This window comes from Legionella pneumophila subsp. fraseri (assembly GCF_000586315.1).
Lineage (GTDB): Bacteria > Pseudomonadota > Gammaproteobacteria > Legionellales > Legionellaceae > Legionella > Legionella pneumophila_B.
In genome coordinates this window covers 1-54,053 of the sequence record NZ_KK074223.1, presented here as the reverse complement: position 1 = coordinate 54,053, position 54,053 = coordinate 1, and the positions used below count along the sequence as shown (strand labels likewise).

Genomic DNA, 54,053 nt, shown 5'->3' with positions numbered 1-54,053 from the left:
CTGCCATACCTGCGGCAGGCCCGCTGACGCTAACCTGTGAGCCGCTAAATATACCCACGACAATACCGCCAATGATTCCACTTAATATACCAGAAAAAAGCGGTGCGCCGGAAGCCAGAGCAATACCTAAGCATAAAGGAATCGCCACAAGGAAAACAACAATTGCGGCAACAAAATCAAATTTTAAATAACGTTTAGAGTAGATACGAAATAAACGCAAGTTAACTGTATTTCTGTTAATCATAATCTAAAAGTTCCTTTATTTTGAATTCAGCATCAGGTTAATAATACAAAACCACGGGTAATGTGATAATTTGAAAGCCTATTTTTGTATATTTCACGCCATTTGTCAAAATAATAAGCTTTTTTGTGTGCCAATTATTTCATTGTATTGCAAAAATGAAAAGAAATATTAGATAATAATTTTCATAAGTCAAACTTTTTCATTCTCCAATTCAAATTCCTGAGCATTAAAAACTTCTTCGCATTGGATTGGCAAAGCAGCTTCAAGGCCATCTTCCAAGTTTTTAAAATTCCAAAGATTTTGATCCATCAATTGACTTGGTTTCAAACTTTGCAGCGCATGCAGCATGTTACTGGGGACTTTCGGGTTTTCAATCGCCAGTTGATCAATGAGTGAGGCAACTTTTTTGCGCATCAGATTTTCTTGAGAACCACAAAGATTACAGGGGATAATTGGGAAGGCTTGTTCTGACGCAAACGTAATAATATCTTTTTCCTGTACATAACACATTGGTCGGATGACTATGTGCTTTTTATTATCACTTAATAATTTGGGCGGCATGGAACGTATATCACCATTATAGAGAATGGACATCATCAAGGTACGAATAAGATCATCACGATGGTGCCCCAATGCTATTTTATTAAATCCGTTCTCTTCAGCATATCTATAGATGACTCCACGTCTCAAACGGGAACACAAAGAACAGTAGGTTTTGCCTTCAGGAATTTTTTCCTTCACGATACTGTATGTGTCTCGGGTTAGTATTTCATGAGGAATGGACTTTTCAGTTAACCATTGACGTAAACAGGCATCATTCCATCCTGGTTGGGCTTGATCCAGAGTAAAAGCAAAAATTTCAAATTTATTTCCTGATCTGATCCTGAGCTGGTTAAGAATTGTTAATAGTGTGAATGAATCTTTTCCGCCCGACAGGCATACCATGACTCTGTCACCACGCTGGATCATATTAAAATCAGCGATGGCTTTGCCTGTATAATGAAGTAACTTTTTTTCAACTAAAGAAGGATTGGAAGACATAAAACAACCTAAATTTGTTATTTGGAGGTTTTGTTATCTACTGGTGAAAATCCATTGACACGTGTAGTTGCTAACCATGAGTTAATCTGTTCGAGATCATTAACGTTTAAAGTCCCTGCAAGGTACTTCAAGGTAAGTATGGAGTTAATCAAGTCGTATTGATCTCGGGCTAATTGTTCCTGTGCTTCAAACAATCTTTGCTGAGCATTGACCACATCCACCATGGTTCGAGTGCCTACTTCAAATTGAGCCTCGGTACTTTGCAAAGAATTTTGCACAGAGATGACTGTTTGTCTGTCCGCCTTTACCTTACTTATCCCATCAGTGATGGTATTGAAGGCGATGCGGCTGTTTACAATGACGTCCCGATATGTTTGTTCCAGTTTTTCACTCGTTGACTGAAAGTTATATTGAGCTTGACGAGTCTGAGCTTGAACCAAGCCTCCTTGAAAAACAGGAAAATTCATCGCGATTGCAATATTAGCCTGGGTTTGCTTTGATGGAATAAAAACAGTATTGCCGGATGCATTATTATGTACCTGGCTGGCGTTGCTCTGTAGTGAAAAAACTGGCCAGTTACCCGCAGAGATTGCTTTTACATTGTCTTTTGCCACCTCAAGATTATATTTTGCAGCATATAATTTATAGTTTTGTTTAAGTCCGGTATCTATCCATTGATTCACGTCATTTGGTTCTGGCTTAACGAGTGGAATTTTACTGTCTTTGAGTGGCGCGAGTGTTTCGTATACGTGATTTGTTAGTTTTCGCAAATTCTCACTCTGGTTAATCTGATTATTGCGGGCAGCGATAACTGTCGCTATGGATTGATCGTACGCTGCCTTTGCTTCATAGACAGAAGTGATGGCATCAAGCCCAACTTGAAAACGTTGAGTTGCTTGATCATATTGTCTTTTGTTCGCCCGTTTTTTTGCTTCGGCAAAGTCTAATGTGTCTTTGGCAAACAGGACATCAAAATAGGCTTTGGCTGTTCTTAGAATTAAATTCTGTGCTGCATCATTGAAACTGGCTTGTGCCGCTTTAACAGAGGCTTTAGCCTGGGATACTTTGGCCCATGCCTGATAGTTAAACAGCGCCTGAGAAGCATTGACTTGCCACAAATAACTTCCATAGTATTGATTGGCACTGAACGCTCCGGCAACAGCATCCTGATAATTGCGGCCAGCTTGTGAACCAAGGCCGACTTGAGGGTAAAGAGCCGCACGAGCTTGAGGAATGGCTTCAGTGCTGGACATATAGGTATCATATGCCTCTTTAAAGATTGTATCGTTCTCCAGGGCTTGTTGATAGATATCCATTAGGTCTGTTGCAAACACATGGGTTGAAACACCTAACGTTAAAATCCAACAAAGCAGAGACTTTCTCATTCGAGTTTTCCCTAGAAAACAAATTCTTTCGGTTTCAACTGATCTACCAGAGGAGGTATATCCGTTTCAAAAAGCATGGATTCTGTCCAGATTGCATTATGATCCAACTGAAAAAGATAAGCTTTCATTACAGGGGATTTACCAAGGATCGCGAACAACTTGCCACCAGGTAAAATTTGTAGTTTATGGGTATCTGTCAGTTTTTCCATGGCACCAGTGAATACCATAACATCGTATGGCGCACTTTCCAACCATCCACGGCAAGCATCTCCGGTAATTAATTCAACATTAAGACAATTATGCTCTTCGAGTTTGCGTTTTGCATTGGCAGTAAATTCAGAATAATAGTCAATACTGATTACTTTTTTACATAATTTACTGAGTAAAGCGGTCATAAAACCGGTCCCTGTTCCCACTTCCAGCACAGTTTCATGACCTTTAAGATCAAGCGCTTGTAAAATTGTTCCTTCTTCCAGTGGAGTTAACATCCTTTGACCATAGGCCAAAGGAATTTGCATGTCTGAATAAGCAAAATGAGAGAGAGGTTCAGGAACAAACTCATGTCGTAAGATCTCATCGTATAAGTCGAGGATGGATTCATTTAATACATCACCAGTTCGTAACTGCTGTTTGATCATATTTATGCGTGCACTGTGATTCATTTGCTCTACCGTCTTAATAATCATTGGATAGGTTAAAACTTTGCAGCAATTTTAGCAAGAATTCAGCTTATGTCTAAGCATTAATGTTTGAAAGTGAAATTTTCTTGAAAATATCTCATGGTGAGAATGTTTAAAATTTGGTATTATTTATGAATTTATCCAGACATACAGGAGACTATAGTGCTTGAGCGATTCATTAATTATTTACAAAATGAACTTGAAACACTCAAGGCAGACGGTTTGTACAAATCAGAGCGCGTTATTTCCAGCCAGCAGCAAGCTGACGTGAAAGTTAACGAAAGAGAAGTCATTAATCTTTGTGCAAATAACTACTTGGGTTTGGCCAATGATCCTGAATTAATAGCTGAGGGACAGGCTGCTTTAGCCAAGTACGGATATGGTATGGCTTCTGTTCGTTTTATTTGTGGTACACAAACCCCGCACAAGCAACTGGAACAAAAAATTAGCCATTTTTTAAGTAAAGAAGACACTATATTGTATTCTTCCTGTTTTGATGCCAATACGGGATTATTTGAGACATTATTGACAGAAGAAGACGCTATTATCAGCGATGCCTTGAATCATGCGAGTATTATTGATGGAGTCAGGCTGTGTAAGGCGGCACGATATCGTTATGCCAATAATGATATGAAGGCTCTGGAAGAGCAGTTAATTGCAGCAAAAAATGCGAGATTTCGTTTGATTGCGACGGATGGCGTTTTTTCAATGGACGGTATATTGGCTAACTTACCTGCCATTTGTGAACTGGCTGACAAATATGACGCTATGGTGATGGTTGATGATTCCCATGCCGTTGGTTTCATGGGCAAGACGGGTAGGGGAACACCAGAGCATTTTGGAGTTAGTGATAGAGTCGATATCGTAACGGGTACGCTTGGTAAAGCCTTAGGGGGTGCATCAGGAGGATACACTTCGTCAAATCAAGTCGTTATTGATTGGTTACGCCAACGATCCAGACCTTATTTATTTTCCAATACATTGGCACCCGTTATTGCTCATACTTCTTGTGTGGTACTCGATAAATTGTCTACAAATAACTCCCTTGCTGAAAAATTAAAGCGCAATAGTCATTATTTCCGTGAAGGAATGACGCAGTTAGGTTTTGAGTTAATCCCTGGTGAACATCCTATTATTCCTGTCATGCTAGGAGATGCCAGTTTGGCCGGGCGAATCGCCAATCGCTTATTGGAGTTGGGCGTCTATGTAGTAGGGTTTTCCTACCCAGTGGTACCCAAAGGTTTGGCTCGGATTCGAACCCAAATGTCTGCAGCCCTTGAATTGCATCATTTGGATAAAGCCTTGAAGGCGTTTGAAAAGGTGGGTAAGGAATTCTCTGTAATCTAGAACTAAGTTACTCTACATTTCACAACCTGATATTTTCAGGATGAATTGCGAAATGGTGGTATTACCTAATTAATTTGAGGTATGACATGAAATCATTGGTTAAAGCAAAAAAAGAGCCTGGAATTTGGATGCAAGATGTTCCTGTTCCTGAATATGGAGTAAACGATGTTTTAATAAAAATTAAAAGGACTGCAATTTGTGGTACAGATATCCATATTTATTCCTGGGATGAATGGGCACAAGCGACAATTCCTGTTCCTATGACGGTAGGGCATGAATTTTATGGTGAAATAGTAGAGGTTGGAAAAGAAGTCCAAGGTTTGAAAATTGGACAGAGAGTTTCTGGTGAAGGTCATATTACCTGTGGTTTTTGCAGAAATTGTCGAGCTGGTAAGCGTCATTTATGTCGTAATACCCTGGGAGTGGGGGTGAATCGACCAGGATGCTTTGCTGAATATCTGGCGCTTCCTGCTACCAATGTCATTGCTCTCCCTGACAACATTACAGAAGAGCAAGCGGCTATTCTCGATCCTTTTGGAAATGCTGCTCATTGTGCATTGGCATTTGATGTCGTAGGCGAAGACGTTTTGATTACTGGTGCGGGTCCCATAGGAATCATGGCTGCCGCTATTGTAAGACATATTGGTGCTCGACATGTTGTTATCACTGATGTTAACGATCATCGATTGGAACTGGCCAGGCAAATGGGTGTCAGCCGAGCGGTCAATGTCAAATACCAAAAATTAAGTGATGTGGCTAATGAGCTGGGAATGCTTGAGGGGTTTGATGTTGGTCTGGAAATGTCCGGGAATCCTATGGCATTAAACGATATGATGAAAGCGATGAATCATGGCGGTCATGTGGCTTTATTGGGTATCCCACCACAAGAAACCCCTATAGATTGGAACCAGGTTATTTTTAAAGGATTGGTTATTAAGGGTATTTATGGTCGAGAAATGTTTGAAACCTGGTATAAGATGATTGCTATGTTACAAAGTGGTTTAAATATTTCTCCTGTTATTACTCATAACTTCCCAGTAGATGAATATCAGCGCGCATTTCAAATTATGGCATCGGGCCAGTCAGGGAAAGTTATACTGAACTGGTAGTATTGTTTGATAAAAGGCTGATTATAGAGAGTTGGAGCGATTATGGCGCAGTATATATTCACTATGAATAGAGTGAGCAAGATTGTTGAGAACCAAAGATTTATTTTAAAGGATATTTCATTAAGTTTTTTCCCCGGGGCAAAAATTGGCGTATTAGGACTAAATGGTTCTGGAAAATCTACCCTATTGCGGATTATGGCCGGTGTTGATACACAATATGAAGGTGAAGCAAGACCTCAACCGGGAATTAAAATTGGATATCTTGCTCAAGAACCTGAGCTTGACTTAAATAAAACTGTCCGCGAAGTAGTTGAGGAAGGTGTCGCTGAAATCAAAGAGAAACTGTCTCGTTTCGATGCGATTAGCATGCGTTTTGCAGAACCAATGAGCGATGATGAAATGAATGCTTTGTTAACAGAGCAAGGTGAATTGCAAAATGAGATAGAAGCTTGTGGTGGCTGGGATTTGGAGAGAAAGCTTGATGTTGCTGCTGATGCATTAAGATTACCAGAGTGGGATGCCATAATAGGAAAACTGTCGGGTGGTGAACGCAGACGTGTTGCCCTTTGCCGATTGTTGCTATCAAGTCCTGACATGTTGCTTCTTGATGAACCTACCAACCATTTGGATGCAGAAAGTGTTGCCTGGTTAGAACATTATCTTGAAGAGTTTCCTGGTACTGTTGTTGCAATTACCCATGACCGGTATTTCCTGGATAATGCGGCGGAGTGGATTTTAGAATTGGATCGGGGTGAAGGCATCCCTTATAAGGGGAATTACAGTTCCTGGCTCGAACAAAAAGAAGCACGATTGAGTATGGAGAAAAAACAGGAGGATGCTTTGCAACGTGCTATTAAAGCAGAATTGGAATGGGTTAGAACCTCACCCAAAGGACGTCATGCTAAAAATAAAGCCCGCTTGGCCCGGTTTGAAGAAATGAATTCCAAAGAATTCCAAAAACGTAATGAAACCAATGAAATATATATCCCACCTGGTGAGCGCTTAGGGGATTTGGTTCTGGAAGGTGAAAAAATATACAAATCCTACGGTGACAGGATATTGATAGATAATTTTGATTTCAAACTTCCCAAAGGCGGTGTTTTAGGCATTATTGGTCCCAATGGAGCAGGTAAGTCTACTTTCTTAAAAATGTTAACTGGGCAGGAAGAGCCAGACAAGGGCGTCATACGTATTGGAGAAACAGTGAAGTTGGCTTATGTTGATCAGATGCGGGACAACCTAAATCCCAACAATTCGGTGTGGCAGGAAATTTCAGATGGCCATGACATTATGCAGATAGGTAATTTCCAAATGCCATCACGAGCCTATGTTGGGCGTTTTAATTTTAAAGGGACAGATCAACAAAAGAAAATTTCTCAATTGTCTGGAGGAGAGCGTAACCGGGTTCATTTGGCAAAATTATTGAAAAGTGGCGGGAATGTTTTGCTACTTGATGAACCCAGTAATGATTTGGATGTTGAGACATTAAGAGCTTTGGAAGAGGCCATTCTTAATTTTCCAGGTTGTGCTATAGTGATTTCTCACGATAGATGGTTTTTAGATAGAATTTGTACCCATTTAATGGCTTTTGAAGGCGATTCACAAATAACCTTTTTCGAAGGTAATTACAGTGAATACGAAGCGGATAGAAAGCGTCGATTGGGTGATGAGGCTAACAGACCGTCACGAATTAAATATCGAAAATTAAGTGATTAATTAGGGCCACCAGGTTTTACTATTGTGGAGATAAAATCTAAATGAAAAAAATTTATTGGGCAGTTATTTTAATGTGCCTCGGATTAACTTCGTGTGTTGAGTTTGATGAGTCAACCTTAATTACTGACGATGCTGGTTATGTACACAGAACCGTTCATTATTTAAGGGATAAAAGAGGACGTAATTATTTCCCAATGCAAATTAAAGCGCCAGGCGAAAGATTATTTGTTTTTGATCCTAAAGCGTCTGCCTGGGCAGCCTACGATGAAGAGGGTCATCGTGTAATGACAGGAGCTGGTTCTGGTGGAATAGATGTTTGCGAAGAAAATCCAAATCAATCTTGCAGGACGATAACCGGAACATTCAGGATTTATAACAAACGAGGTATTGACTGTCGTTCGGGTGAATACCCTGTCGATACGAAAGGTGGGGCTAAAATGCCTTACTGCATGTATTTTTACAGAGGATTCACTATTCACGCGGCTTATGAAGTTCCAGAGCACCCATCAAGTCATGGTTGTGTCAGGGTTTTCCCCAGTGCAGCCAAATGGTTGAACGAAGAGTTCTTGCGAGTTGGAACGAAAGTCATCGTATTAGCCTACCCTGATCAAAACGGGGTGAAAACTATGTCCTCATTGGAAAAAGTGAATTAAAATTTGGACTGTTGGTTTAAAACATCAATGTAATTTGAGAGACACTTTAATTTTTTAAAGTGTCTCAATTCAGGTGTTATTCATTGTAAATGAAACGGAAATATAAATAATGGATTATATAACCTCTTTTACTCCTTATCTAAGTGCCATTGGTGGATTACTGATTGGCTTAAGTGCTGTCCTTTTTTTATGGTTAAACGGCCGTATAGCTGGCATCAGCGGAATGATACACGGACTCTGTCCACCTGAAAAACCATTCCCAGTCTGGCGTATTGCCTTTTTACTTGGTTTGGCAGCTGCAGGATTGATTTATTTCATAAGCCCTGTTATCCAGTTTCCATTAAGAACACATTATCCGGTTTTCCTGTTACTAATTGGTGGATTTTTGGTGGGTTTTGGAACCCGAATGGGCCAAGGTTGTACTTCGGGACACGGGGTATGTGGACTGGCCAGATTTTCCAAGCGCTCCTTTATAGCGACACTGCTTTTTACCTTATCGGCAGTGATTACTGTGTATCTGATAAGACATGTAGGAGGATTATATTAATGTATAACATCATGTCATTTCTATGTGGTTTGTTATTTGGAGCCGGGTTGACTATTTCAAATATGATCAATCCTAACAAGGTATTAAATTTTCTTGATATCAATGGATTTTGGGATCCGAGTTTACTGATTGTAATGGCTGTTGCTGTCAGTGTAACTTTTTTGGGGTACCAACTGATAAACAAATTTGATAAACCAGTATTGTGTAATCAATTTTATTTACCCGAGAAGAAAAACATCGAGAAAAAATTAATCTTGGGAAGTATCATTTTTGGAATTGGTTGGGGTGTGGCTGGATACTGCCCAGGCCCATCCATTACTGCTTTGGCTACCTTTAATTCCGATCCGGTTTATTTTGTGATTGGGCTGCTAGCAGGATCATGGTCTTATTATTGGCTATTTAAAAAGAGAAATATTCAAAAATAAAACTCATAGAGGAAATGCCAGGTGGTCACACCTGGAAGATCAACCCTCAATTTTCACTTTAAGATCCAGAACATTGGCATTAATTGTCACTTGGCCTGTCGTAAAGGGGACAGGCACATTGTTTACCTTGGCTTTATTTTGAATACTGGGGTAAGAATACACATGTCCTAATATGAGTTCCATGGATGCATGTTCGGTGAAGCGGTAGTCACCAACCAATCCAAGAAAATATTGAGTATCAGAAGGGAAAACGATGGTTCTGAGGCCATCTTCTTCGGGGCCATCGTCTATCATGCCTGCCAACGCAATGCCTAATTTATCAGTGACTTGTTTACGTACTGCAGCAAGATAAGCATAAGAGGCATCAAAATGCATATCAAAAATAAAATTGGTAAATGGCAGTGGCGCTGCTGTGTTATAAAGTCTCACTTTTTGATTGGCGTTCCATTCGCTTTGAAACACTTGCAAATTGACGAGCCATTTGGGATTAAAAATATGGACATAACTGACAACCGTTGTTGCTGGCATATAAAAACCAAATCGGAAATCAGGGTTGGCGGCTAATCCCAGATAACTGGTTCCTGAAGTATTTTGGCGAATTCTTGAATAATAAGTGATACCAAGGAAATTGGTATCATTTACTACATAATTTGCCCCTAAATTATACCCCACACCAAAACTGGAGGATCGATTAATTAAATTCGCATACGTGAGCTGACCAGTAGGAAAAGCCCAATTGACTTCATTTTTTAATAGTACATTAAAATTTATACCACCACCAATTTGTAGTTTTTTGCTAATCGCATAGGAAATTTTGGGGCTTAGATCCACATCAGTCAGATAGTTTTGGGTCACAGCATATCTTGTAAAAGCATCGTTGCCCCAATCAAGATTGGAATTAAAAGGTTCAGTAAGATCAACTGCAACTACAGTCTTATCATTGAGGCGCTTGGCAACCCGTCCATATGGCCAAACAATATAAGTACGCGAGTGATTAACTCCCGAATCGTATTGAAACGTATTGAAATTTAAGACGCTTCCCTTAAATTGCAAATCAGCATAAGAGCCGGTTCCTCCAACAAGCAAAATACCATTTTTTACTTTGAATAAATCAGCCGGGTTGTTATAACTGATTCCTGCAAAATACTGTATCACATTCGCCTGGGCATTGAGAGTCAACAGGCATAATACTCCTGTAAATATTAATCGCATGATTTTTCCGTGATTTTGGCAGCATTCTTAATGGAATGCCGCACTAATTGTTGAATTTAATTCTGGGTATTTGTTGTAGAGCCACTCGGAGGTGAGGTGGTTGATGTCCCAGTCTGTGTTTCTGTATTGGTTTTGCTAGCATTATTTGTTGTGTCACCGGGTGTTTGAGTTTGAGGAGTTGAGGTATTTGTAGTTGATGGGGTTGTATTAGTCGATGAATTGGTTGGTGGTGTATTGGTTGCCGAGCGTGGCATAGCAATCATTTGGTTGATGCCCAAATCACCGGTAATTTTTCGCCCTATCGTTACATTGACGTTAAGTAATTGAGTTACCTTTTCCTTGTCATTTTGATAGACAACTTGTAATGGTATGGTAATTTTCCATTGATTTTCTATAGCTTCAGTAACCTGTGGCTGACCATCAATTTGGCTGCTAACATGCAATTTTTGTGATTTAATGGCATCGAGATTACCTGATTTTTGCAATGCTGAATTAAAACTTAGCCATCCTTGATCTGTAAAGCAGGTTTGCAATTTTTGCAATTGAGCATCTACAGTAGCCGGATCAAAATCAAATGACTGGATTATTGCTTTCTCTGTCCAGGTTAAAACCAGAGATTGATCTATTGTTTTTGTTTCCGCGGATATTTTGTAATCACAATTAATAACAGGTGCTGTTTGTTGTGAGGGAATTTGCTGGTGAGCAGGCTGCTGTGTTGTTTGTTGCTGTGTCGGTTGATTTTGCGAATTATTCTGGGTATTGGGGTTAGATTGTGGTTCACCGGCCTGGGTCGATTGATTTGGCTGATTGTTTTGAATAGCTTGAGTCGGTTGTTGCCCGTTTGACTGCACGGGTTGGTTCACCTGATTTTGTTGAGTGTTTTGATTTGTGGCAGGTGCCTGATTCGTTGACTCGGAAACTACATTAGTGCCAGTGGAGGATGAATTTTGAGATGATATCTCTTGTTGAGTTGCTTCAGAGTTCGCTTGAGTAGTGATTAGAGCAAATAAAGCGCCCCACAGCACAGTTTTCTTCATGAAATATACTCCTCAATTAGTATCTAACAATTCTGCGATAATAAGTGCCGCTAGTCTAGCAGTTTTTTGTTCTGAATCTAGTGGCGGCGAAAGTTCTGCTATATCTAAACTTATTACTTTGCCACTTTGTATGAGGTATTTCAACAGGGGCATTATTTGCCAGGGAGAAAGGCCCAGTGCTTGTGGGGCGCTTACACCTGGGGCATAGCATTCGGCGAGAACGTCCAGGCATATCGTTAAGTAAATATGATCCAGATTGAGGATAAAATCATCAAGAAACGCAATTTGCCATGCCTGGCTTTGCTCATAAAGGTCTTCTGCTGACAGATAGCTCACATTTAATTCTTTCGCTTTTTCAAAAAGGGAAGGGGTGTTGCCAAATTTTTGCACACCAATGCAGCAATAATGAAAAGGCATTTTTTTTTCTTCACAATAGGTGGCAATTTGAGAGAAAGGGGTACCTGAGTTTCCTAACTCACCTTTTTTGTAAGGGCGTATATCAAAATGAGCATCAAAGTTGATAATCCCTAATTTGGGATAGAGTGAGGACAATCCTTGATAGTGTGCCCAGGCTATTTCATGCCCTCCTCCAAAGGCACAGATCTGATGACCATTTTGATGGCAAAAATGGACTATTTGAGCAAATTGAGATTGCGCCAGTTCCAATTCATCGTTTTCACATACGATGTTTCCCAGATCTATATAATGTTTGTTGTTATGACATGGTAATTTGGCAAGTTGAGTTTTAAGTTCATCGGGACCTAATTTCGCTCCTGTTCTGCCCAAATTACGTTTAATTCCAGCATCACTGGCAAATCCAAGAAATAGGGTTTTCTTGTCTTTGGTTACTAATTCATTTTGATTTTCAATAAAAGTAATTTTTTGAAAAAAACGTTCCTGATTGGCTGTGTCCTTTCTGCCTTGCCAAAGAGCAGGATTGGCGGGCCGATAGTTACTTAAATCGTCAAACATCAAGTTCTCCTTTTAATAGACTTCTTGCATAACCTGTTTCTTTAGTTTTATTGCCGCGTTGCAAACGTTTCTGTGGTGCTCATTTACTACAGTAAACTCCGCTCCTCAAAACGTTTGCGCCTTGCCCTAAAACAAAATAATCAGGTTATGCAAGAGCTCTAATGATAGGGCTAGTTTCCAAGAGAAATACAAAATTCTCAAGATCTTCATTCATTTTTAATGGAAATAGGCAGTTCCAAAGATCTTTCCTTGCTCTAAAATAAAACGTGCAGGTTATGCAAGAAGTCTAATGTCTGGTATTATTTCACCTATTGTTTTCTATATTGATGAGGGAATTGTGTATCTCATTACGGGTGGTGGCAGTGGCATAGGGAAGGCTTTGGCGTTTGCTTTGGCAAAGCGCAATAAACAAGTATTCGTTGTGGGGCGCAGGGAAAATTTACTGCAAGAAACTGCTTCTTTGTCTTCAAATATTCATTATTTATGTGCGGATGTTTCCACTCCTCAAGGCAGAGAGTTAGTCAAGTCCAGTTTAAGCGCTATCCCAAAAATTAATGGCTTGATAAACAATGCAGGAACTCTTGAGCCTACTCTTCTTTTAAAGGATGTCCCTTTTGCTGAGTGGCATCAGGCATTAAATACCAATATAGACGCGGCACTTTTCTTGCCGCAACTCTTGTATGATAAATTGTCAGGAGGCCGAGTGTTAAATGTTGGATCAGCTGCTGCTTATTTTCCTATCAAAGGATGGGGAACCTATTGTGTATCGAAAGCGGCCTTGTCTATGTTAACACGATGCTGGCAGCTTGAATCCGATTCACCTGCCTTTACCAGTGTGATGCCTGGAATTATCGATACTCATATGCAGGCAATAGCTAGAAACGGGCTTAATCTTGACCCGGAACAAGTCAATTTTTACAGGCGTTTAAAAGATCATAATCGTTTGATATCACCCGAAACAGTAGCAGAATTTTTTATTTGGCTTCTGTTAGATATTGATAAAGAAACGTATGTATCCAAAGAGTGGGATATATATGACACGACTCACCACTCTGCCTGGTTGAAACCGCCCCACCAGGTACTTCATTGGGAATTTTAATGTTTGCCTGTGATGAATTATTGCTCAATGCCAGCACAATCGATGCCAAAGGGTTACAACTTTCTAATCAGGCCATTGCTATAAGAAAAGGCAGGATAGAGTGGTGTGGTTCTGAGGATCATTTACCCGCGCATTTTCAGGAAAGTGCCAAATCAAGAAAGAATTGTCACGGACAATTAATTACTCCGGGATTAATTGATTGTCATACTCATTTGGTTTATGCAGGCCACAGAGCTGCAGAGTTTCGATTAAAATTGCAAGGCGTCAGTTACGCTGATATCGCCAAATCAGGCGGGGGCATATTATCCACAGTACAAATGACACGAGATGCCTCTGAAGAAGAGTTAATTGATCAATCATTGCCAAGACTTCTTGCGCTAAAAAATGAAGGGGTTACTACCGTTGAAATTAAGTCAGGCTACGGCCTTGATTTGCAAAATGAATTGAAAATGCTCAGGGTTGCCAGGCAGTTAGGGGACATGGCTGGAGTCAGGGTAAAAACAACTTTTCTGGGGGCGCATGCTGTAGGGCCTGAGTTTAAAGGAAATAGTCAGGCTTATGTCGATTTTCTTTGTAATGAGATGTTGCCTGCGGCTAAAAATATGGATTTGGTAGATGCCGTGGATGTTTTTTGTGAATCCATAGCTTTTTCTATAAGGCAGGCTGAGCAAATTTTTCAAGCTGCTAAGAATTTAAATTTACCAATAAAATGCCATGCTGAACAATTATCTAATATGGGGGCCAGTTCTTTGGCTGCTCGTTATGGTGCGTTATCCTGTGATCATCTGGAGTTTTTGGATAAAAACGGCGCTTTAAATATGGCAAAAGCTAATACGGTCGCTGTTTTACTTCCAGGTGCCTTTTATTTCCTTAGAGAAAAACAAAAACCACCCGTTGAGTTATTGCGAGAGGTTGGTGTTGGTATGGCTATTGCCACGGATTCAAATCCGGGTTCTTCTCCAACGACTTCCTTGTTATTAATGATGAGTATGGCCTGTCAATTTTTCTCTATGTCTATTCCTGAAGTGTTATCTGCAGTAACGTATCAGGCTTCCAGGGCTTTAGGGTTGGAAAGGGATATTGGGAGTATTGAGGTGGGCAAGATTGCTGATTTGGTTTTATGGTCTATAAAAGATAGTGCTGCACTATGTTATTATTTTGCTTATCCATTACCACATCAAACGATGGTGGCTGGTGAGTGGATATCCTGAGAGGATACTTGATTGGAGATAAACAATGCCGATACAAATGAATTTAATCAATAAAATTGGTCTGATGTTTGGACTATTATGTTATTCGTTTCTTGCCTCAGCGATCACAACAGAAGTTATTAAAAAAGAAACAGCGGAGTATTTGCTGGATATAAAATACCCTCAAGGATTTCAAAGTAACGGAGTAAATCAGGCGATAAAGGAATTTATTACTAATCAGCAAAAAAGTTTTATGAATGAATTATCTGAAGATGCTGATACCCCGGCAGATGCTCCAGGTAAAACCGGTTTAAATATTACTTATGCTATTCCTTATCAATCAGCTAGTGCTCTAAGTATTCGGTTTAATATTTCCATCTATCACCGAGGCGCTGCTCATCCCTCAAATACCGTAAAGGTACTCAACTTTATCAAGAGTCAACCTGTACAGTTGTCTGATTTATTTGTGCCGGGTTCAGATTATTTGCAGCCAATCGCTAACCTTGCTAAAAAAGAAATCACAGTCAAGAAAATTTCAGATGAAAACTGGATTAAAGAAGGGACTAAACCGACACAGGAAAATTATAGTATTTGGCATTTTACCAAAAACGGGATTGCTATTGTTTTTAATACGTACCAGGTAGCAGCTTATGTTTACGGAGAGCAAACAGTGGATGTCCCCTTGTCACTAATTTCTGCTATGGTAAAACCGGAAATTTCCAAAGCAGTGTGGGGTAATTGATGTCTGATACTCCATTTATTGCAGCGAATAAAAAAGTAGCTGAACTCACTTTTAGAGTGATTATTCTGGCGATAATTTTGACCGTTCTACTGGCGATGTCTAATGCTTATCTGGCGCTTAAACTCGGTATATTAACTTCCGCTTCAATTCCCGCCGCTATTATTTCCATGGGGATTTTACGGTTTTTTAAAAATTCAACCATTCTTGAAAACAATGCCGTACAGACAGCAGCATCTGCTGGTGAGGCTGTTGCAGGCGGTATCGTTTACACTATTCCTGCGCTCATTATCATCGGGTTTTGGAACCACTTTGATTACGTCACTAATTTTTTTATTGCTGTTTGTGGAGGAATCCTGGGAGTTTTGTTTTCTATTCCTTTGCGTCGAATTCTTGTAAATGACCAAACCCTCAAATTTCCTGAAGGAAGAGCGATTGCAGAGGTCTTGAAATCTTCGGCAGACAGGGTGGGTATTAAAGACATTTTTCTCGGTGGGCTTGTAGGCGGACTTCTCGAGTTACTGCAAATTGGTTTCAAAGTAATCGCCAGCAGCTGGAATTATTGGTTTGTTGTAAAACGTTCTCTATTTGGTTTGGGTGCTGGCTTCTCTGCAACTATGATAGGTGCGGGTTACCTCGTTGGTCACGATATGGCAATAAGCATTTTTCTCGGGGCAGTCATTTCATGGTTGATTGCTTTGCCAATAGCCAGCCAGTTTTATCCTGATTTTTTAAATCAATATCCCGCTGAACAAGCAGCTACTTTGTTATGGAATAGTGAAATGCGCTATTTGGGGATAGGAGCCATGCTGTTTGCCGGTATTTGGACTTTTATAAAATTAGTGAAACCACTCACCAGAAGTGTCAAGACATCATTCAGAACTTATATTTCCAAGAGCAAGTTCAGAGAACAATATCCTCGCACTGAAAAAGATATTCCCATGCCATTTATATTGATGGGAATTGGACTGATGGCAGGAATACTGTTTTTGTTCTTTCAAATCATTTTTCCATTAGGGCAGGTTGGACTGGATAATGATTTTTCACCAACTATTGTATTTATTGGTGTTATTTATGTTTTAGTCGTTGGTTTTTTATTCTCAGTGATTACAGCTTATTTTTCAGGAATGGTAGGAGTCACTGCAAGTCCTGGGAGTTCAGTGGTTATCTCGGGTATGCTTTTTGCCGCATGGTTATTAGTTTCAGCAATTAATCATCTATTGCCCCTTCCATTAACTTCACATCAAATTCAAGCTGCAGAAGCTATTACTATTATTATAGGAGCTGTAGTCACAGGCATAGCGGCTATCGCAAACGACAACACCCAAGACTTAAAAGTAGGTCAATTGGTTGGGGCTACTCCATGGAAACAGGAGGTGATGTTGTTGCTTGGAGTTGTTATTTCTGCTTTGGTTATTCCTCCAGTCATGCAGATTTTATTTAATGTCTATGGCATAGCAGGAGTAATGCCACATGCTGGAATGGATGTAACACAATCGTTACCCGCCCCGACTGCCGCATTAATGGCAGCCATCACGGAAGCAGTATTTAGAAATTCATTGCCCTGGAATATGATGTTGGCTGGTTCATGTATTATTTTATTGGCTATTTTTCTCAATCGCATATTAAACATCAAACGCTTTCTTAATTTATCTATTTTAGGTATTGCCATTGGTATGTATTTACCTCTTTCCTCTTCGGTTCCTTTATTTATTGGAGGAATGATTGCCTTATTTGTTCAAAAGCAATTAGGGCGTGTAAAAATGGCACCTGAAGAATCTATGATTAGGAAACAAAAGGGTACTCTTATTGCCTGTGGTTTAGTGGCAGGTGCAGCGATCATGGATGTGTTACTTGCTATACCATTTTCTATTTTTCATAGCCCAGATGCATTGCAATTAGTTAGACCTTCTTGGAAGCATTATGGCGTATATTTAGGCGTGGTTTCTACTATTCTTTTAGCAGGGTGGATAAATCGTAGGGTATGTAGAAGTTAAATCTGAGTTAATTGATAATTATTCTAACAATTCTCCTTAATTGTAGATTAGTGGTGCTGCGTGAGGTGGAAAAGTCTATGTTCTTAGAATAACTTAGTTCAATATCCGATTCCTTATGGTTTTGGATAGATGAAATACATATATTAGTCAATTTTAAAAAGCTTTTTCATGGTAGGGTTAATATAACAGTGGTGCCTAAACCTATCTTGCTATCTACCGCAAGCTGGCCTTTATGGTGCTCCATGATTGATTTAGCAATGGCCAAACCTAAACCAAGGCCTGCGTTTTCTTTGTCAGTACTATAATCTACTCGATAAAATCCGTGATATAAAAGAGGTAAGTGTTCTTTTGATATACCAATTCCATTGTCTTTTATACGGATTTGAATGCTGTCGTCTATTCTTTTTTCTATGATGATTAGTATTCTTCCGCCTTTGTTTGTATAGGTCAGACTGTTGTCTACTAAATTTGAAATAACGCGCTTAAATAAATGTTCATCTACTTTAATCTGAGCCTCACCAAAAACTTGAATTTCTATGCCCTTTTCTTGAGCTATTGAATAATAATACTCAATAATTGAACTGATTAAGTGGTTTGCAGATAATGTTCTTAAATTTAATTGAAGTTGGCCGTGCTCACAGCGAGTTAAAAAGAGCAGATTATCTATAAGTTGGGTTAAACTTTGATATTCTTCGAGATGCGTTTGTAATACATGTTGATAGGTTTCAATCGTTTGTGGTTTAGTCAGGGTAATTTCGGTGGCAGTTCTGAGGTAATGAATGGGATTTCGTAATTCATGAGCTATACTGGCTGAAAACTGCTTTATATGGCTAAATGCACTTTCTATTCGAAAGAGCATGTCATTGCAAGTCGAGGCTAATTCTTCCAGTTCTTTGGGATTCCCTGTGTAAGGTAATCGTTTCTCTAGTGATGAAGCATTAATCGATGCAAGTTCTTTAGTGAATATTTTAATTGGTCTCATGCTTTTTTTTGCGAGCAAATAACTGGCAAGAATGATTATCAAAGTAGAAAACCAGAGTCCAACAAAGAAATTTTTAATACAAATTCGTGTTAATAAATAATTATAATGCTCATTATTCAAATGAGTATGATGGAGTAATTCTTTCATTGGAGGATAGATTAACCCTGTGATAATAGACAATATCAGTACGGTTGAACCAATAAATATAAGTAATAAGCGGTTAGTAATAGACATTGATTTAGCGAATCTCCAATACATAGCCTACTCCTCTGACAGTATGGATCAATTTAGTAGGATGATCATTATCCACTTTTTCCCTTAAACGCTTGATCGCTACATCAATAATATTGGTATTCGTGTCAAAATTAATGTCCCAAACTTGTTCAGCAATGACTGTCCTTGAAAGTACTTCACCATTTCGTTTCAACATAAACGTCAATAACATGAATTCTTTTGCTGTTAAAGGCAACTTTTTCTCGCCTCGTATTGCTGTATGCTTTTGTAAGTTTAGAGTTAAATCATCAATCTTTAATAAGATAGGATTCTCTTTGGGTTTTCTTCGTAGTAAAGATTTTATTCGGGCAAGGAGCTCGTTGAAGGAAAAAGGTTTAACAAGGTAATCATAGGCCCCCATTTCAAGCCCTTTCACACGACTATCGACATCGTCGCAGGCAGAGAGCATTAAAACGGGTAAATCAGGTTTTAGTTCACGAATCTTTTCAAGTACAGCCCATCCATCCATTATGGGTAACATAACGTCTAAAACAACAGCATCGTAGTTAATTTCTGAGATTCGATAGATTGCTTCCGCACCATCGTATACAGCATCTGCGTGAAATTGATATTCATTAAATCCTTTACAGATAAAATCAGCTGTTCTTTTATGGTCTTCAACAATTAATAATCGCATAATGCCGTTGTGTTTAAATTATGCTCAATTGTAGCATGAAAATGCTAATCATCATAATGAATTAGATTACAATTTTGTAATCTTGATGTCACTCTTCTGACAGATTTAATTGCTTATTATTAATTCATTTAATTGTTTGATGATACTAATATGAGCAAAAAAGAGTCAGGTACAGCAAAACCGATTATAAAATCCACATTAATGTTTTTTAATAGCAAACTGACTGATTTAAATGACAAAAGACTTCAATTAAATCGTGGTAAAGGTTTAGCAAAGTATTTGGCAAAATCACAAAAAAACACAAGGGATCTTGCTCCCTTAGATGCGGGTTTGGGTGTGATGAGTTTTTCTCTGTATATGCTTCGATTTTCAGCTAACGTTGGTTTACTAGCGCATCTCATTTTAGTCGAATCCCAAGAAAAAACTTATCATAAAATCCGTAGGGATTTATACTACAGCCTTTTAAATGATAGTTTGTGGTGTGTTGTTAACCTGACCCAGTTTTTTTGGTTATCTTATAGAAACTCAATATCTGCAGGCCTTCAAGGAATGCAATTAGAAACGTTGGCGCAACTCATCGATGTTTTAGTGATGATTATTCGTTACCAACAAGACAAAAGGGAATACGACTTAAAATACACTCAAGCTACGGGTATGGAGCGATCTCGTTTAGCAATTGAATGGCAGAATAAAGAATTAAATGGTCTTCGCTCTTTGCTCACGAGCTTATCTGTAGTGATGGCTTTTGGATTATTTTCTTTTTCAGCAGTGGCAGTACCACTTTCACCTGTAATATCGTCTATCATTCTTATTAGCTCACTTTTACGCGTTTTAATCGATACAGAGAAAGATCGGCAATTAATCGATCAACTTAAGTTTAACGGAACTAATCCAGAACAAATCAAGAGTAAAGAATTGGCAATGACAAACGCTCGTATGAAAGATTTAAATAAAATAATTCTTAATAGTGTTTTTTTACCTATTGGTTTTTTTCTGTTGATCACAACTCCAATCCCTTTAACTATAATAGCCTGTGTAGGCATGTTATTGGTTCACTGGTTACTTACTAATTTAATTAATATGAGGTATTCACCAAATGTCTCCGTATCCCCCATTACTCAAACTGCTGAATTACCTCTCTGCAGACGTTTAGAGTGATAATGCTTGCAAAAATTTTAAAGGCGTGGCTCTGACCCAAAATCAAGTACCCTATCTTATTTTATTCTGTGAAATTCATAGTTTTCTTTATTGAATCCCAAACCATCCGCCAGTATCGCCGCCTGCCCAACAACTGTTATTTTGACAAGCAGGAATCTTTTCAGCACAAAGCTGTTTAAATTGATAAGCAGCACTAATGTCTTGATTTTGATATCCATCAGGCTGGCAAATTCGGGCGTTATATTGTCCTTTGACTCGAATTTGTCCCATGACGGAAATGGTTGGAGAAATGGCATAGACGCCAGTATTATGTGAATAACAAGCAATATAACATCCTGGATAATCTGCATAACTGTTGTCGGTTGGTAAGAGTACCTTTTTTGCTCCCGGGTAAGGATGATTGACAACTCCAGAGCCCTCAATGACGTAAACAGGAAATGGTGAAGGGAGCAGATCTTTATTGGAGTTGGGAATATTCTCAGATAGATCAATAGCGAAAGAGCTCGTAATTAATAAAGTACCCGGAATAATATACAGTATTTTTTTCATTACTATTCCCTCCAAAGGCAATGACTTAATATTGCGTATTCAGGATTATAAAAGTTTAATATGTGCTTTTTGTATTAAACATATCTTAGATTATAGGTTATTTTCATGTGAGGATCTGAGGAACCAATTTTTACCTTCGACCAGGCGTGCAATCATCATGCTGCAAGCACTATTACTTGTTACGTTGACCATTGTCGCTATGGGATCAATGATAATACTGATGGCAGCAACAGCAATTAAAACAGAAGGCGGAAAACCATATACTGACAAAATTAACAACTCTCCCAGCATCCCCCCGCTAGGAATTGCTCCCATCACTGTGCCCACCAACAAAGAAACCCCCAACGCCATCAAAAGAACGGGCAAGCTGGTAAAAGGTAAATGAAATATCCCGAATAAAAAGGCAATTTTAAAAATACCACCCATGACTGATCCATCTTTATGAATTATGGAGCCTAAGGGTATTGATGTTTCATAGATTTCAGCAGGAATTCGCATGGATTTGGTTGCCATTAAATTGGCAGGAATACTGGCAGCACTACTACAAGTTGCTATGGAAGTCGCTACAGGAAGGAAAATATTTCTCCAGAATAACCGGATAGCCTGAAATTTTCCCGCCAAATAAGCATAGGCAGTTAACGCGAAGAAAAAGTAGAGCACGGAAGCCGTATAGTAGAGTATGGCAATGCGTAAATAATTTCCCATTAATTGGGGGCCAATTTCGCTTACTATCACTGCAAAATAGGCAAAAAAACCGATAGGAGCATAATACATAATCAGGCGAAATACTGACATGAATACTTCTTCTCCTGCTTTTAAGAAGGAATTGAAAATTGCTCCTTTTTCTTTGGAATAAACTACAGCTAATCCTACTAAAATTGAAAACAGTATTAATGCCAGAATATGCTCATGGGAAAATAATTTTGAAAATTCAGGTACAGTAAAAATCTCTATCAATCGATCAGAGAGATTTGTCGGGGAGAGTTGCTTTGAACTTTCCAAGAGGACAGGCATGTTTTGCGCGGGAGGAAAAAGTAATACTATGAAAAGGGCATAAACCGCAGCGACTATTCCTGTAAATAAGAATACCACTGCCATTGAGTAGAATATTCTACCTAATTTGCCAATGGAGCCAGTTCTTGCAATGGCTGAGGATACACTGAAAAAAATAAGGGGTACGATGGTAGTAAAAATCAAATTAAGAAAAATATCGCCAAAGGGTTTTAACCAGGCAACGTTTTGATTAAAGGCATATCCTGTTAAGCCACCAAGTAGAATAGATAACAGCAAAATGATAGGGAAAATATAGGATTTAAGCGTATTGAATTGAGTTGCCACAAGAAGACGTCCTTTCTTTAAAATAATCGGGTTTACGCCATTTATTCCTTACAGTCACCTTTAGAATGATGATTTAAGTCGGGCGATGACTGTAAGGAGAGGGTTATTAGAGAGCATTAAGTCATAATGATTCAATCCTGATTTTATGTTGCAAAAGTTTATCTTTAGCCAGCTGAGCCTGAGATAATTTTTCTTTTTCTTTGGCAATGATTTCTTCAGGTGCTTTATCAGTGAATTTAGGGTTATTTAATTTACCCTGAGCCAGATCGATGTCTTTATTCAATTTGGCAAGTTCTTTATTCAATCTTGATAACTCTGATTCCTTATCAATCAAATCTGCCATTGGAATCAACAGCTCAATTTCACCCAATACCGCAGTGGCTGAAACAGGAACTTTCTCATCAGGAGCAAGATAACTAATGTTGTCTATCTTGCCTAGCGTCTTGAGTATTTTTTCATATTTTGCGATACGATCCTTTAATTCGGGAGTGATATTGCGTATATATAAAGGTATTAACTTGGCAGGTGAGATAGACATTTCACTACGTATGGTTCGTAGTGACTGAATGGCTGACTTTAACCAATCCAATTCTTCCTCAATAGCGGGATTTATGAATTCCTCATTGACTTTGGGATAAGTGCTTAGCATGATACTGACCCCATTTTCACTGGTAAATTTAGTGGTTTTTTGCCAAATCTCTTCTGTAATAAATGGCATCAAAGGATGAAGAAGCTTCAATATTTGATCCAGGACATGAATTAAAGTTCTTCGCGTCCCTCTTTTCATGGCGCTTAAAGCCTGTTCATCTTGTAGTATGGGCTTGGATAATTCCAGATACCAGTCGCAGTATTCGTGCCAGACAAATTCGTAAAGTGTGTTAGCCAGGAGATCAAACCGGTAGGTTTCAAAATAGTGATGCACCTTACTCACTGTATTTTGCAGACGCGATAGTATCCATTGATCAGCTGGGCTGTATTGAAATGCGCCATCTCCGAAGTCAATTTGCTCTTCGTCTGTATTTAATAAGACGTAACGGGCTGCATTCCATAATTTATTGCAAAAATTTCTATACCCTTCGACTCGTCCTAAATCAAAACGCACATTACGTCCAGTTGAGGCAAGAGAGCAGTAAGTGAAGCGCAGTGCGTCTGTTCCATAAGCACTGATTCCTTCAGGGAATTCCTTACGAGTAGCTTTTGTAATTCTGTCACGAACCGAGTTTAACATCAGATTAGAGGTTCGTTTGGCTATTAAAGAATCCAGATCAATTCCATCTACAATATCCAGTGGATCCAGCACATTCCCTTTGGATTTAGACATCTTGTGCCCTTCACTGTCACGAATCAAACCAGTTATAAAGACTTCCTTAAAAGGAATTTTTCCAGTGAATTTTAGCCCCATCATGATCATACGGGCAACCCAGAAAAATATGATATCAAATCCGGTGACCAGAACAGAAGTAGGATAAAATTGTTCTAATTCGGGAGTACGCTCAGGCCAGCCTAATGTTGAAAAAGGCCATAGTGCTGATGAAAACCAGGTGTCCAGAACATCTTCATCTTGCTTCAGGGGAGTAGATTGTTCAATTTTATATTTAAAACGAACGTCATTTTCACTGTAACCTACATAAATATTACCATGATTATCATACCACGCAGGAATTCTATGTCCCCACCATAGTTGGCGGCTGATACACCAGTCTTCGATATTATCCATCCATTGGAAATAGGTTTTATCCCAAGTCTCGGGAATAAAGCGAATATCTCCCTTTTTTACAGCAGCGATAGCAGGTTCTGCCAATGGTTTGGTTTTCACATACCATTGATCAGTTAATAAAGGCTCGATGATGACATTCGATTTTTCACCGCGAGGCACCTTTAATTTATGAGGTTCAGTTTTGGCCAGTAAACCTTCCTTTTCCAAATCTTTGATGATTTGTTCACGGGCAACAAATCTATCCATCCCCTGATATTTTAAGGGAGCGTTTTTATTAATTGTCCCTTTCTTGGTTAAAATATTGATTTGAGGTAATTGATGACGTTTGCCTACTTCATGATCGTTAAAATCATGTGCAGGGGTAATTTTTACACATCCACTCCCAAATTCCTTGTCAACGTATTCGTCCGCGATCACGGGTATTGTTCTATCACATAATGGCAGATGAACCTGTTTTCCAATAAGATGTTTGAAACGTGGATCATCGGGGTGGACGGCAACGGCGCAATCACCGAGTAAGGTTTCCGGGCGTGTGGTGGCAACTATCAGAAACTCTTCGGAATCAACAACAGGATAGCGAATGTGCCAAAGAAAACCATCTTCTTCTTCAGAGAGAACTTCAAGATCTGATACAGCGGTGCCCAGTTTGGGATCCCAATTCACCAGGCGGGTTCCTCGATAAATAAGTCCTTCTTCGTAAAGCTGTACAAATACCTTTTGTACAGCAGCGGACAATCCTTCATCCATAGTGAAACGTTCTCTGCTCCAATCGACTGAAGCGCCTAAACGTCTCATTTGTTGCGTGATGGTATTACCGGATTCTTCTTTCCATTGCCATACTTTATCCAGAAATTGTTCACGAGTGAGATCTTTTCTTGATAGGCCTTCAGCTTCCAGTTGACGTTCAACAACAAGTTGAGTTGAAATGCCGGCATGATCAGTACCTGGCTGCCATAAAGTCTTATCACCAAGCATGCGATGATATCTGGTTAATGCATCCATTATGGTGTGTTGAAAACCATGCCCCATATGGAGGCTTCCTGTTACATTAGGAGGCGGAAGCATAATACAAAATCGTTTACCCTCACCTCGTGGTTGAAAGTAATGATGACTTTCCCATTTTTTATAAATGGCTTGTTCTATTGCTTCCGGAGAGTAAGTTTTATCCATTATCGTATAGCCTGTACTGGTAAAAACTTACAATTTTATCATAGAGTATGGGAATTTAGCCATTTTAAAAAAACAGGAACTCAGGAAAAAATCATTATAATCCTTTGGGTTTTAAATGACTGATTTTCTACTTACCGCTGCTTGTCAGCAGTATCACAAAGTGCGACTGCATGCCTCGGACAGGCTGAAGCACGCAGGCTGTTTGATGAATTATTTAAAGATCAATAGGACTTATTATGAGAAAATCCAAGGTCGAATTACTGTATCTCCGCAGGTTCGTTTGGTTTATGTCGATGATCTTCTGCTAAATAGGTATATAAAGTAGGTACTACGAACAGTGTGAAACAGGTACCTATTAATAAACCTGTGGAGATAACGAGTCCTATGTCGAATCGACTTGCTGCTCCAGCACCGCTGGCAATAAGAAGGGGTATTACTCCAAACACCATGGCAGCTGTAGTCATTAATATGGGTCGTAATCTAATTCCAGCAGCTTCCTCAACGGCAGCACGTTTATCAAGATTTTTTTCACGTTGCAAATGATTAGCGAAATCCACTATCAATATTCCATGTTTACTGATGAGCCCAATTAAAGTAATCAAACCCACTTGAGTGTAGATATTAATAGTCGCTACTCCAAGGTTAAGCGGGATAAGCGCGCCACAGATGGACATTGGTACGCTGATGAGAACGATTAATGGATCCCGAAAACTCTCATACTGCGCTGCCAGCACTAAAAAGATAACAACAATAGCAAAAAGGAATGCAAAGATGAGAGCACTTCCTTCTTGCATAAATTGCCTGGATTCTCCTCCATAATCATAAGTAAATCCCTTGGGCAAGACTTCCTGGGCTGCTTTTTGTAAAAATTCCAAACCTTGGCCTAATGTTTTACCTGGCATCATGACAGCCTGAATCGTTGCAGAATTGAGTTGTTGGAAATGGGTAGCTGCATTAGGTTGAGTTTTTTCGGTTGGGGTTATCACAGTGGATAATGGAACCATAGTGCCGTTTAACGTTTTAACATAAATTTGGCCTAATTGTTCTATAGTAAGACGGAACTTGCGCGCCAGTTGTGGGATTACCTGGTAGCTTCGACCTTCTAGATTGAAGTAATTGATGTAGTTGCCGGATAGAGCACTTGTCAGGCTGCTTCCAAGCGCTCTCATATCCAAGCCCATTTCGGAAGCTTTTGCTCGATTAATGCTAAACTCCACTTGTGGTTGGTTAAATTTAAGGGAATTGTCTATGTAAATGAATAACCCACTATTCCTGGCTTTTTCAGTTAACTTATTCGACACATCCATTAAGCTCTGGAAATCATTCGTTGTCTTAACCACAAATTGTACGGCAGGACCACCGCCGCCCCCTGGCAGGGGAGGGGGGACAATAGCGAAAGCATTAAGTCCTGCAATTTTAGATAATTTTTTTTGTAAAGGTTCTTTTAGAGCAAACTGACTTTTTTTCCTTTGATCCCATGGTTTCAATACCATTCCTGAAATAGGTTGGCTCATGTTAACCGTAAAATAGTTTTCTGTTTCAGGAAAACTTTTATAAATGGCATCAAAGGGCTTTGTATAGGCTTCTATGTAGTCTAAGGTTGCATATTGTGGAGCAGTAGCCATTACAAAAAAGAAGCCTTGATCTTCATCAGGCGCAGTTTCAGCAGCCGTGTTAGAATACAAATAGGGCAACATTAAAATCACTACCCCTGCTAACAGCAACATCATTTCTCGGGTATCCAATAAGCTATGAAGTGCATTCTGGTAAACGCGTTTCAGTTTGTTAAAAAACTCATCCAGAAAAATAGCAAATTTTCCACTAGTGGCTTCTTCGGATAGAATTTTTGAACACATCATGGGGGACAGCGTTAAGGCAATAACCCCTGAAATAATAACCGCACTTGCCAGCGTAAAAGCAAATTCCTTGAACAAAGCGCCAGTCAGTCCACTCATAAAACCTATTGGTGCATAAACAGCTGCCAGGGTGATTGTCATCGCAATAACCGGGGTAGCAATTTCTCTGGCGCCTATAATTGCGGCTTCAAAGGGGGTTTTTCCTTCTTCCAAATGGCGATGTACATTTTCTACCACTACAATGGCATCATCCACTACCAATCCTATTGCTAATACAAAGGCAAGAAGGGTAAGCAAGTTGATGCTATAACCCAGTATGAGCATCAAAGTACAGACACCAACCAATGACAGCGGAATAGTGACAACGGGAATAAGAACTGAACGAACAGAGCCTAAAAATAAAAAGATAACGATAATCACGATGACTGCAGCTTCAATGATAGTTTCCATTACCTCATGGATAGATGCCCGAATGAATGCAGTGGCATCGTATACTATTGTGCCAGTTAATGATGGCGGGAATTCCCTCACTATTGAAGGAAACAGTTTTCTAGCATCATTAATTACTGTGAGGGGGTTAGCAGTTGGTGTTGGAGTGATCGATATAAAGACGGCCTTTTTACTGTTGAAAGTCACTGAGCTATCATAATTTTGTGAACCCAGTTCCACTTTAGCGATATCCCTGAGTCTGATTATTGACCCCTTATCGCTTTTTACGATCAGTCTTTCGAATTCCTCAACATTATTCAAATCGGTTTTAGCCGTGACATTGATGGCAACGTATTCACTTTTAGTGCTTCCGGCTGCAGTAAGGAAGTTGTTACTGGCCAAAACAGCTGACACATCAGCCGGAGTGACGTTAAGCGCAGCCATTTTAATTGGATTCATGAATATTCGCATGGAATAAGTTTGACCACCTAAAATATCAGCCTTGGCTACTCCATCCACTGTTTGCAACTGGGGTTGAACGACTCGGGTAGCGTAGTCAGTAATTTGCTGAGGAGTCATATCCTTACTGTCCAGACTAATGTACATCAATGCGGTTGATGAGTCTGATTTTTTCAAGATAACCGGTTGTTGTGACTCTTTAGGTAACTGATTGAGCGTTTGCTGCACTTTACTCATGACATCAGTAAAAGCAACTTGAGGGTCGAAATTCAACTTGATGTTTAAGGTAATTGTGCTAAGGCCTTGCTGACTGGATGAAGTCATATAATCTATTCCTTCAGCACTGGCAACAGCACTTTCAAGAGGAGTAGTGATAAATCCAGCTATGAGTTCAGCATCAGCGCCAGGATAACCGGTCATTATGGTTATGACTGTATTCTCCATTTTAGGGTATTGGCGAATTTGCATTTTATAGATGGAATTTATCCCGAATAGAAAAATCAACATACTGACCACTATGGAGAGTACCGGGCGCTTGATGAATAGATCTGTGAATTTCATAAGTTATCCTGCAAAAAACTGACCATGATCCTAGTCGGTAGTAAAGAACAACAAGCCATATTATTAGAGCATGCTAATGTTATAAAATGATTTAAATACCGGGTTGCCAACACGATCTACTGCCCCAGTTGGTTGGGATCACTGTCTGTATCGAGTTTGACACTGTTGTTAATAACAACAGGGGTACCATTTTGTAATTTCAAGTCACCAGTACTTACGACCAATTGACCTGCTTTAATGCCTTTCTTGATAACTGTGTAATTTCCCTGTTGTTCTCCGGTAGTGACGAATACCCGGTTTACAACCAACTGGTCAGTACCATCCTTATTTTTCTTACCTTCTTTACTTTTTTCAATGATATAAACAGCATTTCCATAGAGACTATAAGAAATTGCTGTGGAAGGGACGATAATAGTATTAGGCTCTGCAGGTTGATCCACTTCAATGGAAGCAAACATGCCTGGGATAAATACAAAATTTCGTATTTTATTTTGTTTGTTTAATTCTGTACTGCAGGCCACAATTAGTTTATCTCCTCTGACTTGTTTACGTGCTTTGACAAGTGGAGATTTGGTTGGATCCTGAATTGCATCAGCAGGGCAGTTCGGTAATAGGGCTTGTACCTGAACATTATGAGTAGTTAGATCTACTTTAGAGTTTACTGCATGAATGACTCCTTCAAAGAGAATATTAGGAAATTCCTCTACGCGAAAGGTCACAGGCTGGTTAAGATGAATTCTTTTGTAATATTGCTCTGGCAAGTAAAATTCTAGGTAAAGGGGATCCAGTGATTGTAAAGAAACTATGGAGGTTTGCCCGGGACTGACGTATTGCCCCAGGTTTACCTGGCGGATACCAAGGCGACCTGAAAAAGGAGCCCCTATGTGTTTTTGTTTAATTTGCGCTTGTATCTGCTCCACTTTTGCCTGAGCCTGTTGTAAGTTGGCTTTGGCTTCATCAACACTCGAGCTTGGTGTAGCTCCGCGCTTAAACAGATCGGTTTGTCGTTTGTAACTGAGCTCTTTAAGGGTCAATTCTGACTGGTTAAATTTGAGCAGGGCTTGATCGATGCTGTCATCAATAGTAATTAACGGCGCATCTTTTTCTACGTATTGCCCTGATTCAAAATGAATTTGAACTACATTACCAGAAGCTTCTGAGTTGACATCAACTCCGTTGATAGCAACGAAATTACCTACGGCGTCTATGGTTGGCTTCCAATCCACTTCCTGAGCAACGGCAGAAGAAACACTAACAGCAGGAGGCGCATAACTGGCGAAGAATTGTTTAATCATGTAAGCCTTAATTAGATTAAAAGCTATGATTCCACCGAAAACTACCAACAAGATTATTCCCATGATAGTCAATCGCTTATTCATTATCTTCCCCTGTTAATGCTTGAAAAAATTATAATTTAGCAAATATAACATAAACATGTACTTTATCATCTTATTGTTTAAGATGACTTGTTATTTTTAATATTTTCATAGTTGATTATGCTTCTTACCTAATCAAATTAAATTGTAATGAACTTTGGTTTTATGGGTACAAAAAAATCCTATTGACTAAATTGAATACTTTGATACTATGCAGCTTCCATCTTACTAAGGGGAAGCTCATGAAGTTAAAATCATTGTTGTTTGTTGTATGTTTCAGTTTATTTTCTAACGTTTTTGCTGCAAATCTTCACTTACATCCCAAGGCTGATAATGCAGACAAGAAATCAATACAAAAGAGCGTAACTTATCCTGGTTACTGCCAAATTGAAATCATTAACCAAAGCTTCACAGATGTCCGTGTATTCGGTACGTTTGATGATGGCACAACTATAGATTTCAATATCTATCGTTATGAGTCACCTCATTACATAAGCCTGTTCTATAATTTCTATTGCCATAGTGGTATGTACATTACTATTACATCACCTTATTACACTATTTATTCCGGTTGGACCAATGTAAATAGCACCATCCGCGTTGTTCCTTACTTGAAAGAAGCTAAGGCTGAGTTGTCAACCAGATAATTCATAAAATTCGGGAAAGCTCAATGATTCGGGAGCTTTCCCTTCCTTTGAGGAGTTGTACATGAAATACCTCATTCCCTGCGCTTTATTGTTTCTTTTACTTTCTTCCTGCACTGTTATCCAAGAAGATTTTTATCAGCCAGAATATTTGGGACCTGCTCCTCGCGTAGAGGTGACTCCCTATTATCCCCAGGGACATTATCATCGTCATTACAATCAACGATATCACAATAATAATCGATACTATAGTGCGCCAAGAGGGAAGGTTTATTATGAGCATGCAAAAACTCAAGGACATGCTGTGGTAGTTACTCCACCGCCACCACAAGCCAGAGTTGAAGTTCAAAACAATGTTCACGGACATAATGCGAATAATGGTCAGGTGCACGGACATACTCACGATAATGGTAATGTGCACAACCATCCTGATTCTTCTAATGTTCACGGGCATGATAGTTCCAATCCTGAGGAACAGAAAAAAATTCATGATCATGGTTAACAATTTAAGCTACTGAATACAGGACACTTTTTTCTTCCAAGAACTAAAATTGTACTATTATCCTCTTCGTATCCTGGTAATTTTTGTGATACTCTAATAACGTTTTTATCTTTAAGGAGCCTCTATGCGCGACTCACTTAAGATGTTATTAGTGGGATCCATATCGATGATAATTATTGCGTGTGCCGCTTCTCCTTTGTCGGAAAGTACAGGGGAATATCTTGATAGTTCAACGACTACTGCCAAAGTGAAGGCCAGTTTGGTCGATGAATTGGGTACTACAGGATTTGCAGTAAAAGTAAAAACATATAAAGATCAAGTGCAGTTAAGCGGTTTTGTCGATTCTCAAAGAATAAAACAAAGAGCCGGAATTATTGCAGCTGGCGTAGATGGTGTAAAGAGTGTTCGTAATGACCTTATTATAAAAACAAGGTAAAGATAACCTTCCAACCAAGGAACATTCATGTTTGACGAAAGTTATACTATAAAAAATTTTGATGATGTTCTTTTTAAAGCAATTTCTGATGAAAAACGACGTCAAGAAGAACACATTGAATTAATAGCATCTGAAAATTATGTCAGCCCGAGAGTCTTGGAGGCTCAGGGTACAGTATTAACCAACAAGTATGCTGAAGGATATCCAGGTAAGCGATATTATGGTGGTTGCGAGTTTGTTGATGTCGCTGAAGATTTAGCTATTTCAAGGGCAAAATTACTTTTTGGCGCTCATTATGTCAATGTACAACCCCATTCGGGATCACAAGCAAACGCAGCGGTTATGATGGCATTGTTGTCCCCAGGTGATACTTTTATGGGCATGGCTTTACCTCATGGCGGGCACTTGACTCATGGGTCGAAGGTTAATTTTTCAGGTAAATTGTATCATTCTGTCGAGTATGGTGTTGATAGCAATACGGGTTTAATTGATTATGATGCTGTGGAGAAACTTGCTCTTCAACACAAACCCAAATTGATCATTGCAGGTTTTTCAGCTTATTCCCGGATTCTGGATTGGGTTCGATTCAGAGAAATTGCCGATAAGGTTGGCGCTTATTTAATGGCGGATATCGCTCATGTGGCGGGTCTGGTAGCGGTAGGATTATATCCTTCCCCTGTTCCTTATGCCGATGTTGTGACGACAACAACTCATAAAACCTTAAGAGGGCCTCGTGGTGGTTTAATTCTTTGCAAGGAAAATGAAGAAATTGAGAAAAAATTAAATTCTTCTGTGTTTCCTGGTATGCAAGGCGGGCCATTAATGCACGTTATTGCAGCCAAAGCAGTGGCTTTTGCAGAAGCTTTATTACCGGAATTTAAAACCTATCAACAACAGGTTTTAGTCAATGCAAGAACTATGTGCAGTGTGTTGCAAAGCAGAGGATATGATATTGTTTCCGGTGGTACCGATAACCATCTTTTGCTAGTGGATTTAATTAATAAAGGAATTACAGGTAAGGACGCTGATGCTGCTTTAGGCAGAGCTAATATAACAGTCAATAAAAATTCGGTTCCCAATGACCCTCGCTCACCTTTTGTAACGAGCGGTTTACGCTTGGGTACGCCTGCTGCAACCACAAGGGGCTTTAAAGAAAGAGAGATTACTTTATTATCTAACTGGGTAGCGGATGTCCTTGATAATGTTCATGATGAAACGAATATTTCAAGAGTGAAAACCCAGGTATTGCTTCTCTGTCGTGAATTTCCGGTTTATGCCTAATCATGTATTGTCCATTTTGCCATGCGGAAGAAACAAAAGTAGTGGATTCTCGTCTGGTTGCGGATGGTGCTCAAGTTCGCAGAAGACGTGAATGTCTGGAATGTCATGAGCGGTTTACTACTTTTGAAACCGCCGAATTGATTATGCCATTGATTATAAAACGTGATGGAAGAAGAGAACCATTTCATATTGATAATTTACGTTCTGGCATGTTGAGGGCTTTGGAGAAACGGCCTGTCAGTGTTGATGATTTGGAAAAGGCTATTATTTCTATTACTGAGGAAATTCGAAGAAGAGGTGAGCGAGAGATCGATTCCCAAGTGGTTGGCGAGTTGGTAATGAAGGAATTGTTTAGGCTTGATCATGTAGCCTATGTGCGTTTTGCATCTGTATATAAACGCTTTAAAGATGTGAGTGATTTTAGACAAACAATTGATCAAATGAAAAATGAAGATAAGGAAAAATCTTAGATAAAATGATGTGAAGGGCTCACTTTTCTTGTTGTTAGTAGAATAATATGAGGTAATTGTGGAAAAACAATCAATTCGTGGTAAAAGACGAGCTCGGAAATTTGCATTGCAAGCCCTTTATCAATGGCTAATGTCTGGTACAGATCTTCATGAAATTGAAGCTCAATTCAGAGCAATTAATAATATGGATAAAGTAGATGGGGAATATTTCTGTCGCTTGCTCTATGGCATTCCTACCCATGTAGAGGCTTTGGAGGCCAGTTTACTACCTTATTTGGACAGAGAAATCAATGCGTTGAATCCTATAGAGCATACTGTATTGAGAATCGGGTCTTTTGAATTGTTTCATTGCCCCGAGATACCTTATAAGGTCATTCTTGATGAATCAGTATCATTGACCAAAGAGTTTGGTTCACAAGAGGGGTATCGTTACGTTAATGGGGTATTGAATAATTTGGCAAAACAGGTTCGGTCTGTTGAAATCAGTCTTGATAATGAATGAGTTTACCCTGATTGATCATTATTTTAAATCCATTCCAATCAAGAGAAATGATGTTCTTTATGGGATAGGAGATGATGCTGCTTGCTTGCAGATTCCCGAGAGAATGCATTTATTAGTCAGCACCGATACGTTGGTTTCAGGCATTCATTTTCTGCCGCAGTGGGATCCCTATGATATCGCCTGCAAAGCGGTAATGGTCAACATTAGCGACATGGCTGCTATGGGCGCACAGCCTTGTTGGGTCACTCTTGCATTGACCTTGCCGGAATTGAATCAAAGCTGGCTCGATCTCTTCGCGCGAGGAATAAAAGATTCCCTCAGTTTATATAACGTGGATTTGATTGGCGGAGACACGACGAAAGGCCCGTTATCAATCACCTTGACTATCATGGGGCTCACACCTCAAGGGCAATCAATCAGGCGCTGTGGGGCACAAGCGGGTGATGTGATTATGGTTTCAGGACAATTGGGGGCTGCGGGGCTGGCTGTAAAATTGCTGGATGGGCATAAAAAAGTGAAAGCAAAAGATAAAATAGAATTAATGAATAAACTTTTGCATCCCAAACCACGTGTGGATTTATGCCATTTGCTTAGAAAATATGCTACTTCAGCAATTGATATCTCAGACGGACTAAGCTCGGATTTAAATCATATTTGTGTGGCAAGTGGTGTCGGAGCCAATTTGTTTGAAGAAGCAATTCCCATGCATCCTTTATTAAATCAATATTGTCCTGAACAAGCCCTTGACTTGGCTCTTTCCGGAGGTGATGATTACGAATTATGTTTTACCGTTTCAACACAACAGCTGGATTCTTTTAATTGGGAGCTTAAAAAGGAAAATCTGGTTTGTTTTCCCATTGGGGTGATAGAAGAGAAACCTGGATTAAGAATACAATCGGTTGCTAGCCCAAGTAAAGAGTTGCAACCCAGAGGCTATTCACATTTTTAAATCTCGCTTTTATAGTTATGATGGATATGGTTAAGAAAAAAGTTAAATCTGAAATGGTGTGATAGCGATATTTAGGTTGAGGAGCAAATATGAACCAAGTCAATTTGGCAAATCGAGTATGGCAAGATCCCATTTACTTTATCGCTTTTGGTTTTGGTAGCGGATTGATGTCCATTGCTCCAGGCACATGGGGTACCTTGGCTGCTGTTCCACTCTATTTATTAATAATAAATGCTCACTGGGGCGTTTATCTGTTATGGACTGCCCTGGCGTTTGTTCTGGGCGTTTGGGTCAGTAATAGAGTAACAGAGGATCTTGGGGTACATGATTACAAAGGGATTGTCTGGGATGAAGTGGTTGGCTATTTATTAACTATGTTTTTAGCCCCCAAAGGAATTTCGTGGATGTTAGCCGGTTTTATTTTATTCCGAATTTTTGATATTTGGAAACCCCAACCAATACGTATGATCGATCAAAGAGTTCAGGGTGGGTTAGGAATTATGCTGGACGATGTTTTAGCAGCAGTTCCTGCCTGGTGTATTATGCAAATCCTCGTTTGGAGCTTTGCTTAATGAATGAAAATCATAAAGAACTGATTAGCATAGGGTTAACAGTCAGTATCGTTCTTTTCTCGCTTTATATCGTTCATAAGTTCATTCCTTCCATGATATGGGCCGCTATTATTGTTATAGCTACTTATCCCTTATACACCAGATGGCGTAAATTATTTGGTAACAAACACAACACATCCGCGTTCTTATTTACAACACTGATGGGTTTGCTTTTCCTGATTCCCTTGAGTTGGCTCATAGGGATCCTTATCAAAGAGTCGCAATTATTTATTAATTTTTTGCAGCATATTAATAAGGAGGGTGGTGCGGCTCCCGAGTTTTTTAAAAATATCCCGTTAGTTGGTGATGATTTAATTCAATATTGGGATGTGAATATTGGTAAGCCGGGAAGCATTAAGGAATTTTTATCGAATTTGCATTTAACGTTAACCCCGACGAGTTATTACATCAAGCAGATTGGAGTCAATTTGGCTCATCGTAGTTTTCAAGTAGGATTTACCCTTTTAACACTTTTTTTCTTCTATCGTGATGGGGATAAATTACTATTACAAATTCAGCATATAGGAGAATATTGTTTGGGTGACAGATGGTTCCGTTATTCCGACAGGCTTCCCAGCGCGTTGCGAGGTACTGTGAATGGAACTATTGTTGTTGGCATAGGGGTAGGTATATTAATGGGCATTTGTTATGCCTTGGTTGGATTCCCGGCACCCACATTGACTGGATTTATTACCGCATTGGCAGCTATGATACCTTTTGTTGTTCCCATTGTTTTTATTATAGTCGCTTTGATTTTACTTTCCGTTGGCAGTTTGATTGGAGGCATCATTGTTCTCGTTTGGGGAACTTTGGTTATGTTTGTTGCTGATCATTTTGTAAAGCCAGTTCTTATCGGCGGGGCGATACAATTACCTTTCCTGGCTGTTTTGTTCGGCATTTTGGGGGGAGTGGAAACTTTGGGTTTGCTTGGCCTGTTTCTAGGGCCGATGGTGATGGTTTTGTTTGTGACCTTGTGGCAGGAACCCCAAGGCCACAAGAAGTCATCAGGTTGACTTGTCAAAGGTAAAGTTGACACCCACATTGAATGTGCTAAGTGTATATCGGCTGTTGTTAAAGTCAGACAGACTACTGGTTGTGAGAAAGCGGAAGTCCATAGCAAACCAGGCAAAATCATCCATTAGATATCCTACGCCTACAATGCCTTGTCCAGCTCCAGAGACCATGGTAGTGCTAAATCCAGCAGAAGGCGGCAGATTGACGGGTGTTGTTTTTACAAAATTATTTCTGTTTTGAATACGTACTTGTCCTGCGCCTATTCCAATATAAGGCACATAAGTACTTTCATTCACAGAACTGAAAAAATCATAATACAGATTGAGCAAGCCATAGAGAGCTGCACTACTACCATCATAACCTAGTCGATTAACTTCAAAAGTAGAAGGACAAACACCTGTTGGAGTTAGAACATTAGGACTTTGTAAAGTACAGGAACTTATTGTGAAAGGACCAGTTGAAATCCGGTTATAAAGTACCTCACCTTCAATGCGGTAGTGACTTATTTTATAACCTAAAACAGCGCCTCCTCCTCCAGAAACAGGACTATATTCCACATTGGCAGTAATGGTTCGATTGGGCTCGATAAATATGATATCTTCGCCAGAAGGACCATGACTGATTTCACCCAATATTCCAACGTAGAAGCCTTGAGGTTGGTTGAAAGCAAAAGTTGAACCGCTTAATAACAAACCGGATAATACCGAGAGTTGAATTAACTTCTTCATTACGCATCCTTACTTATAATTTCCTTGATCAAAACGGTAGATTGCTCCCACACTGGCCAAATGAGCCTGGTAGACTTTTCCAAAATTACTCGAATTATCGGTTGCGATATAGCGGTAAGCCAGGTTTGCCGCATAATTTTCGGAGAAATTGTAAGTTAATCCCACAGTTCCCTGGTAGGCAAAGGCACTGTCGTTAGTGGTAAAGTAAGACGGTCTAAAAGGACCTATGCTGTCAAGCTCTGCCCTAAGAGAGGCGTATCCAATTCCCAATCCAATAAATGGTGCAATGGCTGGTAGCATATCAGGGCAATCATAATAAATATTGGCCATGATAGTGTTGGCGGAGGTAAAACCGGTAACACCGAGCTGCGTTATAAAATTAAGGTTAAACTTTCTAACTTCACCTCTGAGATAAGTGTATTCTACTTCATAGCGAATTGGGTTGCTTTGATATCCTACTCGTCCCCCGGCGTTATAGCCGTTGTTGTATCCCACTTCATCACGGAATACCCCATAGGCAAAATTGTATATGTTTGGGGTGATATAGGTATAACCCCCAAATGCACTGGCATACCACCCGTCTACAGGTACTGCGGCAGAGGCAACACCAGTAGCTAATATAGCTGTTGTAAGTAATGTGATTCTCATGACATCCCTTTTTATTATTATTATTTTTTAACTGATTCATGTTAGCGGTTTGTCTTAAATTTGCAAGTTTTCTATTGTGCTTTATTGAGCAATTTAAATTTTAAATTTCAGTTAGCTCAATGATTTTGTTGCTTGTATAAAATTCTGATTAAGGTAAGATGAAATTTGGACAAGGAACAAGGAGCGTATATGCCACCAAAGGATGGAAAAGAATTATTGGATATAATCGACAATTTAAACGAATTTGCCGAAAAATTATTAAGTCGCATTGCTGATGAATCCGATGAAGGATGTAAGCAATTAGTCCATGTCTTAGAATCTGCCCGGGCGCGATATAACAAACCTATTGAATCATGGCTTAAAGGTTGGTTTTACCAGTTTACCAGAAAACGCGGACAAGAAATTGATATGGCAATTAAAGGTATGGAAGCTTTCCCTGATGCCTACACCCGCTTGCAGGAATTTAAGTTATTGGTTGGGAAAGGAGAGTGGGAACATGGCTCATTTAATTATTATTTATTTGATGAGCTTATCAAGTCAGTTCCTGGCTATAAACCATTAGAAAGTGAGTTAGTCCATCCAATTATTTTGAAGCTCAGACAAAAAATAAATAAAAGAATTGACGAGTTTATGTCGCAATATCTTGCTACGCAAAAATTAATAGAAGCTCGAAAACAGGAATTGTTACAGACCCATCAAAGTGCTCAGAAATTTATCGATAATGTTTCAATTACCAATGACCTGGAATCAGCTAAAAAATCAGCCAAAGAAAATAAGAGTGTTATACAATTTTGTTTGATTTTTGAAAGTGATATTTGGAAGCTTTCCTGGGTAGATGCAACAGGGAAAGTGTATGCTCTGGAGCCTGGAGAAGAGTTAATCAAAATTCTAATAGATGGAAAGATTAGGGATATCGTTAAGGATATTGATAATCTGAGTGCTTTGCATTTGAAGCAGCTTAAACAGGAGTGTGCAAAAGCCAGAGAAATGCTTTTAGGACGGGTTCAATTACTCATCAATCCGAAAGATCCGAGAACTCAAGTTGAGTTAACTAATGATGTATTAAAAGAAAATGGGATTTCTGCTACTTTTGTTTTGCGCGGTAAACCTAATGAGTATTCGCTCTGGTGGATAAATACATTAGGTTTCGCACATGAAATTTCATTAGAATCCTATGCATCTATGAAAACATGGTTAAATGATCAAAGTCATCCGTTAAAGGAAGAACACATTCCTCAACTTAAGACTTATTTATTGAACGTCAATACTATCAAGTCCATTGATGTCAAGGAAGACATGAAGGAATTTAAAGCTCAATTGCAAAAATGTTTAGCTGCCGGACCAAAATCTAAAATACCTCCTGTCAGTGGTACAATCAAAACGACAAATGCCAAAAAATTGGATTTGCGTTTATTTGGAGATGTTGAACGGTGTTTGAAGAATCAGTTAAGTGAAAGGCAAGAAGAAAAGGTTGATACACAAGAACCTGGTAAACTTAATCTAAACAAATATGAGAATATAGCTACCTTGTTTGGCAACAGAGCTAAAGACATGGAGCAACACGAAGGACAACCATCAAAACCAAATGATAATCCAGCCATAAGATCTATTTAATGAATAAAGGTAGTAACTGCCTTGCATTTTATTTCAAGGCAGTTCAAATTATTGATTAAAACCATTAGTGATAGGATATCTCCAGTCTTTACCAAAGGCCAGATTACTTATCTTTATTCCTGGTGCAGCTTGACGTCTCTTGTATTCGTTACGTTTAATCAATTGAATGATTTTATTGACCACTTGAGGTTTAAATCCCTTGGCAATGATTTCAGAAGGGCTTAAATTCTGTTCCATGTAAGCCATGATGATGGCATCCAGTTCACTATATTCGGGTAAACTATCCTGATCGGTCTGGTTTGGTTTTAATTCAGCAGAAGGAGGTCTGGTAATGACTCGCTCGGGAATAATTACTGAAATCTTGTTTCGATACTTCACTAATTCATACACTTGGGTTTTCAGCACATCCTTTAATACGGCAAATCCGCCGGCCATATCGCCATATAAAGTGGCATAACCTACAGCTGTTTCACTCTTATTGCTGGTTGTAAGCACCATTTTCCCGGTCTTATTTGACAAAGCCATGAGCAGCATGCCGCGTATTCTTGCCTGAATATTTTCTTCTGTGGTATCGGGTGGTAACCCTTTAAAAACAGGATGAAGCGATTCAATCATGGATTGAAACATGGGTTCAATCGGTATAATGGAATGTGCAACTTTAAGGTTACTCAATTGTTCCAGTGCATCTTCATTGCTAATTGATGCGGTATATCGTGAGGGCATCAAAACAGCATGAACTTGTTCTGCTCCGAGTGCATCGGCAGCTATCGCTAAAGTCAAGGCAGAATCAATGCCTCCAGAGAGTCCAAGCAATACACCGGGGAAATTGTTTTTTCTGACATAATCTCTAGTGCCACAAACCAGTGCCTTATATATGAGCGCTTCTTTATCCAGATAAGGGGTGATTGATCCGTTTACTTTGTTACCGTCTATATGGACAGTGCATAAGTTTTCTTCAAAGGCGGGAGCCAAGGCACGGATGGTGCCTTGATTGTCCATAGCCAAGGATTGTCCATCAAAAAGCAAATCGTCCTGACCACCAATTTGATTGACATAAATAATGGAAATCCCCTGTTGCGCATAGGATTTTAAAAGCTCTTCTCTCAGCTGGTATTTACGATAATCAAAGGGGGAGGCGTTTAAACTGACTAAAATGGAAATGCCACTTTTAAGTAAATCGTCTACAGGGCCTTTTTGCCATAAATCTTCGCATATGCAAAACCCTAACTTGTGATTTTTAATTGATAATACACAAGGATCTTTTTTACCGGGAGTAAAATATCTTGCCTCATCAAAAACTCCATAATTTGGCAATTTTTGTTTATGATATTCTCTAATTTTTTGCCCATGATAAAAAATACTGAAGCTGTTGTAGCAATCACCAGTGTGCATCATTGGATGTCCGACAATGACATAACAATTCTTGACGGTATCCTGAATATCCTGGAGATTGAGCATTATTTTATCATGATATTCTTTACGAAAGAGCAAATCTTCTGCCGGGTAACCGGATAAAGTTAATTCGGGGAAAATAATCACATCATGGTTTACCTGATGGTTTTGGATGACATCAATAATTTTTTTTGCATTCGCGTCAATAGCTCCTACTGTCGGATTAATTTGAGCCATCAGTACTGTCAAAGGTGTGTTCATGAAAATCTGTCAATTAATTTGTATACTCGAATTGTAGCTTAGGGGGCATTGATATGGCTACAGATGGAGATGATGGTATTGATTTTAATTGAAGAATTGTTTTTTCTGCTCCCTTATGGTCGCGGCTCGGTTTGAGCTATAATCCGAGCCGCGACCATAAGGAAGCGGGATAGCACAAACACAATGCGAATAAAAAAATCAACTCTTTATGACAGGATTAATATTCTATAATTGTCAAAAAGCGTAAAAAATGACTACAATATACGATTTTTCCTGGACAAACCCGCAGTATGTTAAATGAAGCAATATCAAAAATGCCAGAGGCTTTTGAAGCTAAAATATTGCTTCGGGGTGAAGAGTACTTTCAAAAGGGCCAGGTACTGAATATTCGCTTAAGTGACGGTTTGTTGAAAGGGAGAGTGAAGGGTAGTTCGAGTCAAATTTATGATGTCCATATGGATTTAAAATCATGGCCTGCAAAACCTTCTCGATGTTCATGTGCTTATCAATACAATTGTAAACACGCTGCAGCTTGTCTTTTTGCATTACGAGACAGAGAAAAAATAAATCTGGAGTCACTGCCTTCTAATAAGCTGGACAGGAAATTGGATGTTTGGTTAAAAAATTTACGAGCACAAGAAGCATCGGAAATAAAAAGGGAAGAAGCGACACATCATCTGACTTATTTGATTGATCTCAAACTTCGGGGGCATGAGCACAAGGTAAGCATTAAATTAGCTTTGGCCAAGTTATTAAAGCGAGGCGGTTATGGGAAAAAAATAATTTTTAATACTCTGGCTAATTCAAAAAAACAGCATTTTATGGGCGATGATAATGATATTGTGGCTCAATTGTTATTTAAATGTAATGTATCCGGCTGGTTTGATAATCTTTTAATTCGAAACACCGAGCTTCTTGATAAGATCATTGCAACCGGAAGGGCATTTTTTATTGAAAATGAAGATACCCCTATACAAAAAGGAGAGACGTTGACTGGTGAATGCCAGTGGATTTTATCCTGGAATGGCAATCAGATCTTAAAGTTAAAGCATGATAATCAGAATATTGAGCCATTATTGCTGGATGAAAGTTGGTATTTTGATATTAAAAATGTCGTAATGGGTCACTTAAATTCTCCCTATCCCATCAAACAACTCCGCCATTTGTTGGAAGCACCTCCTATTCCTCTTGATCAAGCCGAGTTATTGGCTAAAAAAATGTCTAAAAATTGCCCTGAATTTCCCATGCCCAATGTGTACAATCAAAAGGAAATGAAACAATTAAAACCAATTCCTGTGTTAATTCTCGATGCGGTCACCGAACAGGAAGAAGACAGATGGATTGATGATGGAGAGGCAAATAATTCTCTTTACATAGCAAAAATCTTTTTTGATTACGAAGGATTACTTGTCCCTTTTGCGGAAGAGTGTGAAAAAGTGGTGTCTTTAAAAGGTGATGTATTAGTTGAATACCAACGTGATCAGGAATTTGAAGATTTAAAAATTGAAGAGTTGAAAAGTTCTATTGATTTGAGACCATTTCATCAATGGGAAAAATATCATTGGAATTTACCCGATCACTCTTTTTTTATTTTAAAGGATGTACAAATTGTTTCAGACCTGGAAAGCCTATACCATCAGTCGTTACCCTACTTAAAAGATCATGGATGGCGTGTAGAGTTTGCAAGCCCTTTTTATCAAGAGATTGTTTCTGCTGATGAAGTGGAGTGGTATTCCGATATACAGGAAAGTACAACCGATTTTTTTTCCTATCAATTGGGCATTTTGGTTGAAGGCAAGCCAGTGAGTATTGTGCCTCTGGTTGCGGATTTGATTCAACGTTACAAAGGGAATGATTTAGATAATTTACCTGATGAGCAGCTGGTCAAACTTCCATTGTTGGATGGTCGTTTATTGCAATTACCTATGGGGCGAATTAAGCCTTTAGTGCGTTTGTTATTACAGTTTGGCTTGCGTCAAATTGATCAAAATCAGCAATTACAGATTAATAAATATCAATTGGTACTAATGCAGGAAGTTGAATTGGCTATTGCTGCAACCAAATCACGTTGGCAAGGCGCTGAATCATTAAGAGAAGAACTAAGGAAGCTGGTCAGATTAAATGATCTGCCAGAAATAAAAGTTCCAGCTGGTCTTCAAGCTCATTTGAGGGATTATCAACACTACGGGTTAAATTGGTTACAATTTTTGCGGACTAGTCGTTTTAATGGCGTATTAGCCGATGATATGGGGCTTGGCAAAACAGTGCAGACTCTTGCTCATTTACAATATGAGAAGGAACAATCAAGGTTAACTAGAGCCAGTTTAATCATAGCGCCTACCAGTCTTGTTGGTAACTGGTTTGCTGAGGCCAAGCGATTTACTCCAGAGATCAGGGTATTGATTTACCATGGAAGTGACAGACATCAGGACCATTTTGATGACTATGATTTAATTATTTCTACCTATGGATTAATCCACAGGGACAAAGAAAAATTTGTTGATTATCCATTTTATTATCTCATTTTGGACGAAGCGCAATTCATTAAAAATGCACGGACAAAAACGACACAAATCATTCAGCAATTAAAGGCTTCACACCGTTTATGTCTCACTGGAACTCCGCTGGAGAATAATTTAGGCGAACTCTGGTCTTTATTTCATTTTTTAATGCCGGGGTTATTGGGCGATGCCAAGCAATTCAGGCTTTGGTTCAGAACGCCTATAGAAAAATATGCCGATATGGGAAGAAGGGATTTGTTAGCAAAAAGAGTGCAACCTTTTTTACTACGCCGGACCAAAAATCAGGTAGCCAATGAACTACCACCCAAAACGGAGATAACTCGTACTATAGAGTTGGTTGGTGCTCAGCGAGATCTTTATGAGGCTATCCGCATGAGCATGGAGAAAAAGGTGAGAGATGCCATAGCAAGGCAGGGATTGGGGAAAAGCCATATATTATTACTTGATGCCTTATTGAAATTACGACAAGTGTGTTGTGATCCAAGATTGTTATCCATGTCTGAAGCGGAGATTGCTCACGGTACTTCATGCAAGCTCGATGCATTGATGGAATTACTTGATAATTTGGTCGAGGAAGGAAGGCGAGTACTGGTATTTTCACAATTTACATCGATGCTCAAGCTGATTGAGGAATTATTAATAGTCAAGCAATATGATTATTTGAAATTGACGGGACAGACCCAAAACAGACAAGCGTTGGTCGAGCAATTTCAGCAAGGTGATACGCCAATATTTTTAATTAGTTTGAAAGCAGGAGGCACAGGACTTAATCTGACTCGTGCTGATACAGTGATTCATTATGATCCCTGGTGGAACCCTTCTGTTGAAGACCAGGCTACTGACAGAACTCATCGAATAGGCCAGGAAAGCCCTGTTTTTGTTTATAAGTTGATTACATCAGGTACTGTAGAAGAGGCAATTCTTGGTATGCAAGAGAAGAAAAGACAATTAGTGGAGGGGATCTTGTCTGCAGATGCTTCCAGGTCAATGATTTTGAGTGAAGACGATTTAAATCAATTTTTTATGCCTTTATGAATAAAAATAACGGTTGATTATCCGCTCCCTTACGGTCGCGGCTCAGATTATAGCTCACTCCGAACCACGTTGGATTATAGTCCAAACAGAGCCGCGACCGTAAGGGAGCGGATAATCAAACCACAAATATTTATTTAAAGATTTCTGTAGCAAAGTTACCTGTCATGGCTTATGCTTTATTACAAGCTCTTGTATAACTTGAACTTTGTATCCCAACAGAATGCATAGTTTATGCAAGAAGCATACTGATTCAATTACGGAGATTAATTATGAAATTATGGAAAGTATTATGTAGTTTTGTAATTGCTGTATGTTATTTACCATTAGCCTTTGCAGCATCACAGTCTCCTGCAGGTACATGGACAACCATTGATGATAAAACCGGAGCGAAGAGAGCTGTAGTCAGCCTTAAAGTAACAAATGGTACTTTAAGTGGTACTATCGTTAAAGTATATCCACAACCAGGTGATACCGGAATTTGCTCTAAGTGCCCTGGTGCATTTAAGGACAAAAAAATTCAAGGTTTGACTTTTGTTTGGGGATTAAAAGATGAAGGCAATGGTGTTTGGAGTGGTGGCTCTATCCTCGATCCCAAAACAGGAAAAATTTATAAAGCCAAAATGACAATGCAGGGCAATAAACTGTATGTCAGAGGATATTTTGGAGTATCTGCTCTGGGACGCACCCAAACCTGGATTCGCTAAGTAGTTTTTAAGAATGATTTTATATATGATGTGGGGTAGTGCTTTCTCTCGCTTTTAAGGCGGTGAGCACTATCCTGCATTTTGTTTTTAGTGTTATTATCATTTGAAATTAGATTAAGAATGTCTTTAAATAGATTGTCTTCCCTATAAATAATTTCTCAAATAAATTGTTATTACCATGCTTGATTTGCAAATATCTAAAAAAACGGTCGATCCACTAAAACGTCCCCCACATTCTGTAGAGGCTGAGCAATCCATCATTGGTGGTTTGATGCTCGATAATCAAGTTTGGGATAAGGTAAGCAATAAATTATGTGAAACCGATTTTTATCGTACCGAGCATCGAATTCTTTTTAGGGCCATTTCTGCTTTGGCCAAAAAAGATCAACCCTTTGATGTGGTGACGCTTCTTGATGCTTTGAAAACGCGTAACGAGTTAGATGATGCTGGTGGAGAAGCTTATTTATTTGAGTTGGCTAATAATACTCCAAGTGTAGCGAATGTGACCGCTTATGCGGATATTGTGCGGGAAAAGTCAGTCCAGAGGCAACTGATAGCGGTAGCAACAGAAATTGCCGATTCCGCTTATAATCCTGCGGGAAGAGAAGTGCCTGAGCTATTGGATATGGCAGAAACCAAAGTATTTGCCATTGGTGAGCAAACTGCGAGTGATGGCGGACCAGAAAATATTAAATCTATCCTGGTACGGGCAGTAGAGAAAATAGATGCCCTCTATCATAATGGTGATGCGATTACAGGTCTTGCTACAGGCTTATCTGATTTGGATGAAATGACATCAGGTTTGCAGCCTTCTGACCTGATTATCGTTGCTGGTCGCCCATCAATGGGAAAAACAACTCTGGTAATGAATATGGCAGAACATGCGGCAATTAAAGCCGGTAAGCCAGTATTGGTTTTCTCTATGGAAATGCCAGCTGATTCTCTGGCAATGAGAATGATGTCTTCCTTAGGGCGAATTGATCAGCATCGGATTCGTACCGGTAAATTAGATGATAATGATTGGCCACGAGTGACTTCCGCTGTGCATATGCTTTCTGAGGCCCCTTTGTTCATAGATGATACTCCTGCTTTAAGTCCCGGAGAAATGAGAGCCCGTGCCAGACGTTTAGCAAAGGAACACGGCTCATTGGGGCTTATCGTTGTCGATTATTTACAATTAATGAAAGTCCCTGGGTTTAATGCAGACAATAGAACAGCGGAAATCTCCGAAATTTCTCGCAGTCTTAAATCGCTGGCAAAAGAGTTGCAGGTTCCGGTAATTGCTTTATCTCAGTTAAATAGAAGCCTGGAGCAGCGAGCAGACAAGCGGCCTGTGATGTCAGATTTGCGAGAATCAGGGGCAATTGAGCAAGATGCTGACTTAATCTGTTTTATTTATAGAGATGAAGTATATAATGAGGACAGTCCTGATAAAGGTACCGCTGAAATCATTGTTGCCAAGCAAAGAAATGGACCCATAGGCAAAGTCAGGGTGGCCTTTTTGGGTAAATACACACGATTTGAAGATTTGGCATTTAATGGTTATCAAGGGGTAGAATAGGGTGTCAAGACCTACACGTTTAGTAATAGAGCCCAGTGCTTTATTGCATAATTTATCTCAAATCAAGCATTTGGCTCCAGGCAAAAAAGTTATTGCTATGGTAAAAGCCAATGCTTATGGTTGTGGAGTCAGAGAAGTTGCTCCTGTTCTTGATGGGCGAATTGAGGCTTTTGGCGTAGCTTGTCTTGAGGAAGCGCTGGCTATTCGAGCTTTAGGTGTTGAAACCCCGTGCATTCTCTTTCAGGGCGTCTTTAGTTCTGATGAATTGTCAGTAGCCGTTGAGAATGATTTCGCCTGTGTTCTTCATCACCCACAGCAGTTGGAATGGCTAATCAAGACTCCGTTGCCTTACCCGATAAAAGTATGGGTAAAGGTAAACACAGGCATGCACAGACTTGGATTTAAAATCCATGAATTGCAAAAAGTGATGGATGCATTGCAAACTTGTATTTGGGTTGATAAAAACATAGGGTTAATGACTCATTTGGCTTGCGCAGATGAACCCCACCGCCCTGAGAATCGTCAACAGATCTCGTTGTTTCAGGAGATATCCATACCAGGGTTTCGCCAACGCAGTATCGCTAATTCAGCGGCAATTATTTCATTTCCTGATTCCCAGGCTGATGTGGTGCGGCCTGGGATTATGTTGTATGGCGTTTCCCCATTTGCTAATCAAAATGCTCGGGATTTAGGTTTAATCCCTGTGATGCGTTTTATGTCAGCCATTAGCGCGATTCATGATAATCCATCTTTTGCTCAGGTAGGCTATGGTGGAACCTGGAAAAGCGATAAACCTTCACGAATCGGCATTGTTGCAGCAGGTTATGGTGATGGATACCCAAGACATATTTCCGAGAAAACACCGGTTTGGGTTAGAGGTAGGGAAGTGTGTATTGTTGGCAGGGTTTCTATGGATATGCTGACTGTCGATTTGACAGAGCACCCTGATGTTCAGATAGGCGACGCGGTTGAGCTTTGGGGAACACATGTTTTAGTGGAGCGCATTGCCAAATCAGCAGGTACAGTAGGATACGAATTATTATGTCAAATTTCAGAGAGAGTGCGTTACAAATAAGTTATGGATAATAACTGTTCGTGATGGTAGAATGACAACCGATTTTGTAACTCTTTAAACAGGTGAACTGTAATGAAAAAATTGATTGTTGCATCATTATCCCTATCATTCATGCTAGGTGGCTGTGCCTCAATGAACAAAGAAGGTGTAGGTACAATTACAGGCGGTGTGGTAGGTGGATTACTTGGTAGCCAGTTTGGTGGTGGTTCAGGTAAGGTTGCAGCTGCAGGAGCAGGAGCATTATTAGGAGCTTACCTGGGTGGTCAAATTGGAAAAACAATGGATAAGGTAGACCGACTTGAAATGCAAAGGGCTCTGGAAACAGCCCCAACAGGTAAAGCAGTTGCATGGTCAAATCCAGACACTGGATACCGTTATACTGTACAGCCAACGAGAACGTATTATAACGCTCAACAACCTTGCCGTGAGTACATTACCAAAGCCATGATTGGTGGTAAAACCCAACAAATTTATGGTAAGGCCTGTCGTCAAGCTGATGGTTCCTGGCGTGTTGTGAATTGATGAATTGATTAAGATTGTTGGGTTATGCCCAACAATCTTACTTTAATAATCAAGTGTGATACTCTTTTATAAAAGCTTTCTTAGTCTCATTCAGTGAGCTTAACACTCTCTTTTTGTGCTATATTTATACAGCGAGTTGCTAATTTAGTATTAATCAGGGAGAGTGAAATGGCTCACTTAATTCATAGCGTACTGCCGGTGCCACCAAGGAAAATCGCTTATATTCATCCTGATGATAGTGTCAAAGAATGTATTAAACAGATGGTTGAAAAAGATATAGGTGCTTTAGTCGTTTTCGATAATGATACCAACTTGATTGGTATTGTGAGTGAAAGAGACATACTTCGCTGTTATTTTCATAAGAATCTAAGTTTGGAAACTGCAAAAGTGTCTGATGTTGTTTATACCAACGTCACGATCTTAAGTCCACATGATTCGGTAGAGAAAGCCATGCAAGTGATAACTGAAACAAAAAGAAGACATGTATTAATACAGGAAGGGAGTGAGTTATTAGCTATATTGTCCATAGGGGATTTGTTGTACCACGTATTGGAAGATAAATTGCGAGTGATAGAGCATTTGGAAAATTATATTCATTCCTGATGTTTAACCTCTTATTTCAAGTTTACATTTTATTACTCTAAATGAGTTAGACTTATTTGGACTATTTCATACAATCGATCCTAAGTGCTATAGTATTCATTTAAAAGAAATATAATGAAAACCATGAAGCCAATGATTCGATTGACGGTGTTATTTCTGATGCTCAGTTTTAATTTATGGGCAGTAAATTCCTCATCTCCCTGGTATACAGAAGAAAAAGGTAAAGGGCTTGTAATTAACGTTGAATTGTATCTTTCATCTACTTGTCCTCATTGTCATAAGGCCGATGAATTTTTCAAAGAAATTGAAAAACATTATCCCTGGCTGCATGTAGAGCGTTATATTATCGATAAAGATAAAAACGCTTTGAAACGTTTTGGCGATTTATTGACAGAGCTTAATCGATATGATTTTGCCGTTCCATCCATATTTTTTTGTAATTCTCGTTGGGTTGGGTTTGCCACTGCACAGACAACCGGAAAGGATCTGCTAAAAGGCATAGAATATTGTAAAGAAGAAATTGTGAAAAATGGAACATTGACTCCTGCGACTGAGAGTGTTTTAAACAGATGGGGAAATGCGAATTTGTTTGATTCGAATATCACAGGAAGCCCCTCCACAAATACATTTATTTTTGTTGTAGCCTTAATCGATGCCATCAGTCCATGTGCTTTATTTACTATCGCTGCATTTTTTGGTCTTTTATTCATGATAGAAAAGCGAAAGCTGCAATTTATCAGCGGCTCCCTATTTATTTTAACCGTTGGCGGTGTTCATTATTTTCAACAAGTTTATCCTACCCTGTTTTTTGAATCGCTTTCATGGTTCCGTATTCCAGCTGCATTGGTAGGCCTTTTTGCTTTTTACTTCGCTGGTCAATATTATAAAAAACGTTCTATCCAACCATTATTTATTGTTTTGGCTTTTTTATTGGCATTTACAGTTCCAATGTTTCAACAAACCTGTTTGATGAATTGGTCTTATGTTTTTGAACAATGGCTACATAACCAAAATGTATCAGGAGTTCAAATGGCGTTATACCAATTTGCTTATCAGCTTATCTATATCCTTCCTTTAATTATCCTGATGTTCCTCTATTGGGTTCTAATGAAAATTCGTTTTTTCGAAAAATTGAAGGCAAAATTACCCACTATAGGTTTCTTATATATTTTAGCTATCTCACTCTTATTAATCATTTATCCCTATGCTTTGTCTAATCTGGCTTTATCATTATTTTTAATTGTTTCATTAGGTATTTCTGGTTTGTTACTGAATTGGTTTAATGCTTCTAAAATGACATGAGGATCCAATCGGCATAAAATAAATTATAAATTCTGAATATCTTCATTTTATGACATACAATTAAGTTAGGTTTTGAAGCTAATCGCTTATGGAGAAGTTCTCATCATGGATGATAATAATTCAGAATATAAGCATTTATTTCCGATTATTGTGGAAGTAGCAGAAGGAAAGATTTACAAATGGTGTGGTTGTGGCAAAAGCAAAACTCAACCTTTCTGTGATAAAGAGAATTGCGGAGATAAAGCGGTCTCTTTCATAGCAGATTTGACTGAAGAAGTTTGTTTTTGCAATTGCAAACAAACCAAAAAACCTCCTTTTTGTGATGGATCGCATGCAAAGGTTTTGCTTGAAGTGCTTAAAAACAGGCAAAATAAATGAACAGGAAAGGAAGTCTTAAATGATAGATCAAGAATTAAAGAAAAAAATTGTTAACACAATTAGCCAATATGAGCATAAATGTGACAAGATGCAAAATCAAATTAATACACTCAGAAGTGTAATTAATCAATTGATCATTAATCCTATTGGAATCAATTATGAGTTGGACGAACGCCTTTCACAATTCAGAAATTATTTGGATACGGAGTTTGAACCCGCTGTCATAGAAAAAAAAGTGAAACGTTTGGCAGAAATGCTTTCCAAAATGCAAAAGAAAAAAGTGGAAAACTCTCGTTTGGTCAATGGACTAATCAAACAAGGAGTTGACTCGATTGGCCGTATTGCCAATAAATCTCAGGATAAGAGAGCCGTTACAAAATTACAAAAAATGCTGGATACCGAGATGGAAAGCCATGCCATTTTGGTTCATTTTAATCAAGTTTTAACCCAATGCATTTCTTCCGTGATTAAGGAACTGGAGGAGTTGCCGCAAATTACTAAAGTCGATAGCCCCAAAAAGAGTTTTCAATATGAGATTAGTTTAAAAGTAAATGACAGTTTACAACAATTACTTAACCATTTATCTATCCCTCAGGATTTGGATTCCAAGAGAGGAAGCATCAAAACCAATTTGGAACAAGCGCTCAATGATGAAGAGCTTAGCTCTATCATTGACAGTTTGACGGAATTAGTCGTTGAGGCATTTAATGTTGAGCAGAATCGATTCAAAGGGTTTCTTCAACAATTAACCAATCAGCTCAATGATTTTGAACTCTACTTAGGAGCAGCGGGGAATACTCGCAGGAAAGCTTCTGAAGACAGTCGTCAATTAGAGTTCGGAATTCAGGATAACCTGGATCAAATCAAAAACCATCTTGATACTTCTAAAACAATTGAAGAATTATCCTCAAAGGTGAGTCAAAATATAAAAATGATTGGCGATCGCTTAAAAGAGTACCGACATAATGAAGAAGTTCGAGAGAAAGAGTATGCAAAACAAGTATTGGAATTGCAGGCAAGATTGCAGGAATCCGAGCAAAATGCGGAAGAAATAAAAAATTTGCTTTCTTTTCAGAAATACAGAATTAACCACGACAGTTTAACAGGCTTGCCGAACCGAGAATCTTATGATGAGCATATCCTGGATTCATTCCATCGCTGGAAACGAAGTTCAAGCGTATTATCTCTTGCTGTATGTGATATCGATCATTTTAAACGTATTAATGACAATTTTGGTCATCTTGCAGGAGATAAAGTTCTTAAAAAGGTAGCTATGATTTTTAAATCGTCAATCAGGACGGTTGATTTTATCGCTCGAATAGGTGGTGAGGAATTTGTGTTTATTTTTGAACAAACCAACAGTAAAGAAGCCCTTGAAATTTTGGAAAAATTACGTAAATTAGTTGAAGATTGTTTGTTTTATTATCATGACAAAAAGGTCGATGTTACGGTTTCATTTGGGCTTACTACTGTGACTGAAGGCGATGATATTGAGTCTTTGTTTATGCGGGCAGACAATGCCATGTATAAAGCTAAAAATGCAGGAAGAAACAGGATTGAAGTATTGTAGTGGAATATATTTCCAACATTTTTTTAATGACACTGCTTTCAGGGTAAGTCTGAATTAAAAGATGATTTTCCTCTGATACTGTTTTTAAATGAACTTGATCTTGTCCTTATGATTTGGGATCATCATAGTTCTTTGTATTTCGGATGGCGTCATGAGCAAATTGATCGATATTCCAATCGTTGTGGAAAGTGGACAAAAATATAAAACATCTCACGGTGTGACAGCTATTAAAGATGGAATAAAATCATCGGGTCAAAATCATGAAAGACTCCCAAAACCGAAGTGGCTGCGCATAGTCAATCATACAACTCCAGCTTATAGCCAGGTTAAAGAGCAAGTGCAAAAACATCGCTTGGCAACAGTTTGCGAAGAAGCGAAATGCCCAAATATCTCAGAATGTTGGTCTCATGGGACTGCGACTATCATGTTAATGGGGGCAGTATGTACCCGGGCTTGCCGATTTTGTTCTGTGGATACAGGAAATCCACATGGCTGGCTTGATGCAGAAGAACCCGAGAATACTGCGGAAACAGTTGCCTTAATGAACCTGGATTATGTGGTTTTAACTTCAGTTAATCGGGATGATTTACCTGATGGAGGGGCGAATCATTATGCCAAAACCATTAGAGCAATCAAAAAACGCTCTCCCCGAACCAAAGTCGAGGCGTTAACACCGGATTTTCAAGGTAGTGAAAGAGATGTTGCTGTTTTGCTGGATAGCGGTGTTGATGTCTTTGCCCAAAATGTAGAAACCGTTGAGCGCCTGACACACCCGGTAAGAGACAATCGAGCAGGCTATCAGCAAACCTTGAATGTTCTGGCTTTTGCCAAGAAATATCGCCCTGATGTTCTAACCAAAACCAGTTTGATGCTGGGATTAGGTGAAACGGATGAGGAAATAGTTCAGACTATGGATGATCTACGTGCTCATCACGTGGATATTTTGACTCTGGGGCAATATTTACAACCTACTAAAAATCATTTGCCTATAGCGCGTTATGTAACTCCTGAAACTTTTTCTGAATTAAGGCAAATTGGTCTGAAAAAAGGCTTTTTTGAAGTCGCCTCTGGCCCACTGGTTCGATCAAGTTATAGGGCTGACCGAGTGTTCAAACGGGATAATTTGGGGCTGGATGTTTGAGATTAGTGAACAGCTTGTGTTTTTCGAATTGGCTATAAATAATTTTATTATTAATTAAAAAAATTAGATTTTTTATTAAACCATTAAACCGTTCATGCTGAGGAGGTGCAAAGCACCGTCTCGAAGCATGTTCGAATGAAACACAGCCCACTCTTAACTTTTACGTTTTGAATAGTCTGATAATGCTTGCCAATCTCCCTTTATTAAAGCCTCTTTCTTTCTCCGACTCCACCCTTTGATTTGTCTTTCGGCAATCAAGGCTTCCTCACGAGACATAAATTCTTGGCTGTATTTTAATTCAATTGGTAATCTTGTGCTTGTATAACAACCCGGAATCATTTTATCTTGATGTTGAGTAAGGCGTTTTTCCAGATTATCCGTTTGTCCTGTATAATAGCTCTTATCACTGCATTGAAGAATATAAACCCAAAACATTTAGTCAATCCCTTATACTATGTTTTTAAGCATGCTTCGAGACGGTGCTTCGCACCTCCTCAGCATGAACGGATTAATATAATAACTAATTTATCCAATTAACAAGAAAAATTTATGAATAATCGGAAGAGGGTTTGCATAACACTCCAAGGCTGATTATAAAAATGGGATTTTCCCATCAGGCCGTTCATGCTTCGAGACGGTGCTACACACCTCCTCAGCATGAACGCCTTAATATCTAATTTATTCAATTAA

Annotated in this window: 49 protein-coding genes; 31 read left to right on the top strand and 18 right to left on the bottom strand. The window is 39.1% G+C overall.

Features of this window, described 5'->3' with window-relative positions; genetic code table 11:
• The 4 genes from CC34_RS1000000117540 to CC34_RS0111460 all read right to left on the bottom strand — a co-directional run.
• On the bottom strand, positions 1-244 hold a 244-nt coding region (locus tag CC34_RS1000000117540; protein WP_269456703.1), incomplete at its 3' end, for a SulP family inorganic anion transporter.
• Positions 245-433: 189 nt separating this feature from the next.
• A complete protein-coding gene (gene ttcA / locus CC34_RS0111470; RefSeq protein ID WP_028379521.1) occupies positions 434-1,285 on the bottom strand; it encodes a tRNA 2-thiocytidine(32) synthetase TtcA in 852 nt (283 codons plus the stop codon).
• Positions 1,286-1,302: 17 nt separating this feature from the next.
• Positions 1,303-2,670, bottom strand: a complete 1,368-nt coding sequence (locus CC34_RS0111465; RefSeq protein WP_027228387.1) for a TolC family outer membrane protein — start codon at positions 2,668-2,670, stop codon at positions 1,303-1,305.
• A gap of 11 nt (positions 2,671-2,681) precedes the next feature.
• The gene (locus tag CC34_RS0111460) at positions 2,682-3,332 is read right to left on the bottom strand and encodes a protein-L-isoaspartate O-methyltransferase family protein (RefSeq protein WP_028379520.1); all 651 of its coding nucleotides are present in this window, start codon (positions 3,330-3,332) and stop codon (positions 2,682-2,684) included.
• A gap of 180 nt (positions 3,333-3,512) precedes the next feature.
• Here CC34_RS0111460 and CC34_RS0111455 point away from each other — a divergent pair, with 180 nt between their 5' ends.
• From CC34_RS0111455 to CC34_RS0111430, 6 genes are all read left to right on the top strand, one after another.
• Positions 3,513-4,697 carry a glycine C-acetyltransferase gene (locus CC34_RS0111455; RefSeq protein ID WP_027228385.1) on the top strand — a complete coding sequence of 395 codons (1,185 nt, stop codon included), beginning with the start codon at positions 3,513-3,515 and terminating at the stop codon, positions 4,695-4,697.
• 86 nt (positions 4,698-4,783) lie between these two features.
• Positions 4,784-5,806: an L-threonine 3-dehydrogenase gene (gene tdh, locus CC34_RS0111450; protein WP_027228384.1), complete on the top strand. Its 1,023-nt coding sequence runs from the start codon at positions 4,784-4,786 to the stop codon at positions 5,804-5,806.
• Positions 5,807-5,848: 42 nt separating this feature from the next.
• Positions 5,849-7,522, top strand: a complete 1,674-nt coding sequence (gene ettA / locus CC34_RS0111445; RefSeq protein WP_028379519.1) for an energy-dependent translational throttle protein EttA — start codon at positions 5,849-5,851, stop codon at positions 7,520-7,522.
• 41 nt (positions 7,523-7,563) lie between these two features.
• The gene (locus CC34_RS0111440; protein ID WP_010946441.1) at positions 7,564-8,175 is read left to right on the top strand and encodes a L,D-transpeptidase; all 612 of its coding nucleotides are present in this window, start codon (positions 7,564-7,566) and stop codon (positions 8,173-8,175) included.
• A 109-nt stretch (positions 8,176-8,284) separates the two neighbouring features.
• Positions 8,285-8,722, top strand: a complete 438-nt coding sequence (locus tag CC34_RS0111435) for a YeeE/YedE family protein (protein WP_028379518.1) — start codon at positions 8,285-8,287, stop codon at positions 8,720-8,722.
• The gene (locus CC34_RS0111430; RefSeq protein ID WP_027228381.1) at positions 8,722-9,147 is read left to right on the top strand and encodes a DUF6691 family protein; all 426 of its coding nucleotides are present in this window, start codon (positions 8,722-8,724) and stop codon (positions 9,145-9,147) included. Before CC34_RS0111435 ends, CC34_RS0111430 begins: the two co-directional genes overlap by 1 nt.
• A 39-nt stretch (positions 9,148-9,186) precedes the next feature.
• On the opposite strand, the gene CC34_RS0111425 is transcribed toward CC34_RS0111430, so the two are convergent.
• From CC34_RS0111425 to hutG, 3 genes are read right to left on the bottom strand one after another with little or no spacing between them, the layout of a single operon-like run.
• Complete coding sequence (locus CC34_RS0111425; RefSeq protein WP_028379517.1) at positions 9,187-10,359, bottom strand: OmpP1/FadL family transporter; 1,173 nt, start codon at positions 10,357-10,359, stop codon at positions 9,187-9,189.
• A 56-nt stretch (positions 10,360-10,415) separates the two neighbouring features.
• Positions 10,416-11,396: a DotI/IcmL family type IV secretion protein gene (locus CC34_RS0111420; protein WP_027228379.1), complete on the bottom strand. Its 981-nt coding sequence runs from the start codon at positions 11,394-11,396 to the stop codon at positions 10,416-10,418.
• A gap of 12 nt (positions 11,397-11,408) precedes the next feature.
• Positions 11,409-12,368, bottom strand: a complete 960-nt coding sequence (gene hutG / locus CC34_RS0111415) for a formimidoylglutamase (protein ID WP_028379516.1) — start codon at positions 12,366-12,368, stop codon at positions 11,409-11,411.
• A gap of 289 nt (positions 12,369-12,657) precedes the next feature.
• On the opposite strand from hutG, the gene CC34_RS0111410 reads away from it, so the two are divergent.
• The 4 genes from CC34_RS0111410 to CC34_RS0111395 are packed head-to-tail and all read left to right on the top strand — an operon-like array spanning position 12,658 to position 17,393.
• Positions 12,658-13,467 (top strand): SDR family NAD(P)-dependent oxidoreductase, encoded by an 810-nt coding sequence (locus CC34_RS0111410; RefSeq protein WP_027228377.1) that lies wholly within the window; start codon positions 12,658-12,660, stop codon positions 13,465-13,467.
• Entirely contained in the window at positions 13,467-14,678 is a 1,212-nt protein-coding gene (hutI, locus tag CC34_RS0111405; protein ID WP_028379515.1) for an imidazolonepropionase, read from the top strand. The genes CC34_RS0111410 and hutI overlap by 1 nt, the downstream gene beginning before the upstream one ends.
• A 25-nt stretch (positions 14,679-14,703) precedes the next feature.
• Positions 14,704-15,399: a DUF3298 and DUF4163 domain-containing protein gene (locus tag CC34_RS0111400; protein ID WP_027228375.1), complete on the top strand. Its 696-nt coding sequence runs from the start codon at positions 14,704-14,706 to the stop codon at positions 15,397-15,399.
• A complete protein-coding gene (locus tag CC34_RS0111395) occupies positions 15,399-17,393 on the top strand; it encodes an OPT family oligopeptide transporter (protein WP_011214923.1) in 1,995 nt (664 codons plus the stop codon). Before CC34_RS0111400 ends, CC34_RS0111395 begins: the two co-directional genes overlap by 1 nt.
• A 166-nt stretch (positions 17,394-17,559) precedes the next feature.
• Here the strand turns inward: CC34_RS0111395 and lciS are convergent, their stop codons facing one another.
• Together lciS and lciR are read right to left on the bottom strand one after the other, a co-directional pair.
• On the bottom strand, positions 17,560-18,633 hold the full coding sequence (lciS, locus tag CC34_RS0111390) for a copper-responsive two-component system sensor histidine kinase LciS (RefSeq protein WP_028379514.1): 1,074 nt from the start codon (positions 18,631-18,633) through the stop codon (positions 17,560-17,562).
• Complete coding sequence (gene lciR, locus CC34_RS0111385) at positions 18,614-19,285, bottom strand: copper-responsive two-component system response regulator LciR (protein ID WP_010946452.1); 672 nt, start codon at positions 19,283-19,285, stop codon at positions 18,614-18,616. The genes lciS and lciR overlap by 20 nt, the downstream gene beginning before the upstream one ends.
• 132 nt (positions 19,286-19,417) lie before the next feature.
• On the opposite strand from lciR, the gene CC34_RS0111380 reads away from it, so the two are divergent.
• The gene (locus CC34_RS0111380) at positions 19,418-20,443 is read left to right on the top strand and encodes a hypothetical protein (protein ID WP_080274210.1); all 1,026 of its coding nucleotides are present in this window, start codon (positions 19,418-19,420) and stop codon (positions 20,441-20,443) included.
• 87 nt (positions 20,444-20,530) lie between these two features.
• Here CC34_RS0111380 and CC34_RS0111375 read toward each other — a convergent pair whose 3' ends face one another.
• The 5 genes from CC34_RS0111375 to CC34_RS0111355 form a co-directional block, all read right to left on the bottom strand.
• Positions 20,531-20,992 carry a hypothetical protein gene (locus CC34_RS0111375; protein WP_028379512.1) on the bottom strand — a complete coding sequence of 154 codons (462 nt, stop codon included), beginning with the start codon at positions 20,990-20,992 and terminating at the stop codon, positions 20,531-20,533.
• Positions 20,993-21,082: 90 nt separating this feature from the next.
• Positions 21,083-22,330 carry a dicarboxylate/amino acid:cation symporter gene (locus CC34_RS0111370; protein ID WP_028379511.1) on the bottom strand — a complete coding sequence of 416 codons (1,248 nt, stop codon included), beginning with the start codon at positions 22,328-22,330 and terminating at the stop codon, positions 21,083-21,085.
• A gap of 121 nt (positions 22,331-22,451) precedes the next feature.
• A complete protein-coding gene (locus CC34_RS0111365; protein ID WP_028379510.1) occupies positions 22,452-25,217 on the bottom strand; it encodes a valine--tRNA ligase in 2,766 nt (921 codons plus the stop codon).
• Between the two features lie 257 nt (positions 25,218-25,474).
• The gene (locus CC34_RS0111360) at positions 25,475-28,522 is read right to left on the bottom strand and encodes an efflux RND transporter permease subunit (RefSeq protein WP_028379509.1); all 3,048 of its coding nucleotides are present in this window, start codon (positions 28,520-28,522) and stop codon (positions 25,475-25,477) included.
• 116 nt (positions 28,523-28,638) lie between these two features.
• On the bottom strand, positions 28,639-29,901 hold the full coding sequence (locus CC34_RS0111355; RefSeq protein WP_028379508.1) for an efflux RND transporter periplasmic adaptor subunit: 1,263 nt from the start codon (positions 29,899-29,901) through the stop codon (positions 28,639-28,641).
• Positions 29,902-30,140: 239 nt separating this feature from the next.
• On the opposite strand from CC34_RS0111355, the gene CC34_RS0111350 reads away from it, so the two are divergent.
• The 9 genes from CC34_RS0111350 to CC34_RS0111310 all read left to right on the top strand — a co-directional run bounded on the left by CC34_RS0111350 (position 30,141) and on the right by CC34_RS0111310 (position 36,306).
• A complete protein-coding gene (locus tag CC34_RS0111350) occupies positions 30,141-30,545 on the top strand; it encodes a hypothetical protein (RefSeq protein WP_010946459.1) in 405 nt (134 codons plus the stop codon).
• Between the two features lie 61 nt (positions 30,546-30,606).
• Complete coding sequence (locus tag CC34_RS0111345) at positions 30,607-31,044, top strand: hypothetical protein (protein WP_028379507.1); 438 nt, start codon at positions 30,607-30,609, stop codon at positions 31,042-31,044.
• Positions 31,045-31,168: 124 nt separating this feature from the next.
• On the top strand, positions 31,169-31,480 hold the full coding sequence (locus CC34_RS0111340) for a BON domain-containing protein (RefSeq protein WP_027223766.1): 312 nt from the start codon (positions 31,169-31,171) through the stop codon (positions 31,478-31,480).
• A gap of 27 nt (positions 31,481-31,507) precedes the next feature.
• On the top strand, positions 31,508-32,761 hold the full coding sequence (gene glyA / locus CC34_RS0111335) for a serine hydroxymethyltransferase (protein ID WP_028379506.1): 1,254 nt from the start codon (positions 31,508-31,510) through the stop codon (positions 32,759-32,761).
• Between the two features lie 2 nt (positions 32,762-32,763).
• Positions 32,764-33,231 (top strand): transcriptional regulator NrdR, encoded by a 468-nt coding sequence (nrdR, locus tag CC34_RS0111330; protein WP_010946463.1) that lies wholly within the window; start codon positions 32,764-32,766, stop codon positions 33,229-33,231.
• Between the two features lie 58 nt (positions 33,232-33,289).
• Positions 33,290-33,733 carry a transcription antitermination factor NusB gene (nusB, locus tag CC34_RS0111325; protein ID WP_028379505.1) on the top strand — a complete coding sequence of 148 codons (444 nt, stop codon included), beginning with the start codon at positions 33,290-33,292 and terminating at the stop codon, positions 33,731-33,733.
• Entirely contained in the window at positions 33,726-34,682 is a 957-nt protein-coding gene (gene thiL, locus CC34_RS0111320; protein ID WP_028379504.1) for a thiamine-phosphate kinase, read from the top strand. The genes nusB and thiL overlap by 8 nt, the downstream gene beginning before the upstream one ends.
• An 89-nt stretch (positions 34,683-34,771) precedes the next feature.
• On the top strand, positions 34,772-35,254 hold the full coding sequence (locus CC34_RS0111315; RefSeq protein WP_028379503.1) for a phosphatidylglycerophosphatase A family protein: 483 nt from the start codon (positions 34,772-34,774) through the stop codon (positions 35,252-35,254).
• Positions 35,254-36,306: an AI-2E family transporter gene (locus CC34_RS0111310; RefSeq protein ID WP_028379502.1), complete on the top strand. Its 1,053-nt coding sequence runs from the start codon at positions 35,254-35,256 to the stop codon at positions 36,304-36,306. Before CC34_RS0111315 ends, CC34_RS0111310 begins: the two co-directional genes overlap by 1 nt.
• On the opposite strand, the gene CC34_RS0111305 is transcribed toward CC34_RS0111310, so the two are convergent.
• Positions 36,298-37,035 carry an outer membrane beta-barrel protein gene (locus CC34_RS0111305; protein WP_028379501.1) on the bottom strand — a complete coding sequence of 246 codons (738 nt, stop codon included), beginning with the start codon at positions 37,033-37,035 and terminating at the stop codon, positions 36,298-36,300. The genes CC34_RS0111310 and CC34_RS0111305 overlap by 9 nt on opposite strands.
• A gap of 9 nt (positions 37,036-37,044) precedes the next feature.
• A complete protein-coding gene (locus CC34_RS0111300) occupies positions 37,045-37,683 on the bottom strand; it encodes an outer membrane protein (RefSeq protein ID WP_028379500.1) in 639 nt (212 codons plus the stop codon).
• Positions 37,684-37,848: 165 nt separating this feature from the next.
• Between CC34_RS0111300 and ravH the strand changes: the two genes are divergently transcribed.
• Positions 37,849-39,297, top strand: coding sequence for a Dot/Icm T4SS effector RavH (ravH, locus tag CC34_RS0111295; RefSeq protein ID WP_080274208.1), 1,449 nt, complete (start codon positions 37,849-37,851; stop codon positions 39,295-39,297).
• A gap of 48 nt (positions 39,298-39,345) precedes the next feature.
• On the opposite strand, the gene CC34_RS0111290 is transcribed toward ravH, so the two are convergent.
• Positions 39,346-40,950, bottom strand: coding sequence for an NAD+ synthase (locus CC34_RS0111290; protein ID WP_028379498.1), 1,605 nt, complete (start codon positions 40,948-40,950; stop codon positions 39,346-39,348).
• A 290-nt stretch (positions 40,951-41,240) separates the two neighbouring features.
• Here CC34_RS0111290 and CC34_RS0111285 point away from each other — a divergent pair, with 290 nt between their 5' ends.
• From CC34_RS0111285 to lipA, 10 genes are all read left to right on the top strand, one after another.
• Positions 41,241-44,507 carry a DEAD/DEAH box helicase gene (locus CC34_RS0111285; protein WP_028379497.1) on the top strand — a complete coding sequence of 1,089 codons (3,267 nt, stop codon included), beginning with the start codon at positions 41,241-41,243 and terminating at the stop codon, positions 44,505-44,507.
• 269 nt (positions 44,508-44,776) lie between these two features.
• Positions 44,777-45,211 (top strand): DUF2147 domain-containing protein, encoded by a 435-nt coding sequence (locus CC34_RS0111280; protein WP_032829049.1) that lies wholly within the window; start codon positions 44,777-44,779, stop codon positions 45,209-45,211.
• 178 nt (positions 45,212-45,389) lie between these two features.
• Positions 45,390-46,772: a replicative DNA helicase gene (dnaB, locus tag CC34_RS0111275; protein WP_010946475.1), complete on the top strand. Its 1,383-nt coding sequence runs from the start codon at positions 45,390-45,392 to the stop codon at positions 46,770-46,772.
• Between the two features lies 1 nt (position 46,773).
• Complete coding sequence (gene alr / locus CC34_RS0111270) at positions 46,774-47,847, top strand: alanine racemase (protein WP_028379496.1); 1,074 nt, start codon at positions 46,774-46,776, stop codon at positions 47,845-47,847.
• 72 nt (positions 47,848-47,919) lie between these two features.
• A complete protein-coding gene (locus CC34_RS0111265; protein WP_027223780.1) occupies positions 47,920-48,369 on the top strand; it encodes an RT0821/Lpp0805 family surface protein in 450 nt (149 codons plus the stop codon).
• Between the two features lie 168 nt (positions 48,370-48,537).
• A complete protein-coding gene (locus tag CC34_RS0111260) occupies positions 48,538-48,972 on the top strand; it encodes a CBS domain-containing protein (protein ID WP_028379495.1) in 435 nt (144 codons plus the stop codon).
• 114 nt (positions 48,973-49,086) lie between these two features.
• On the top strand, positions 49,087-50,274 hold the full coding sequence (locus CC34_RS0111255; protein ID WP_028379494.1) for a glutaredoxin family protein: 1,188 nt from the start codon (positions 49,087-49,089) through the stop codon (positions 50,272-50,274).
• Positions 50,275-50,379: 105 nt separating this feature from the next.
• The gene (locus CC34_RS0111250; protein ID WP_028379493.1) at positions 50,380-50,652 is read left to right on the top strand and encodes a CDGSH iron-sulfur domain-containing protein; all 273 of its coding nucleotides are present in this window, start codon (positions 50,380-50,382) and stop codon (positions 50,650-50,652) included.
• Positions 50,653-50,671: 19 nt separating this feature from the next.
• Positions 50,672-52,222: a GGDEF domain-containing protein gene (locus tag CC34_RS0111245; protein ID WP_028379492.1), complete on the top strand. Its 1,551-nt coding sequence runs from the start codon at positions 50,672-50,674 to the stop codon at positions 52,220-52,222.
• 151 nt (positions 52,223-52,373) lie between these two features.
• Positions 52,374-53,363 carry a lipoyl synthase gene (gene lipA, locus CC34_RS0111240; protein WP_028379491.1) on the top strand — a complete coding sequence of 330 codons (990 nt, stop codon included), beginning with the start codon at positions 52,374-52,376 and terminating at the stop codon, positions 53,361-53,363.
• Positions 53,364-53,516: 153 nt separating this feature from the next.
• Here lipA and CC34_RS0111235 read toward each other — a convergent pair whose 3' ends face one another.
• Positions 53,517-53,798 (bottom strand): GIY-YIG nuclease family protein, encoded by a 282-nt coding sequence (locus tag CC34_RS0111235; protein WP_028379490.1) that lies wholly within the window; start codon positions 53,796-53,798, stop codon positions 53,517-53,519.
• Positions 53,799-54,053 lie beyond the last annotated feature (255 nt).

Coding starts and splice junctions, on each gene's coding strand:
- ttcA (WP_028379521.1), bottom strand. CDS start 1,285: ATGTCTTCCAATCCTTCTTTAGTTGAAAAAAAGTTACTTCATTATACA.
- CC34_RS0111465 (WP_027228387.1), bottom strand. CDS start 2,670: ATGAGAAAGTCTCTGCTTTGTTGGATTTTAACGTTAGGTGTTTCAACC.
- CC34_RS0111460 (WP_028379520.1), bottom strand. CDS start 3,332: ATGAATCACAGTGCACGCATAAATATGATCAAACAGCAGTTACGAACT.
- tdh (WP_027228384.1), top strand. CDS start 4,784: ATGAAATCATTGGTTAAAGCAAAAAAAGAGCCTGGAATTTGGATGCAA.
- ettA (WP_028379519.1), top strand. CDS start 5,849: ATGGCGCAGTATATATTCACTATGAATAGAGTGAGCAAGATTGTTGAG.
- CC34_RS0111440 (WP_010946441.1), top strand. CDS start 7,564: ATGAAAAAAATTTATTGGGCAGTTATTTTAATGTGCCTCGGATTAACT.
- CC34_RS0111435 (WP_028379518.1), top strand. CDS start 8,285: ATGGATTATATAACCTCTTTTACTCCTTATCTAAGTGCCATTGGTGGA.
- CC34_RS0111430 (WP_027228381.1), top strand. CDS start 8,722: ATGTATAACATCATGTCATTTCTATGTGGTTTGTTATTTGGAGCCGGG.
- CC34_RS0111425 (WP_028379517.1), bottom strand. CDS start 10,359: ATGCGATTAATATTTACAGGAGTATTATGCCTGTTGACTCTCAATGCC.
- CC34_RS0111420 (WP_027228379.1), bottom strand. CDS start 11,396: ATGAAGAAAACTGTGCTGTGGGGCGCTTTATTTGCTCTAATCACTACT.
- hutG (WP_028379516.1), bottom strand. CDS start 12,368: ATGTTTGACGATTTAAGTAACTATCGGCCCGCCAATCCTGCTCTTTGG.
- CC34_RS0111410 (WP_027228377.1), top strand. CDS start 12,658: ATGTCTGGTATTATTTCACCTATTGTTTTCTATATTGATGAGGGAATT.
- hutI (WP_028379515.1), top strand. CDS start 13,467: ATGTTTGCCTGTGATGAATTATTGCTCAATGCCAGCACAATCGATGCC.
- CC34_RS0111400 (WP_027228375.1), top strand. CDS start 14,704: ATGCCGATACAAATGAATTTAATCAATAAAATTGGTCTGATGTTTGGA.
- CC34_RS0111395 (WP_011214923.1), top strand. CDS start 15,399: ATGTCTGATACTCCATTTATTGCAGCGAATAAAAAAGTAGCTGAACTC.
- lciS (WP_028379514.1), bottom strand. CDS start 18,633: ATGTATTGGAGATTCGCTAAATCAATGTCTATTACTAACCGCTTATTA.
- lciR (WP_010946452.1), bottom strand. CDS start 19,285: ATGCGATTATTAATTGTTGAAGACCATAAAAGAACAGCTGATTTTATC.
- CC34_RS0111375 (WP_028379512.1), bottom strand. CDS start 20,992: ATGAAAAAAATACTGTATATTATTCCGGGTACTTTATTAATTACGAGC.
- CC34_RS0111365 (WP_028379510.1), bottom strand. CDS start 25,217: ATGGATAAAACTTACTCTCCGGAAGCAATAGAACAAGCCATTTATAAA.
- CC34_RS0111360 (WP_028379509.1), bottom strand. CDS start 28,522: ATGAAATTCACAGATCTATTCATCAAGCGCCCGGTACTCTCCATAGTG.
- CC34_RS0111355 (WP_028379508.1), bottom strand. CDS start 29,901: ATGAATAAGCGATTGACTATCATGGGAATAATCTTGTTGGTAGTTTTC.
- CC34_RS0111350 (WP_010946459.1), top strand. CDS start 30,141: ATGAAGTTAAAATCATTGTTGTTTGTTGTATGTTTCAGTTTATTTTCT.
- CC34_RS0111345 (WP_028379507.1), top strand. CDS start 30,607: ATGAAATACCTCATTCCCTGCGCTTTATTGTTTCTTTTACTTTCTTCC.
- CC34_RS0111340 (WP_027223766.1), top strand. CDS start 31,169: ATGCGCGACTCACTTAAGATGTTATTAGTGGGATCCATATCGATGATA.
- glyA (WP_028379506.1), top strand. CDS start 31,508: ATGTTTGACGAAAGTTATACTATAAAAAATTTTGATGATGTTCTTTTT.
- nrdR (WP_010946463.1), top strand. CDS start 32,764: ATGTATTGTCCATTTTGCCATGCGGAAGAAACAAAAGTAGTGGATTCT.
- thiL (WP_028379504.1), top strand. CDS start 33,726: ATGAATGAGTTTACCCTGATTGATCATTATTTTAAATCCATTCCAATC.
- CC34_RS0111315 (WP_028379503.1), top strand. CDS start 34,772: ATGAACCAAGTCAATTTGGCAAATCGAGTATGGCAAGATCCCATTTAC.
- CC34_RS0111310 (WP_028379502.1), top strand. CDS start 35,254: ATGAATGAAAATCATAAAGAACTGATTAGCATAGGGTTAACAGTCAGT.
- CC34_RS0111305 (WP_028379501.1), bottom strand. CDS start 37,035: ATGAAGAAGTTAATTCAACTCTCGGTATTATCCGGTTTGTTATTAAGC.
- CC34_RS0111300 (WP_028379500.1), bottom strand. CDS start 37,683: ATGAGAATCACATTACTTACAACAGCTATATTAGCTACTGGTGTTGCC.
- CC34_RS0111290 (WP_028379498.1), bottom strand. CDS start 40,950: ATGAACACACCTTTGACAGTACTGATGGCTCAAATTAATCCGACAGTA.
- CC34_RS0111285 (WP_028379497.1), top strand. CDS start 41,241: ATGTTAAATGAAGCAATATCAAAAATGCCAGAGGCTTTTGAAGCTAAA.
- CC34_RS0111280 (WP_032829049.1), top strand. CDS start 44,777: ATGAAATTATGGAAAGTATTATGTAGTTTTGTAATTGCTGTATGTTAT.
- dnaB (WP_010946475.1), top strand. CDS start 45,390: ATGCTTGATTTGCAAATATCTAAAAAAACGGTCGATCCACTAAAACGT.
- CC34_RS0111265 (WP_027223780.1), top strand. CDS start 47,920: ATGAAAAAATTGATTGTTGCATCATTATCCCTATCATTCATGCTAGGT.
- CC34_RS0111260 (WP_028379495.1), top strand. CDS start 48,538: ATGGCTCACTTAATTCATAGCGTACTGCCGGTGCCACCAAGGAAAATC.
- CC34_RS0111255 (WP_028379494.1), top strand. CDS start 49,087: ATGAAAACCATGAAGCCAATGATTCGATTGACGGTGTTATTTCTGATG.
- CC34_RS0111250 (WP_028379493.1), top strand. CDS start 50,380: ATGGATGATAATAATTCAGAATATAAGCATTTATTTCCGATTATTGTG.
- CC34_RS0111245 (WP_028379492.1), top strand. CDS start 50,672: ATGATAGATCAAGAATTAAAGAAAAAAATTGTTAACACAATTAGCCAA.
- lipA (WP_028379491.1), top strand. CDS start 52,374: ATGAGCAAATTGATCGATATTCCAATCGTTGTGGAAAGTGGACAAAAA.
- CC34_RS0111235 (WP_028379490.1), bottom strand. CDS start 53,798: ATGTTTTGGGTTTATATTCTTCAATGCAGTGATAAGAGCTATTATACA.